This is a genomic window from Dictyobacter aurantiacus, assembly GCF_003967515.1.
In the GTDB taxonomy this organism is placed as follows: Bacteria; Chloroflexota; Ktedonobacteria; order Ktedonobacterales; family Ktedonobacteraceae; genus Dictyobacter; species Dictyobacter aurantiacus.
The window spans coordinates 1-57671 of record NZ_BIFQ01000001.1; the positions used below are offsets into that span (position 1 = coordinate 1).

Consider the following 57671-nt stretch of genomic DNA (forward strand, 5'->3'; position numbering starts at 1 on the left):
GGGGGCAGCGCTCTCCTGCTGTCGCAGTCGCTCGGTCGATTCGCTGTCGCTCATCTTGCAGTCCATCATTGTCTTACCATGTTGCAGTATCACTTGCCACCATTCCACTTTATACATACTCATATTTACACTCTCCATGCACATCATTCTACTCACCTCTTTTCGGTGCTATACGAAGTATCATCGGGGGTTACTCTCTCCCCCGAGGGGTATCACCCACAAAAATCGCTGAGAGCACTTTTTTCTCCGTCTGCGTCCATCAGTACCCTTCTCTTTTCCACAAGGCTCTCAGCAGTCTCTCAGCGCGCCGATTGAATCACACGCACTATGAGGGCCGCGCTGTCGCGCTTCCTCTCTCACCTGGAAGAAATATCCTCATGCCTTCTTTATCATGCCTCCAGCGACACGCACTTCTCATGGGTGAGAGCCGCCAACTGGCCCTTTTTTTCTCGTGACAGCCAGTAACCAGACGCATTGATTCCATCCAAACAGATTGGTGCTCCAACCGCTCCACGCCTTGCATTTTGGGGTGTGTTCGAGAGGAGTACTCTCCTCTCGATCCCCACATATCTCTCCCCCTACTCTCCAGCCCTCTCTCTGCATCTATGTCATCCTCCACTCCTTTCGTTCTCTCTCCCAATCACACGTCCACAGCACTACCCAGGCTCCCCCTTCATCGTGTCTGCCTCTTCGTTCGTCTCTCTCGCCAGGGTGAATCCTTGCAACGTATCGTGTATCGCTCTCCCTTGTCTCTCTCATGACATCACTCTTCTTCCAGCACTGTTTGCCGTGCTCTCGCTTCCATGCTCATATCTTCTCGAGGATGGTTCTGTGACAACAGAACCATCCCTCCTCCCGTCTCAGGGAGTCTTTCTAAACAGAGGCCAGTGGGCGCATTCCTGCCAGCCAGGCGCATAGCTAGCCGTATCTGGGAGGGGCAACGTGTCTCACCAACAGGCAGAGGTGCTCTCTGGGAAGCCATAAGCAGGAGCAAAAGACAGGCAGCCGCCAGAGCGCGCGGCAGGGCCGTCATAGCAACAGAGGGAGCCACGGGGCTACGTGGGGCCAGTGAGAGCGCTCCTCTTACCCGTGAAGGGGCGTCTCATGCGCTGAGAAGCGGCAGGAAGGCAGGAAGGTGGGACGTGTGCTGTACGGCAGCAGTCGGGGCAAGATGCGCGTCCTGTAGCGTTCTCGCAGAGAGCAATCGCCACAGCATGGGAAGCACAGCAGGCGAACGCTGGCTAGGCTGTAGCATTCCTCAAGCCAGAGGAAAAGGAAGATCAAACACACGACGAAAACAGGGACCGAACACCCCATTATTCACCTGCTTATCAGTCAGTCGGCACGCATAGGCAGAAGCGTGCGGCAGCGATGATGCGAGTACCCCTTCACCGCTACAGGCCAGTGCACCTCCATCACCTCCTCGCATCATACTGGGATCCTGACAATATTCCCAACGATACGAATCCGTCACGATCCTCACGCCAAACGCATTGTGAGCCGGTGGATCCACGGGGCGATCTTCTCCAGAAGCAAACGGTCCATCTCCCCAATAAAAGAGACTCCGAGCACCGGCCGCACAGGCATATTCCCATTCATCCGCACTGGGCAGACGGCATCCCTGCTGTTTCAGAAACGCCACTACGTGACGATGTGGCAACGCACGATGGATGGAGCGCGTGAAATAGCAGGAGTCCTTCCCCTTCCAGCGATACCGCTCGTAGGTGAGCACTGGCGCGGGAAGCACCTGCTCAGCTTCTTGCGCGATTGTTTCCAGCAAAAACGGGGCCAGGGTGACCGTTCTCAGTGGGAGCAGGTGTTCCGCCAGTTCGGCCGCCAACGCATTCTCACCCATGGGGATAATCTCTCTCACCAGAGCGCCATCCAAAGTCACCCGTTCCCCATGCAGGCTCAGCATTCGCGTGTCCCACCAGTCACGCACCAGTTCTTTATCGGGAGCAAGAGGCGCCCTGCGATCATAGCCCAGTGTCACGGTCCCACCGGGAAGCAGCGCATACGTCACTGCTGAGGATGTTGAAGGCGGCCTCCAGGCAAACAACGCAATCGCATGTCGTTGGCCGCCTACCTCATACGTCTCCACGCCCATCAACTCCCATAGCGACGGCAGCCGTTGCTCGACCGCATGGGCCACGGCTTCACAGTCCGTCAGCGAGCACGCATCCCACAACGCCACCTCCTGCAGCACGCGCGCCATCTCCTGATCCATCTCTGTCCTTCCTTTCTCGAACGAAGGCCAACTGGTTCCTTTTTGGGTATCAACAGATCACCGTGTCTACGCACCAGCGAGGCTACGGAATCGTAAAGATGCTAAATTCCCGGCCACCCGTGGCTGACACAACGCCTTCGTTTTGTTCCTTGGCTAACGCTATCAGCGCACCACTGACATCACCGGGTTTCCAACTGTCGCCCTGTTGGGGCTGCGCGATGCGTGAGAGCAGCGTGGCGGCCGTCCAGCCATCAGGCAGTTTGCCCGTTACCCACCCCGATTTCGTGGCGTCGCTGATGGTACGGATCGTTTGAAACAGCACGTCCCAGCGCACGTTTTTTCCGGTCTGGGCGGCCAGATCCAGCAGTTTCTGCAGCGTGGCACTCCCCTTTTTCACGCGGGCGGCGTACTGCGTCTCCCCCTGCTTTGTCTTGAATTCACGAATGCCTTTACGCACGCTGGCCACGTTTCCGCTCTTGGTTTTGCGTCGCTCTGGCAGTGTCGCGGGCCTGGTGCCTGGCGCCGTCCCTTGCAGTTGCTGGAGGACCGGGACGTATTTGGCAAGGGGTTTTTGGCGCTGGCCCGGACTGGGATGAATCGCCTGCCGGATGCTCGAACCGTTGATCCCCAACGAGCGCCCAATTTCAGCATATGTCCAGCCCCCGGCCAGTAATCCCGCGATCGCCTCGGCCGCCGGTGTCATCTCTGCCATGGTTTCTTCTCCCTCATTACCGGTCCCGTTCCTTCTCTTGTTGCCGCTGCAGCAGATCCAGCGCTTCGTAGGTATGCGGGGCGTTCACCGACTGCCGGATCGCCCACTTCAGCCGCAACGTGCCTCGCTTCGTGTTCGTGTTCCAGTCCGGGTGTTCCTCGGTCAGCGCGATCGCGTCCGTGCGGATGGCAATGATCGATTCCCGTGGCAGCGTCAGCGCGGCCTTGATCATTCTGGCACGACAACGCGCCCACACCTGCGCCGCCCATTCCGGGTGATCAAACTGCTGGCTGTAGCCTTCCGTTGCCGCCGGCACACTGTACCACACCGTCGTATCGTCAATCTCCCGGCGACTGCTGTATCCATCAGGGGCCGGCTCGTCTATCCCAAGGATGTATGTCACGTTGCGGCTTGACCGGTTGAACGTGCCAATGCCATGCAGGACAATATTACGGATCCCACCGCGCACCAGCTGATAGAGTCGGGCGTCATCGGGGGTTTCCAAAGCATCGCGTTCCACCTTCTCGCGCAGGTTCGCCAGCTTTTCGACCAGGCCGTCCAATGGCTTTTTCTGTGTCGAGGCTTTCTCCGCCTTGAAGACAATCCGCTCCAGGATCGTGATACGCCAGACCGCAAAGCCCTCTTCGATACTTGCGTAGGCGCTCGAGAGCACGTCCAGTTCGGAGCCGTCCACCCACGTCTCATAGGTCTGGCCAGCAGACTCTGCTCCGGGGAAACTCCAGGTGTGTCGATCCCTCTGGTTCCCGGTGATAGCATCGCGGGGTGTCATGAACAGGCCCAGATGCTGCCAGTCGGTCGGGATCGTGTAGCGGATACGGTAGCGTGCTGCCACCTTCCCGGCGTATTCGTTGCGGCTGTCATGGATCGCCAACTCCGTCGGTAATCCCCACGCCAGCGCACTGTACATGAAGATGCCGTCGTAGTAGTACAGGCCAGGCAGACGCTTCAGCTCCGGCAAGGTGCACAGCTCAATCCGGCCCTGCCCCGCGTGGGACCGGATCGTCTCCCGGATCGGGGCCGGCAGTGGCGCAAAGCTGCGCTTCTGGAGGCGATTCAAACGTGTCCACAGCGCCTGGAATGTCAGCGCTGGCGTGGCGTACGCGCTCGCTTCTTCTCCAAAGGTGGCCTGCAGGTACCTGCTCAGCAAGCGGATCGCTTCGTAGGCTTCGGTCGCCGTACACTCGGTCCCGAACCACGAGAACACGTGGCGAATCTCCAGCTCCTGTTCGCTGCCTCGCCGTCGGTAGCGAGCGACGGTTTCCTCTGGACGCTCATCGGAGAGATAGTGCCCGCGCGCACCGGTCGTGTACCGCTGCCGCAGTTCCCTCGCCAGCACCCAGCCCTCATACGAGCCACTGGTATCCGTCGGCAATTCCCCACAGAGCCACAGACGCACCTGGTTCGTATCACCCAACTGCGGTACCGCCGCTAACACCTCCGATAACGAGGCCTGCGCCCCGAAGGTGAAACGCTCACCGGCGTCCGTCATTCCCTCCCCGCGGCGCACATCCATATACGCGATCAATCGCCGTTGGCGACGTGCTGACACACCTGCCTCTGTGGCTCCTGCCGCCTCATCCACTGCATCCTCCACCACCGACACAACCAGATCTGGCTCACGCACTGGATCACCATGACGTGCACGATCCATCGGTGCATCCCCACCTGAGCTTGGTGCAGCTCGTCGATCTCCCTCCGCTGGTGGTTCCTTCGTCACAGCCTCTTGCTGCTTCTGCTCTGGCTCCCGCCGCGCTTCCTGATGCACTGTCGGGCTACCAGCCATCTCATGGGCCTCCTGTGGTGGCACGTCCATTCCCTCTTCCTCCAGCAGACGCTGCTGGGCCGCTTTGGCTGCCTGCTGTTTGCGATACCCTTTCACGCGGGGATGATATTCATGCCCCCGCAGCCACTCCCAGAAATCCGGATGATCCGTCTTGATCAGCCAGGCGTCTCCCGACCGATACGCGCTCCGGCCCAGTACGCCCGCCTTCGCCGCCTGTGTGAGCGTCGTCCGGTGAATCCCATAGGCTGCTCCTACCACCGTCGCCGTCTGCACGGGCTCCCCAAATTTCTTTCGCTCCATCTCCGTTTTCGATTCTCCCTCTGTTCATCATACGATGCACTATTCATCAGACGTATGCTCCTCTCATCCATCCACATGGACAGGACTTCTCTCCTCCGACTTGCTGGCCTATCTGTACTCTTTCATCCACGATCTCTTGTGCTTTTCTTCGGTACACGCCCACACACTCAGGATCAGCCAGAAACCTCTCTTTGAGATGCGCCATTGCTTTCCCTCGGAAGATCACTCATCTTCCACATTCTTCCTTGGTCAGCCCTTCCAGCACCGGGCATTTCCCCAGACAATCAAACCCATTCCCGGCAATCTCAACCGCCTCAAACGCGATCGTCTCCTTCCAGGCTCCAAACGGCGTCGGAGCAGGCGGATACGCCATCGCATCCATCACCTCCAGGTGCCGCCCATCCCTATCCACCTTCACCACATACCCATACCGCAGCTGTCCCTGCTCATCGCGATACTGCACCTACCACCCATGGCCTCCCTCAAACTCCAGCGGATGCACTCCCACCTCATGGATCACATACATCCCCGCTGGACGCAGCTCGATCCGTCGGTTCATCATACCCGTCCACTCCTTTCCTTCGTGCCTTCGCAATTAAATACATTCTATGATTTACTATAGCATTATATGATGCATTATAGCGGAGAGATTCCTGCCTGTCAAACCCCTTTCCTTCTCCCGCGCTCCTCTTTCATACACACAAAAGGAGAGGTACCTGCTCGATACCTCTCCTGTCTTCTGGCTCCTCTGCTTGCCTTTTCCCTCTCTTCTCACCCTCGCCCATAGACCAGGTGCTCCCACGCTGCCTCCACTACCTCCTTCCTCACCACCTCCGCCTGCGGGTTCATCTGCACGATCCTCTCAATTTGCATCAATACATGCTTTTGCCGTTGAAAATTTCCCTCCCTTATCCCGATCATCGTCGCCAGCGCTTCTTGATCTACCTGCAATTGAACGGCTGTGTGATCTGCTCGAAGTGAATCGCAGTTGGTACTACGAGCGTTTGGGCCAGCTAGATACGGATCCGGAAGCCATTGCGCTGCGAGATAGGATTGAGCACATCATCCTGCAGTTTCCAGGTATTAGCGCCGACGTAATTACGAGCCGGTTTAGGGCTGAAATAAATCCTTTCTTAGACAAGAAAGAAATAACCATTTTTTTCGCTTCAATGGCACAAAAATTCTCTGAGCAGGCTTCTCACGTGGTGTCAAGGGGAAGCGCAGCGGCCTTGATACCACGTGAGAAGCCTGCTAAACTCACCCTGCCATTGAAAGAAAACGCCTCTAAATCGGCTCGTAATTACACCGGCGCTGACACCAGGCTATGGATACCGGCGCGTAACCCGGAAATTGCATCGGCAAGGATGGGGTGTGAACCACAAGCATGTGCTTCAGATGATGCGCGAAGAATCCTTGTCGTGTCATCTGAAGAAACGTTTTGTAATCATCACCACGGATTCGTGTCATGGGTTTCCCGTCTATCCCAACCGGCTCGCAGATGTTCTCCTTTCAGCCCCGGATCAAGCCTGGGTGGCGCCTTTACCTCCATCCGTTTGCAAAATGCGTTTGTGGATCTGGCGTGTATTCTGGATGCTTACTCCCGCCGCTGCGTTGGCTGGCACCTGTCCCGGGATATGACAACTCAGCTCACTCGCCGTGTCCTTCAGCACGCCCTTGCCGAACAGCACCCGCTCCTGGTCTCATCCATCATTCCGATCGAGGTGTGCAATACGCCAGCCGAGCGTACGTGGAGCAGCTTGAAGGCATTGGCGCGCAGATCAGCATGTCGGCGGTCGGCAATCCCTATGACAATGCGAAAGCGAAAAGCTTTTTTAAAACACTCAAACAGGAAGAAGTGTATCTTAAGGAATACTGTTCTTTTGAGGAGGCGGAGCAGAATTTGACCGAATTTTATGCCTCTCTCCAGCGTCACCGTCCACACAAGTGGGAAGGCGAGAAGGGTAGTCCTCTTCCTGATCCTCCGGCGACATGCGCCGCAGGCCTTCCACAAGCTCCATCACGAACACAGGTGCATGCTCAATCAATGTTGCCAGGGTATCGAGAATCTCCGCTGGGGGATCATTCTCGATCACATTGACCTGAACCTCATAGATAAAGCAGGCCAAAAGATGGGGGAGAGAAGCATCTTCCTTCCTCTCTTGCACCTCCTCTCGAGTCACAGCCGTCTTTTCGTCCATTAGAGGTGGGAGCGAAAGCGTCTCCAGATCATCCTTCACTGGTCGCTCTCCTTCTTCCTCATCTCTTGGTTGAAACTCCTCTAACACTCTCACACCTGGCTCTCCCAGTTTGATGCCCCGACGCCGATCAATGGTGCCATCCTTCCCGAGAATCACCGTTGACAGCGAGAGGCGCAAGACTTCCAGGTCCTCCGCATCCCAATCATCATCCATGTTCGGATCGGCCGCGAGGGCAGCCTTTACCTCCTCCAGTGTCCAGACATGGCCAGGGGGGAACTCCTCGTCTGGCTTGTTTGCTTGAAATACAGAAAGCACTTCGACGCCTGGCTCTCCCAGCCGAATGCCGTGTCGCTGGTCTTCCACACCGTTTGTATCCATCACCACATACTCCCGATATCCAGCAGCAAGGGCCAAAGTGAGACGTTCCTCTTCAGACGTCGCTTCCAAGATCTTTCGATGATACTCAATGGTGGCCATATAGACCAATGGGTCGACGTTGGTCGGGCAGTATAACCAGGCCGCCAGTTGCGGATACACCTCATGGGCCAAGCGCTTGTAGGCATTGCGCTCTTCAGGGCGTAGAGGCACCAGGCTCCAGGCCTGTTTATAGGCCGCCTCCTGGATCTGGGGCCGACACTGCTGGCTGATTTCTCGCCGTCGCAGACCCTGAAAATGCTTCCCAAAGTACTGGCGCACACGATCAACTGCCGCAAGCACCACCTCCACACGCACCAGGGTCGGCACCTCAAAGGGCACACACAGCACTTCATACACGGTCATTGGAGCCGCAAAAAGCAGGCTATAGGCACTTTTCCTCGTGAAATGTCCCGTGTGCAGAATCTCAACGATCCCTCGACCAGTAGACAGGCCAATTCCAACCACCAACTCGGGCCATGCCTGGCTTTGCAACAACTGCTCCACTTTTTTCAGCACATCCCAGGGGCGCGCAAGAGGCAGCGGACGCTCACGACGCGTCTCTACCTTCTCCTCGCGGGGCATCTGCATCTGGATCCATTCCTCGGTCGAAAAGTTGAGGTATTTGAGGGCCAGGTGCTCCTTCTGACTCGATTTGGGATTGTACCATCCATTTTCCTCCGTGAGTGGCAGCACCTCCCGAATACGGTTCCGCGTTTCGCTTAACGGCTTCTGCAACGAGATCGCTCGCTTCAAACTTGGCCGCCGACGCCACACCTCCAGTTCCTCTTGACAGATCCGTTTCATCTCCTCTTCCTGCTCCACCCCAATGGCTGCCAGCCTCGGCAGCAACACCTCCCAACGCTCTTCTAACCACGTGCTTGCCATGCTCCTCACCATCCTTGCGTACGACGCGTCCACGCCAACAACGCACTAGCGCTTCTTGCGCAAACGCTGCACATTCTTTTGCGTCAACAGGCGATCTCCTGCCTCTTCTATCACCTCAGCCGTCACCACATAGGTCCCATGACGCAGAAGCAAATAATCCAGATGGCAGAGTACCAGGTACATCTCCTGAAAATTGCCCTCCGTCTTCTGCACAAAGGCTTCGGCTGCTCCTTCCGAGAGCGACAACCCCATTTGCTGAATCTGCTGTTCCAGCAAAACGCATGTCTCTGGTTTTCCAAGGGCCCCAAACGCATGCAGCACCCCCACACGCGATGACAGAGCTGCCATCTTCTGCAACCGCTCGGCACTTCCAGAACGGCCCAGCAAGACCATTCCTACGCGACTCCGATCAAAGACATCCCGCAGCACCTCCAGGCCCGCCTGTGAGAGGCCATCGACTTCATCCACCATCACCACACCCACTCCATCAGGACGAATCATGCCTGACATCGGCCCGCTCTCTTGCGCCACCGCACTCGCATGATCAGCAATCATCTGCAGGCCCCACAGCAGCAAGGCCAGATCTTGCTCAATACTCTTGGGCGTGGACGTCGCCTTCGGGCGATAGTAGGCCGTTCGTGGCATCGGACACTCCGCTGGAAAGGCCACCCCCTGGGCCATCAACAACCGCTCAAAAGCTGCCCACTGAGCATACTCTCGCGCCGCCCACGTCTTTCCCACCCCACGATCTCCCACACACACCACCAGATACCGATACCGACGGGCAGCTTCACATACCTGCACAAAACGACGATATTCCCGCGTCTGCTCAAACGTGGAGAAGGGGATCTCCAAGCCGTGCTCTTCTCCCACACGCAGCACTGACTGCCCGGCTGGCGGTCCCCCCTGGCTCCTTTCAAGTATAGGTTTTTGGAGAAGGAGGAAAAAACCTGGCGAGTCATGGTTTTCTGCTATAATACAAAACGATTTCCACATCATTTGTAGGAGAAAACATGAATCGCCATCATTTATTATCGCAATGGTCGGACCAGGTGTCAACGGCCTTTCCTCATCTTCGCTCATCGCAACTCAACGGGCTCGTCCTCTGGAGCGTTGGCATGACGCTGCTGGGCGCTTGTGGATGGTCGCAGATCAGTGCTCTGCTCGCGTGTGTCCTGGGTCAATCCGAGGACGCAGTAGCTCAACGTTTACGGGAGTGGTATCTGGATGCACATGACAAATGCGGTGACAAGCGACGGGAGATCGAGGTCTCCACCTGTTTTGCTTCCCTGTTGCGATGGGTGGTGCGCTGCTGTGGACCTCACACGCGCCGTATGGCACTGGCCCTTGATGCCACCACCCTGGGAGAACGCTGGACAGTGCTCTCGATCTGTGTGGTTCTTCGCTCCTGTAGTATTCCAGTGGCCTGGAAAGTGTTGGGGGCGCATGAGAAAGGGTCCTGGCGACCGCATTGGGAAGGCTTACTCGCGCATCTGCACGGGTGTGTGCCTGGAGAGTGGTTCGTGATCGTGATGGCTGATCGCGGACTCTATGCCCAGTGGCTCTATGAAGGGATTCGCACCTGCGGCTGGCATCCCTTCTTACGGATCAACGGCAACTGTAAAGCTCGACGAGTTGGCTCAGACGACTTTGAGATGATCGCGCAGTGGGTGCCCACACCTGGTCTATCGTGGAAAGGGCGTGTGGAGTGCTTCGCGAGCAAGCAGGCGCGGGTCAACGCGACGGTGTTGGTGCATTGGGAAGAAGGCTACGAGGGTCCCTGGGTCGTGCTGACGGATCTGCTTCCGCAGGAGGCTGAGGTGTGTTGGTATCGCATGCGCACCTGGGTCGAAACGGGGTACAAAGATTTCAAGCGGGGACTCTGGGGATGGCATCACAGTAAAATGACGCAAGCAGGGCGTGTGGAGCGTTTGTGGTTGGCGATGGCAGTTGCCCAACTGATGAGTGTGAGCATGGGGTGTGTCGCTGAAGAACAGCAGCGAGCGGCAAACAGTGAGCAGGAGTTGCCTGCAAGCCATATTGCGCGCAAGAAACGCTGCAGGCCCAACCATCAGCCGCGAGTGCGTCGATTGAGTTGTGTGGTACGCGGGCGGTTACAGGTGCTAGCAACCGTGCTCAATGACGAGCCGTTGTTGCAGGGGCAGATGCTCGATGAGCCATGGCCGCAAGACATGCAACCACCCAGAAAGCTACCAAGCGCCTCAGAGCGACACAAGCGGGAGAAGAAACAGGAGCGTAAGCGCCGAGCCCGAGCTCGTGAACGGGCCAGCGCTTAACGTTCCCCAAAAAACCTATACCTGTAAGCCCCCTGGCTCCCCTGCAACCCTCTCTCGGCAGTTCTCGTTTTCCTCTCCCCGTTCATCCTCCCCCGCTCCCTCCCGCGTCCACATCCGCAGATCCAGGGATCCTGGCAATCACGTCTGCTCCTGCTCCATCCGCACACAGAGGATGTCTGACGCTCTCACCACGCTCGACGTCGCCAACATCCTCCGCGGTGATGCGACGACGGTTCACCGCTGGATCCAGCACGGCAGGCTCGAAACCATTCGCCCAGGGGCAGATTCTATCCTCCCGCTCCCCTGTCTCCCGCACACCCGCGCAGACAAAAACTGTTCGATATCGTATAGGTTTCTTCAGAAATGCCGCCTCGGCGCAGGGTGGCGCAACGTCATGCCGGGGAGCGTAGCGCGCCGCTGCCCGTTCATCCTCCTCCCCTGCCTGCAGGTTCTCCCAGCAGATACCATGGGGCCGCGCCACCATCCGAGGGAAACGCTCCCGTTCCTGGTAGCAGGCTCCTCCACCATCACAGTGCTCACACACACCACCCTCCCCCGGTGAAGAGCAACGCCAGGGGGCTCTGCACCTGCCCCTGATCTCCCTGGTCCTCGTTCGAGTGTGTAAAATATTTTGGCTCTTCCGCACTTTCCGTGCTCCATCATCCAGCTTTCAAAACCTTTTGGCGTAAGAGCGGGAAACCACCTCGCCCATACATGGATCGCTTTATATATTTCAATTTATTTATTTTTCCTTCGACAGGTCCATTGCTGTACGGAAGAGTGAACGCTGCGTGGAGAGCAGAACCTTCTTTTTCCAAGCCCTGAGCAAAGGTCACCAGGTCGCTAATCCCGCTCAGTTGGCAGTCCCAGAGCCAGGTATCCAGTGGTTTGGCGTTGTGCACTGTGAGCATCACGACAAATTGTTGGACTAATCCATAGGCTGTTTCGATGCTTGGTACTTTTCGCAGCAGAGCAAGGGCCTCTCGTTCTTGCTTCTCCAGATGTTCAGGATTGTGAAGAAACAGCCAGGCAAGATGGCGCGGAGCCAGTTTGTTTGTTCTCGTCTGCGTGTTTTGTTGCGTTTGGTCGGCTGCCTCAGCTCTCTCGTCCTGTTGAAGTTGAACCCAGCGGTAGACCATCATCCAACTACCAGTAAATCCACGCTCTTGCACATCCTTCCATAACTGGTCGATGGTGCGGCATCCTGCTTCCCAACGCTCTTGCAGATATGGGCGATATGGGTCAATCGCGCTCTTGGTGCGAGGAACTCGCTGAAATTCAGGAAAAGTGGAGGCCTGAACAAACTTGCGAACCGTTTGCCGGCTGATCTGGAGTTGTCTGGCGATCCCCTGAATAGTCCCTCCTTGCTTGGATAACTCCACCACCTGATTGTAGAGTGCCAGGCGTCGGTTTCGTGAGCCCTCGGAGCGAGCTCGCTCGCCACTGGTTCTCTTCTGACGCGGCGCAATCGTCAAGCTGATTTCCGCTCTTACCTCCTCTGGCATTTGGGTATGACTGAGAAATCGCTCGACAGCTTCCCGAAGATTTTTTAACAGATGCCAGCGATCTATGACTTGTTGGGCTTGTGGTGCGCCTTCAGTTGCCCCACGTAGGTAGTCCTTGGAACGATCTCGGCTGATAATTTCGACGCCTGGATGCTTCCTGAGCCAGTCGGCAAAGGTTTCTGCGCTCCTATCTTCCAGCACATCAACTGGTTGGTGACTTTCTAAATTGATGAGGATCGTCCCATAGGTGCGCCCGCGTCGAAAAGCAAAATCGTCCACACCCAGGATTCGGGGCGTTGGTGACGGTGGGGCCTTCTTTTTGGCTCGTCGGAGAAGTGTATCGGCGCTCACTGGCATGGCTAATTGCTCGGTGAGTCGTGAGCCTGCTTGTCCACTGAGAACAACAGCGATGCCATCCAGCAATGTTGCTAACCGAGTCGTTTGCCGGGCTGAAACGGGAAGACTAGGCAAGCGTTCGGCAAAGGTTTGTCGCTGGCAAGTGTGATTCAAGCAGCGGAAACGCCGCACTCGTAAAACAAGCTGGACAATGTGACCGCTGACCGGCAAGTCTTGTGGTGAGCGTGTGTAATAACTATGGATATGAGACGAAACGTGTTGGCAAGATGGGCAAGCCGCTGTGGGACTAGTGGCACAGGCCGTAATAGTTAGGATCTCCCTGATATGTGTGATGTGTTGAATGGCAAAACCGGATAACGAGAACGGAAGCATTGGCAAGAAGGAGCACCTCATTCATGATTTTATTGGAGGCAAAACAATTTCCCTCCATCTTTTTCTACGAATAGGGGTTGCAAGCCCAGCACGGAAAGTGCGGAAGAGCCAATATTTTGTGTAAATAATACGTAATACGTGATACGTAAGACGTAACGTATAATAGGATGAGGAAGATGGAAGAAGAGAAAAAACGTATGACCATTCGACGCGAACTCATTGATGAACTGCTCAAAGAATGCAGCGATCCGAAACAGCTGCTCGCTGAAGGCGGATTTCTCAAACAACTCACTGGCGCGTTGATCGAACGCTGTTTGGAAGCAGAGATGGAAGAACATCTCGGCTATCCTAAGCATGGCAAGCGCACTGAAGAATGCACCAACGTCCGCAATGGACGCAGCCGCAAAACCCTCAAAGGATCACAAGGAGTGGTGAGCATTGACATGCCACGGGATCGTGATGCCAGTTTTGAGCCTGTCTTGATCCCCAAGCATGAAACACGGCTGGAGGGCTTTGACGAGAAGATCCTGGCGCTCTACGCCCGTGGCATGACGACCCGTGATATTCAAGCGCAGATCCAGGAGCTCTATGGTGTTGACATTTCAGCCACGTTTGTCTCCAATGTCACCGAAGCCGTGCTTGATGAGGTGCGTCAGTGGCAGAATCGCCCGCTGGAGGTGCTTTACCCGATTGTCTACGTGGACTGCCTGGTGATCAAAGTACGGGAGAACCAGCGCATCATCAATCGCGCCCTCTATCTGGCTTTAGGGGTCAACATGCAGGGCCAAAAAGAATTGCTTGGAATGTGGTTAGGCCACAACGAAGGCGCCAAATTCTGGCTTTCCGTGTTCACCGAGTTGCACAATCGGGGACTCAAAGATATGTTTGTCGCTTGTGTGGATGGGCTCACTGGCTTGCCCGAAGCCATCGAAACGCTCTATCCGCAGACCCAGGTCCAACTGTGTATGGTGCACATGGTGCGCAACTCGCTCAAATATGTGTCCTACAAGCACCGCAAGGAGGTGGCCGCCGACTTGAAGCAGATCTATGCCGCCGCCACGGAAATGGAAGCGGAATTTCAGTTAGAACTGTTTGCAGAGAAATGGGACCCAAAATATGCGAGCATCAGTAAGTTATGGAGAAGCCACTGGAGCCATGTTATCCCGTTGTTTACCTATCCAGAAGATATTCGCAAAGTCATCTATACCACCAACGCAATTGAGTCAGTCAACATGTCATTGCGCAAGGTGACACGGAACCACCGCATGTTCCCCTCCGAGGAAGCCGTCTACAAAGTCGTGTACCTGGCCATGTTCAATATTGCCAAAAAGTGGACCATGCCCATTTACCATTGGGTGCCAGCGCTCAATTGCTTTGCTTTGCTCTTTGGGGAGCGTTTTCCCCAATAGAGCAAAATACATACACAAAAGTCTTGACAGACTCAAACACGGAAACACCGTAGCTTCTGCCCTCGCGACCAACACCTTCAGCGCAGGAGCATGCAAAACGAGAAAATACCACAGTACGTGCGGGGCTTGCCCCCGCTTGCTTGCTCGCCGCTCGAAAAAGCAACGAGCATGATGCGATGCATCACACGCAATCGTTTCTGATCGCTTTGAAGAAGCTTTACCTTGTGGATGCACAGAAGCGGGGGCAAGCCCCGCACGTACTGCATCTATTTATCTCTTTGCATGTTATTAAGCTGACAGTATTGGCCCACGCGGCCGAATTTTCCCGCCAGGATATCAAGCGATGGATAGACGATAGGTAACGATCTCTGCATCCAAGGAGCCTGCGGGTATGCTTTCCATAGGACACAAAGACCGGTGCGTCTCCGCTGTTTTACTGTGTTATCCCTGGTCAATGTGCCTGCAGGTAACGTCAAGAACAGTTTTCAGAAAGCACGAAGGGACCTATTTACGCATGAATATGAACGATACTTTTGGTAGAGGCATCAATATCTTACTGGTGCATGGAGCTTTTGTGGATGGCTCCAGCTGGAACAAGGTAATCCCCCAGCTACAGAACAGAGGCTTCAATGTGCTGGCGGTACAAAATCCACTGACATCCTTACAGGATGACATCGATACCACAACGCGCGCGCTCGCCTCGCTGCAGGGTCCGACGCTGCTGGTGGGCCATTCCTATGGTGGCAGCGTGATCAGCGGGATCGGGGCGCAGGCAAGCAACGCGGCGGGCCTGGTCTATATCGCGGCCTACGCACCAAAGGAGGGGGAGAGCGTGCTGGACCTCAATGGGAAGTTCCCAGCCTCCCCGGCCTCGGCGCACTTCGGCCCCTCGTATCGCGATGGCTTCGTGTGGATCGATCCGCCAGCTTTCAGCGCCAACTTTGTGCAGGATATCCCCGAAATCGAGGCGCGAGGACTCGCGGTGGCGCAGAATCCGACCGCGCTGGTCTGTTTCCAGCAACCATCGCCCGCCTCTGCCTGGAAGCGCTTGCCCTCGTGGTACCTGGTCTCAGCCAACGATCGCACCATCCAGCCGGAGGCCGAACGCTTCATGGCCAGCAGAATCAAAGCCACCACGCGCGAGGTCCCCTCAAGCCATGCCTCTCCTGTCTCCCATCCGTATGAGGTTGCCGAATTGATTTTTGATGCGGCCCGAGGCATTAACCGCTAACAATACTTGCTGCAAGTACGACGCACACGTCCTGATATTGATAAATATCCTGCGTGAGTAGCACCTGCACACAGCATGGAGAAACATTGTGGGAACAACATACAAAAAGACAGCAGAAAAACAGACATCCGCGACGTATCTGACGACCGAAGCAGATATGACAGAACTGCAGATTCAGGCGGTAAGCGAGATCCTCAATCAGACGCTCGCCACAGTTACGGCGCTCTTTATCAAAACCAAAAACTACCATTGGCACCTATCAGGCCCCCACTTTTACAACTACCACCTGCTCTTTGACTCCCAGGCAGAAGAGCTTTACGCCACGATCGATATCCTGGCGGAGAGAGTGCGGCGCATCGGTGGCACGACCATTCGCAGCGTTGGGCACATCAGCCAGCTGCAACGGATCGAAGATGATAATGAGACCGGAGTTGATACCCTGGAGATGGTTCGCCGTTTACTGCTGGATACAAAAATCCTGGCCCAGTTGCTGCGCGAAGCTCATACCATCAGCAGCGAATGCCATGATATCGCCACCACCAGTGTCCTGGAGAATCTACTGGACGAAACCGAGAAACGGCGCTGGTTCCTGGCAGAACTGGCCAGACGATAAAAAGGACACAGCCGGGAAATGTGTAACATGGAGGCATTGATGCCCATATAGAGTCACATAGTCCACCGCGGATTCATCCGCGGTGGCTGCTTCAATATATACTCATATATGGCACAATATCTCTACAATGGGGAGATGCAACAAGGGGATGCATCATAGAAAAGGACAGAACGAGTGACACAGGAGTACACACACCTTACGATACCGGTCACCGACCTGGATCACAGCCAGGGACCGGCCAACGCCTCCATCACGCTGGTCCAATATGGTGATTATGAATGTCCATATACACGTCGATCAACAGTAATTGTGCGGGCCATTCAACAACAACTGGGCGATCGGTTACGTTTTGTCTTTCGCAATTTTCCACTCACCGAGATCCATGCCCATGCGCTGCATGCGGCATTGGCCGCCGAAGCAGCCGATAACCAGGGCAAGTTCTGGCAGATGCACGATGCCATCTTTCACCATCAACACGCCCTGCGAGATGCGGACCTGGCGCAGCTGGCGGAAACGGTGGGACTTGACCTTCAGCAGTATACAGGCGATATGACGATCCGGCGTAACCTGGAGCGCATCGAGAAAGATGTCGAAGGAGGCGAACAGAGCGGCGTGCAGGGAACACCGACATTCTTTATTAATAGCCGTTTATACAGCGGTTCCTGGCAACAAGAAGCCCTATTGGCCGCGCTCACAGCCATACAATAACAAAAAGATGCCGTCATTATCATAGTAGACATGAATCATCCCGAAATTTTAGGGGATGAGATTGCAAAAGAAAGCCTCCTGGGAGAGACTGAGAAGAAAAACACCCCAATCAGTCATCACCCAGGAGGTTTGTATGTATCATCAGTATGACACGCCCACGCCTCATCAGCAAGCTCAACGTCGCTTGTCTAACACGATGCTGGAGGCGCTCCAGCAATTTCTTGCTCCCGCTATCCGTGAGTTAGACGAGACGCTCGATGCCCGGCTGGTTCGCACCTTTGTGGACACGATTCTCGCCCTCATTGTCTTTCGCGACCGTGCCAAGAACCTGTTGCTGAGCGAATTGGGCGCCTTTATCGCTTCCCCAGAGCATGCTCCCGCCGGCACCAAACGACTCAGTTCCCTGTTGCGCTCATCCCGCTGGTGTGCTTGTCTGCTCGAACGCTTTTTGTGGCGTCAAGCCACCACCTACATCCAAGCCCTGCGGGAGCAGCAGCAAACGCCGCTGGTGCTGTGGGATGAAAGTATGCTGGAAAAGCCTGAAAGCAGCCAATGAGAAGGCTTGGGCTCGGCGCGCTCGAGTAAAACGCGCCGCCTCACGCGCATCAAGCCCGGCTACTATCAGCCACCCAAAGGCACCGTCTTTGTGCCAGGCATGCAATGGTTGGGGTTGGTGGTGGTGGGATTGCAACAACCTGCCGTGCTTGCCGGGATGCAATGGTGGAGCAAGTTTGCTACGCACCGTCGCTGTGAAGAGCTCTGGTGGCTGGGCCGAGCTATGGCGGCATGGGGCCGTGAGGTCGTCCATATCTTTGATCGAGGGTTTGCTGGTCAACCCTGGCTGGAAGAATGTTGCCAGTTGGGCATCCGCTTCGTGATGCGTTGGCCCAAAGAGTATCTGCTCAGTGAGCATGATGGCTGGGTCTGGAATCGGCGCAAAGCCTGGATGATCACCCGAGGCAAACGCAGCCAAAGCACACGTCTGCAGTGGAATGGGCACTTGCATCGCTGGATCGAGGGAGGCGTGCTGGCCGTCCCAGTTCACCATCCCAAGGTGGCTGGGAACTTCTGGCTGGTGGTCTCGCGTCCGGGCAAAGGGCAGTTGCCGTGGTATTTACTGACGAATGAAGAGATCCACACCTCCGAGCAGATCTGGGAGATCGTCGACCACTATGCGCGCAGATGGCAAATCGAGATGACCTGGAGATACACGAAAAGCGAGTCGGGCTTTGAGAGTCCACGCTCTTGGATGTGGGAAGCACGCCAGAGACTGTTGATGATTGCCGCTATGGCCTTTGCGTTCCTGCTCTCTTTACTTCAGCCCTCTTTTGACGCTGTGCGAGGACACCTGCTCAAGCAGTGGTGTCCTCGCACGGGCGAACGGTTTCGTCAGTTTGACGTTCCGCTCTATCGACTTCGGGAGGCGTTGAGCTTTCTCTGGCTCTATTATCCTCCCTACGTTCAGCTTTTCCCTTTTTCGGGATGATTCATGTCTACTATGCTAATGACGACAGGTCCAGTCCTACCTGGTCGATATAGCACCATCCCCATTCTTCCCCTGGTTCAAAGAATCGGATAATGGGATGATTGGTCTGGTGGAAATGCCGGGTCGCATGCCTGTTCTTCGAGGAATCGCAGCATCCGACATGGCCGCAGATAAGGCAGAGACGCAGGTGAACCCAGCTATCGCCCGTCTTGAGGCAATCCTCGCATCCACGGCTCGATGGCGTCACATCTTGCATCTGATCCAGATGCGTACAACCTTTAGCCATTTTTTCTCCTTTAAGTGAAATGGAGAGAGCCAGCTTCCCGGCTCTCTCCACTTGAACGTCCGCCATTGATGAGGTGGTTCCTATCCTACTTCGCCTGCAGGAAGGAGAGCAGATCGGCGTTAAACTGATCTTTATGCGTCAGGGTCAGGCCGTGTGGGGCGCCCTGGTAGACATTCAAGGTGGCGTCCTTGACTAGTTTGGCGGCCTCGTAGGCGGAGGCCTCGATCGGCACGATCTGGTCGTCGTCGCCGTGCACGATCAGCGTCGGCACATCGATGCGCTTGAGGTCTTCGGTCAGGTCGGTCTCGGAGAAGGCTTTGACGCAATCGTAGGCGGGTTTAAGGCCTACCTGCATCGACCAGAGCCAGAAGGCGTCCTGCAGGGCCTGCGAGACCTTGGAGCCGGGTCGGTTGGCGCCAAAGAAGGGGCTGCTCAGATCCTGGTAAAACTTCGAACGATCACCGGCGACACCGGCACGAATGCCATCGAAGGCTTCGATCGGGGTACCCTTGGGGTTGGCCTCGGTCTTGAGCATCAGCGGGGTGACCGCCCCCACCAGGACCGCGCGGGAGACGCGTGAGGTGCCGTGGCGCCCAAGATAGTGGGCGACCTCGCCGCCACCCGTGGAATGTCCAACCATGGTGATATCGCGCAGGTCGAGGGCCTCGATAAGTTCGGCCAGATCGTCGGCGTAAGTATCCATGTTGTTGCCATCCCATGTCTGGCTGGAACGACCATGACCACGACGGTCGTGCGCGATGACGCGATAGCCATGAGAAGCCAGGAAGAACAACTGATCGTCCCAGGCATCGGCGTTGAGCGGCCAGCCATGGCTGAAGGTGACCGGCTTGCCCGTACCCCAGTCCTTGTAGAAAATAGTCGTGCCGTCTTTGGTCGTAATTGTGCCAGTACCCATAATTTTTTCTCCTTGGTTACTAATATCTTAACTTGCTTCTTATTTACTGTTGCGTTTTGTAGCGCAACGGGGGCAGTGTTTGCTCGATGAGTGGCCGCTGCTCTTCCAGCCAGGGTGGCAGCTGCAGGCTGGTGCCTAGCTGCTCAACCGTTTCGTTGATGGCAAAGCCGGGCGGGTCGGTCGCGATCTCAAAGAGCACGCCGCCGGGTTCAGGGAAATAAATTGAGTGAAAGTACTCACGATCCAGTATCGGCGTGACGTTGACATCGTGAGCATCGAGTTGCTCCTGCCACTGCTGCTGCACCTCGTCGTTGGCGACGCGCCAGGCAACGTGGTGGACCGTGCCAACGGCGACCGATCCCGACCAGAAACCCTGGGCATTGCGTACGTCTACCCGGGTGCCTGATCCGCCGGTCCCAAGCTCGTAGCGGAACGTATGCTGATCCTCCGCCGCCAGCCGAAAACCCAGGGTGTCGACCAGGAAGCGGGCGGTCTGTTCGTGCCCATCTTCCCATAGCGTCACACTGGCCAGGCCGCGAATAGCGTGCTCGGCGGGGATGACGCCGTTGTCCCAGCCGGGAGCCGCCTGTTCACCCAGGTGGGCCACCAACTCAAGGGCCAGGCCATCGGGATCGCGCAGTGTGAGAACCTGCTCGCCAAAGCGCAGCGTTGGTCCTTGATGCTGGATACCATGTTCGTGTAAGCGATTGATCCAATATCCCAGAGAAGCCTGAGGTACCGAGAAAGCAGTCGCGTTGATCTGTCCTGTCCCCTGTCGCCCACGGGGCGCGCCCGGCCAGGCGAAGAAGGTCATAATCGTGCCTGGATGCCCCTGCTGATCACCATAGTACAGGTGATATGAGGTAGGATCATCAAAGTTCACAGTCACCTTGACCAGGCGTAGTCCCAGGAAACCGGTATAGAAATCGACATTGCGCTGCGGATCACTCGTGATCGCGGTAACGTGATGGATACCGAGAAGACTATGTTGCATTCGCAGTTCCTCCTTTCTACAATAGCTCGCTGCAGGCTTCTGAACCTGAGCACCTATCGAATTGCGATTTCATTTAGAGTATAGCTGCCGGACCTCCGTTCTCAGAGATCGTTACCTATCGCCGAACCATCGTTTCATCTCTCGCTGTATAGCTAGCGCACCGTTGCGACTGCGTGAAGGATGAAATCGGCGACCTCGTAGGGATGGGCGACGGGCGAGGCGTGGCTGGAAGCGATCTCGCGCGTGGTGGCGCCGATGCGTCTGGCCATGAAGCGCTCGGCCTCCGGCTGGATGGTACGGTCGTTTTTCGAGACCAGGTACCACGAGGGGAGACGCTTCCAGGCGGGGACGGGTGCTGGTACCTCAAAGCTGACCAGCGCGGTCGGATTCTGCGCCACGGCGAGGCCTTGCGCCTCGATCTCGGGGATGTCCTGCACAAAGTTGGCGCCAAAGGCTGGTGGATCGATCCATACAAAGCCATCGCGGTAGGAGGGAACAAAGTGCGCCGAGGCCGGGGAGGCCGGAAACTTGCCGTTGAGGTCCAGCACGCTCTCCCCCTCTTCAGGGGCGTAGGCCGCGATATAGACCAGGCCCGCCGCGTTGCTTGCCTGCGCCCCGATCCCGCTGATCACGCTGCCACCATAGGAATGACCGACCAGCAACGTCGGTCCCGCCAGCGAGGCAAGCGCGCGCGTCGTAGTATCAATATCATCCTGTAAAGATGTCATCGGGTTCTGTACCGCCAGCACATTGAGGCCCTTGCTCTGTAGCAACGAAATCACCTTGTTCCAGCTTGAGCCATCCACAAAGGCACGCACGAAGCTGACTCCACTTCATCTGCTTCCACAGGAAACTCTCTACGTGGGGGTCGATATCGGAAAATTTCGACATGTTGCAGGCTTCCTCTCACGAACGTTGCTCACACGCCATGAGCATTTTGAAGGCTGCCCAACCTTTGTGTTCGAACAATCACGAGAAGGTTTCCGCTCATTTGTCGAGCGCCTTGGGGAGTATGTGCCGCTCGAACAGACCATTGTTTTGTTGGAACATACCGGTCATTACCACCGGCTTTTAGAACAATACCTGCTTGATCTGGATATTACCGTGTACCGCGTGCATGTCCAAAAGCGAGTGGAGGGCATGCTCAAAACGGATAAACGGGATGCACTGAGCCTCGCCAATGCGCTTTACACCCAGCTTGAACTAGGAGCCCAGGTTCAGGACAAAATGCAATTAGTACGCCGGATTGAGCCTCCTACTAGCGCGGCTGCCCAACTCCAAGGAGTGATGCGCCATCGGTATGAACTGGGCCACATGAGTACCCAATATCGGAATAAATTAACGGCGATTTGCGATCAACTCTTCCCTGAGCTGGTTCAAGTCTTCCGCGACCCGAATTTGCCTACGGCACTTGCCTTTCGCTCTGCGTTCCCAACCCCACACGCTATCGGCGTGGCTTCTTTGGGCGACTTACGTGCGGCCCGTCAGAGAACTTTTCCTTCTGATGCCCAACTGCTTGAACTTCAGCGGTTGGCCGACACAACCATTGGAGTCACTGATCTTGATAGACAACGAGGTCTTGTGCTTGAACAAGGCTTGCTGATCAAAGAACTTCAGCTCGTTCAGCAGCACCTAGAGGATCTCCGAACGGCCATTGTGGATATTGTCCAAAACTGTCGGGAAGGTCAGATCTTACTTTCCATCCCTCCAATCGGACCGGTACAAGCTGCAACTATCATTGCCACCATTGGCAACATTGCCAATTTTGCCAAGGCATGTGAACTCAAGTCCTACTTCGGCTGGGCTCCGAGAAAAAAACAGACTGGGGTTACCATGGATCGGACCAACCTCTCAACCCGAGGGGTCCGCCCCATGAAGCAAATGCTCTTTCTGATGGCGGCGCGGGCAACGACTCTCGATTGTGAATGGGCTAGGATCTATCGGCGCTTGCTCCCTCGCCTCTGCACCTACGACGAGAAGACCAAGGAGTATCGAGGCAAGAAAAAGGTGCTCGGTAGAATAGCTGGACAGATGGCTTCAATGATTTATGCCTTGCTCAAGACGGATCAGGAAACACTCTCCCAGGTGCCCCCAGGAGAAACGCCTCCTCCTCCGATGCTCTATGACCGAGAGGCCCATCGCAAGCATCAAGAAGGCTCCTATTGCTCGCTCAAGCCCAATACGCTGCCCAGAAAGATTCTTCAACTTCCAGGTAAGTTGTAATGCCCTCTCAATGAGAGCCTCCTCGTTTTCTTCCTCCAACCACGAGGGAAAGGGGGTAGGGAGCCTCAAGCTTCCAGAAAAGCTTGAGGCGTGGGTGGAAGGGGAATCTCAGGAGACGCCAGCTCTATGGGCAACAAATCTAAGTCAAGCTGTTGTGCAAGGTTCATAACAACCTGGCTGGAAATCCTCAGCAATTTCCAGCCAGGTTGTTATGAACCTTAGACAAGTGGTACCACCGTACTCCACCTGAAAACACAGATATCACTCATCATGGACTCCAACCAGCCTTGAGCTCAGATCTTTAACGAGGCAGCCTTTTTTGAGCAGAACAACAGCGAAGTGCGCTCCTTTACACGGGTTGAGTCCAACAGAGTGGAAAGCTCTGTCTCCAACAGACCTTGGTGAGGTTCCTTCCTTCCTCCATCCCCCCAAAAACTCGCTCCTCTTCTGGCTCCCTTTTCTGTATCACTCCCCCCCTTCCCCATTCCTCTGGCTCCCTTTTCTGTAGCAAACGTGGCCAATTGGCTCCCTTTTCTGTAGCAAACGTGGCCAATTGGCTCCCTTTTCTTGTATCGACAACACCTCTCTCGTCAGCACACTGGCCTCTCGCTCGCACAGCAACGCGCCCTGCTCGGCCTGCACGACACTTCGACCGATGCCCTCTGGATACGCCTGCAGGCCATGCCTCTGCCTCGCCCCCAGCAGTTCGACACCGATCTCCAGCGCATCGTCGCTCACCTGCTCACGTCGTGCCCGAACACCACCATCCACACCTCCCAACTGGCCGCCTTCCTGCGCACACCAGTGGAGCCATAGCGACCAGCTTCCTCTCACACAACAGTGAGCAGGACCGGCACGCTGACCGGTCCTGCTCACCTGGTTCCCCTCTCACGTAGTGTTCACAAATTCATCTCATCTATCGATCAAACAATGACACAAGGAGGCTGGCACAGTCAATTCCATTTTTATTTGGTCTGCTTTTTTCTTCGCTTTTTGAACACTTCTCCTTCTCCCTCAACCGCCTTCTTCCCTCTCCCCAAGCTCTTTCCCTCTCGTTTCCCCCCTTCCTACTTCTCCCCATGCCACCACGAAAAAACGTGCTCATTTAATTTTCGCGTTTACAGTTATACTTTGATATACACCTCAAAGCTTGTAAAAAAACCTCATATGAAGGTTTTTCTTTCTGTCGCAGCAGAGAGTGGTGCTTCTCGTGGTTTTGTTTCTGTGAAACGTAGAGCGTAGATCTCTATATTTGCAGTATCTCACGAAAGCGAGTGAGTCTTCACGTGAGTAGAAATAGAGACAGCATGGCCAAAAAAATCTTTCCCTTCACCTGGTTCAACTTTCACTTTCACGACCTCTGGTTCTGTATCAAGTTGATGTTCACGACCGCCCCTCTCCTCTGTACACTCACGCTCATCCTGGGCTGTGTCGTCGGCTCCTTTCCTGCGCTCCAAATTTTTCTCACCTCCGCGCTGATCGATAGTGTCATAGTGTTACATACAACCAAATCATCCGGACCTGTCGCTTGGCCTGCACTCCTGCAATCGGGTCAGCTGAATACCACGCTGATCTGGTTGTTCCTCCTGCTCGGCATTATGCTGCTGAGCAATATCATTCAAGGTCTACAACCCTACCAGGGAGCACTCTTGAGAGAGCGCGTCGGTGATCGTTTGCTGAGTAGTTATTATCGTAAAGCGGTGAGCCTGCCCCTGGCAAGCTTTGAAAAGCCCCAGATCTATGATACCGGACAGCGAGCATTAGAGGGTATTCGTCAATTCAGCAACTTCTGGGGCGAACAGATACAAAGTCTCCTGCAAAGTATCCTGGGAGCACTCGGCGTGCTGCTCCTCCTCGGTCAGGTCAACTGGTTAATTCTACCTGTGCTTCTTCTCGGCCAGATCCTGCTCATTACGTGGGGATTTACGGCGAACAAAGCATTTATGTCCATGAACTACGAGCAGACAGCACAGAGACGCCAGTTAACCTACTGGCGCAGCCTGCTCACCGAACGCGACGCGGCGGCAGAGGTCCGCCTCTATGGTTTGCAAGGTCATATCATCGCAGGCTGGCGTAACCTCAATGACGAGTTGATGAAACGCCTGGCGAAACTTCGCTTACACTATCTCTTTGTGATCAATCGAGTGAGTATCCTCACCTACAGCCTGTTGGGCTTTGGCCTGCTCATGCTGCTGTATGCCGCTGTCCATCACCAGATTACAGCTGGCTCTTTCATTGCCTTACTGCTTGGTCTGCAACAATTTCATACGCTGGCAGGCAATCTCCAATAGCAATTCGAACATGCCTATCGCTCCACCAAAGAGATTCAGTACGTGCCCGCATTTCTGAAGCTGAAAAGCGAGGAGTTTCATGAGGCTGGTCCTGCCGCTCCATCGCTGACCCGGGACATTCTTTTCGAACACGTCAGTTTCACCTACCCAAGTATGGGGCACCCGGTGTTGCACGATCTCAACCTGCGTATCCAACCTGGCGAACACATTGCGCTGGTTGGAGAAAATGGCGCGGGCAAGAGCACACTCGCGAAACTGTTACTCGGTCTCTACCAACCCGATAGCGGGCGTATCCTGGTTGACGGTATCGATCTGCATGACATGCAGCTCAATTCCTGGCGTGCGAAGGTTGGCGCAGTCTTCCAAGACTTCATGCGCTACCCGCTCAGCGTTCAGGACAATATCGGATTGGGGTTGCTGGACAAAAAAGATGACCCTGCTGCGATCCAACAGGCAGATGAAATGAGTCGTGCATCCGAATTTATTGAGCATTTGCCTCAGAGCTATCAAACCCTCCTGGGGAAAGAATTCGAGGGTGGGCACGACCTCTCATATGGCCAGTGGCAAAAGCTCGCCATTGCGCGCGCCTATCTGCGAGAGGCGCACCTTTTACTGTTGGATGAACCAGCCTCCGCACTCGATGCCAGGACAGAATACGAGGTCTATCGCCAGTTCCGTGATGTCGCCCGGGGCAAGACGATTGTCCTCATCTCGCACCGCCTCGGTTCCGCCCGCCTGGCCGATCGTATTCTCTTCCTGCACCAGGGCTCCATTACGGAAGAGGGCACCCACGATGAGCTGCTAGCGTCCAACGGATCCTATGCCCAGCTCTACACGATGCAGGCAGAATGGTATCAGGAGAAAGCAGGGACAGCACATGAGTAGCCAGACATCATTCCCCAAACAGAGAACACCAGGGCAGATGCTGCGCGCACTACGAGGGAACTGGGGCGCTCTGCCCCGCCTGCTCCTCCTCTTCTGGCAGTCGGGACGCAAAGAAGTGATGTTCTTGCTTGTGGTATCGCTTGCGACCGGTGTGGCCCCTGTCGTGCAGCTCGTATTTTTACGCCATCTGATCGATAGTGCGCTCTCTTTCATCAATGGCCAGGAGCGCCTTTCGATGGTGCTCGTCTGGCTCGTGCTCTTACTGCTGGCCTATATTGCAGGGATTTTCCTGTTGCAGACTGAACACTGGATCGGCTTTGGTGTTCAGGAACTGCTGAAGGCGCGTATCCAGGAGCGTCTCTTGAAGAACGCCGGACAGCTCCCGCTGGGACAGTTTGAGTCTGCAGCCTACTATGACCAGCTGGAACGCGCCCAAAAAGGGGTAGATAATCAAATCTTTAGTACGCTGGCATTTATGGTACAGACACCAGCCACATTCTTTTCGATCGTGAGCCTGCTCTTCTATGTCGCCCTCGGTTCACCACTCTTTCCATGCTTACTCCTCATCGGCACGCTCCTTCCGCTCACCATGATCATCCGGCATCACAAGCAGCGCTACCTCGCTGAACGCAAGTTGACCAGCGACGAACGCAGGCTCAACTACTTCGAAGAGATGCTGCGCACTCGTCCAGCCGCCGCGGAACTGCGCCTGTTTCATATACAGGAGCATTTTCTGCAGCTGCGACGCCACATTTTTAACGGCTTACGCGATCACCGCTTACAACAAGAGCGCAAACTGGTCGTGACCAGCATCATCGGTGATGTTGGTCAAACACTCACCCTTGGCCTCACACTCTTCGGCGTTGTGGCGCTGATGGCAGCGGGCAGCTTCTCGTTAGGAGCATACGCGACCTACTTCAACGCGGTCATCCAATTCCAGCAGTTTCTCTTTACCTTTTTATTAGACATCGCAACCATTGACCGGGACATGCACTATATTCAAGATATCTTCGAGTACCTGGACCTGGTGCAATCATCACAACCACCAAACGGCAACAGGAAAGCGCAACAAACCCCGAACGTGCCGGCCATTCAGTTTGAGCAGGTGAGCTTCAGCTATCCCGGCACAGAACACCCTGTGTTGCGCAATCTCAACCTGCGCATCCAGGCCGGCGAACGGATCGCGCTCATCGGTGAGAATGGCGCCGGTAAGAGCACACTTGCGAAACTACTGCTCGGTCTCTACCAGCCAACCGAAGGACGTATTCTTGTGAACGGGAAAGACCTGCGAGAACTCGATTTCACTTCGTGGCGCACCCAATGCGCGATGGTCTTTCAGAGTTTTATGCGCTATCAAGTTACCACTCGCGAGAATATCGGTTTTGGTGATCTACGGCAGCTCACTCATGAGCCGGCTATCCGTAGTGCGGCGCTGAAAAGCGGGGCTGATGAGATGATTCAGCGCCTGCCCCAGCAGTATGAGACGCCGCTCGGCAAAGCCTACGACGAGAACGGGCAGGATCTCTCCGGTGGGCAATGGCAGAAGCTGGCCCTGGCTCGCGCTTATCTTCGGAATGCTGCGGTACTGGTCCTCGATGAACCGACAGCCGCGCTCGATGCTCGTGCGGAAGTGGAGGTCTACCGCCAGTTTCGTGACGTTTCGCACGGCAAGTCGGCCTTGCTCATCTCGCATCGCCTCGGTTCCGCCCGCCTGGCCGATCGCATCATCGTGCTGGAAAACGGGCACATCGTTGAAGAGGGAACCCACAGTGAACTGCTCACTCACGATGGCCTCTATGCAGCAATGTTCAAGATCCAGGCCCACTGGTATCAATAATCATCATCGAGGTCAACACGTCGACATCGGTGCAGTGTGGTCACCAAAGGGAAGTCTGATGCCTGCCATCAGGCTCCCCTGGCACAGCGCCTCTGGCACAGCACGCCTCCCACGTACCATCTCATCTGGGAGCACCTCGCGTGGGAACGCTGGGGCACACAGCACGACGTCACCGTGCTCATTCTCTCCATTCTCCACCCTCCTCCCACAAAAAAAGGAACCCTTGCTCCTCTTCTGGCTCTCTTTTCCTTATCACTCCTCCCCTTCCCCGTTCCTCTGGCTCCCTTTTCTGTAGCAAATGTGGCCAGTTGGCTCCCTTTTCTGGCTCATCCTCACATTAAGTGAGCCTGCTTGCTTGAACAAAGCTGCAGAGATTTGATAGACTGTCATCGATACGTGGTTGTGAGACACACGTGGCAAGGAGTGCAGTTCGATGAGTAATCCAGACACAATCTCTTCTCCATTTTTTCCTCTCCTCGACGGGATCAGCATTTTGGGCGTTGAAGCCTCAGACACTGGCCTGGTGGTGGGCATTACCTGCCATCTTCCTTTCGCCCTCTGCCCAGGATGCCAGCAGCGTTCAGAACGAATACATAGTTCATATCGAAGATTGGTCGCCGATGTTCCAAGCGGCGGCCGTCAGGTGACCCTGGCTCTCACTGTGCGGAAATTTATCTGCGGAGTCCCAGCGTGCTCTCACAAAATTTTTACTGAGCGCATGCCAAATTTCGTGCGCTCGTATGCCCGCCTGACCAACCGTTTGCGCCAAGCTCTCCAGGACTTGGGGTTTGCTACCTGTGCAGAGGCAGGAGTGCGTTTGGCTCCGAAGTTGGGAATGTCAGTCACCGCAACGACGCTGCTTCGTCGCATGCGCGAGCGGTCTGTCCCAACTCCCGATGCCGTTCGGATTCTTGGCGTGGACGATTGGGCCTGGCGAAAAGGTATGACATATGGAAGTATTCTCGTCGATCTTGAGCGGCGATGCCCCATCGAGATCCTCCCCGACCGCAAGGCCGAGACAGTGGAGGCCTGGTTACGGCTTCATCCAGAAATTGAGGTTGTCAGCCGAGATCGCGCAGGTGCCTACGCTGAGGCGGTACGAAAAGGAGCACCACAGGCACTCGAAGTTGCGGATCGATTTCACCTGTTAAAAAATCTCCGCGAACATCTCCGTGATTTTCTGCTTCGCAAACATACCTTGCTTCCAGAAGCCGAGGAAGTTGTTTCGGATGCCATTCCACAAAAAGCGCGAGGAAGACCAAAGAATGCCTCCTCTGTTTCTCCTCCTGCCGATCAAGAGAAGCCTCTTTTTCGCAAGATGTCAGCGAGGTTGCGAGAGTATGAAGATCGAACTACCTCTCAAACGCAGGTGACATTGGCGCAAGAACGCAAACAAGCGAGCCGAGCACGACGGTATGCGTGCTATGAAGCGGTTCGAGAGCTCCACCAGCAAGGCTTTTCTGGACGTGAAATTGCCCGTCGTTTGCAACTCTCTCGCCACAAGGTGATGCAATTCATTCAGGCTGAGGGCTTCCCTGAACGGGTCCCTTCTTTGCCCAAGCCGAGCATTCTTGATCCCTACAGACCCCTGATTTTGGAACGCTGGGCACAAGGATGCCATAACGGAACCCAGATCTACCACGAGATCACACTGGCCGGATATACTGGCTCGGAGCCTTTACTTCGGCTCTTCATCACGCAGCTTCGCAAACAACAGAGACAAGAACAGGTCTGCGTCCCCACATCTTCGGCTTTGGCTGCTTGTTCTCCTCCTGTCTCGTCGGTCCAATCCACCCCAAAACAGCGTCTCTCTCCAACACGAGCTTCCTGGATCTGTGTACGTCCGCCAGAAAAACTGCATGAACAAGATCAAAGGTATGTTTTACAGCTTCGAGAGGCTCACCCTGATCTGGATAACGTATATCACCTCGCTCAGCAATTTGTTTCGATGCTCTCTGAGCAGAGAGGCGCGGATTTGGACGAATGGCTTGCGACTGCTGGACAGAGTGATATTGCCGAGATCAAGCGTTTTGCTTCCGGGATTCGCCGCGATTATGCAGCAGTACATGCAGCCTTCTTTTCAAAGTGGAGTAATGGTCAGGTCGAAGGGCAAGTAGCCAGGCTTAAACTGCAAAAACGCATGGTCTATGGACGTGCAAATTTCGACTTATTGCGCCTACGCGTGCTTTCTCAAGCGTAGTTTCTGATAGCGCTCGTCCTCTCCTGAGAGCACGAGATAGCACCAACTCACGCTTCACCGAAGTCTTTTTCTCTCTTTCAGCAACCAAGCTCACTTTTTGTGGTGGAGAACCCCTTTTCTTTTATCAACAACAGCAGAGGAAGCGATTGCTTTGCTCCTACGAGAACAGCGTCCTATCAACTTCAAGACCGTAGCCGAAACTGCTGGCATATCGACCGCCTGGCTCTACGCACACCAGGATCTGAAAATGCGTATTATTCATTTGCGAAACCAGCAATTTCCCAAAACGTCTGTCCGTATCCCGCTCAAAGAGCAATCCTCGAACGCGTCAAAGGATGCCGTGATAGCCGCTCTGCAAAGGCGGATTCAAGAACTCACGAAAGAGAATCGCGAGTTGAGAGCACAGCTTGAAGCTGCGTACGTGCCATTGTACAAGCAGGAATGAAACACGCAAAAGCGATGTGAGCACAGGTCACCCGATTTTTCAAGGAAAAGGACTTGAATATGCAAGAACAGAGAGAGAACCTCTTGATTGAGCGCCTGAAAGCAATCATTCAGACCAGTCGTCATGCAACAGGAGAACCGACCTGGCGTCCCCAGAGGAATTGTTCACCAGTCACTGAAGAGGAACTCATTCAGGCAGAAACCCAACTGGGTTTTGCTTTGCCCTCCTTGTTGCGGAGAATCTATCTCGAAGTGGGGAATGGAGGCTTTGGTCCGGGATACGGTTTGCTGCCCTTGAATGAAATCCCACCCAATGCAGTTTACGGTATGGAATCGTTAGTAGCAGAGTATCAGGGGATGAAAGCATTTTCCCAAAAAGACATTGATGAATACTTTATCGAAGAAGAAGAGAAGCCAGCACTCTGGCCTGAGCGTGTGCTTATCCTGTGTGATTGGGGGTGCAATATCTATTCTTGCCTGGACTGTTTTTCGTTAGACCTTCCCATTTTCCGCATGGATAGCAATGAAAATTTTCTCGTCGAATGGGCTATCGAGGCGTTTTCTCTTCAACAATGGTTGGAAACGTGGGTAGATGGGATACAGGCTCATTTGGACTGGGAACACGCAACGAAAGTATATGTCTCTCTTTTGGGAAAACGTTCTCATTAGGGTTTTTACAAAAGGAAACAACGTATGCTACAATGGCCAGCGAAAAGAAACTACTACAGTGTTCTTTGTGAGCATATCTACAACGTGCAGTGCAAGGTATGAACAGGGGCGAGGGTTCGGCGGTACAGATTTCGGGATGTCCACTTCTTGCAAATACTGGAGCAGCGCTCGGTGATAATGCCCGGTCACTTCTAGGACTGCTTGGACCTGGGTCAAGGGAACGTAGGTTCTGATACGGTCGATAAGAGAGCGAAAGCCTTCTCGCGAGTTCTCAAAAGTGAGAGCAGGACAATGTTCAAAGCGCTGATGGCGAGTGAGCAACGTTACAGAAAGAAATCCCGCAACGTGTGTCTTCTTACCGATATCTATCCCCACATACAACGTTTCGTGGGCGAGCATAGGAAGAGAGACTAGTTGCGCCTGAAAGACTGCTTTTCGAGCCATGAGCCAACCTCCTTGTAGACTCGCCAGGTGATGAAGAAGCTGAAAAAATGCTCGTTAGGGTGGAGAAGCGAGACTTCGTGGGCGTGCCTCAACCAACTTCGGACGAGAAGTATGGCTTCAACCTCGTATCAGGTGTACGAGCACGGCCCCCCAGATTTTTTTCAAGAGTCAAGCTCCAAAACGGTGATAGGATTCTGCGAAGCCTTTTCCAACTGGGGGCGACCCAGTTGTGCTTCTCCATTCACAAGCGTACATACATTCCTTATTAAAATCAAGATATCTTAAGAGATTCTGTCCGAAACAGTGCATATCCTCGCGCAACACCCATGATGAAGTACCAATGCATGTTTGAACATCAACAGGACTTTTCGATCAAGCGAATGTGCGCAGCCTTTTCGGTCTCGGAAAGCGGATATTATGCCTGGCTCAAACGGGAAAAAAGTCAGCGAGCCAAGGACAATGAGCTGCTGCTGCAAAAGATTGAGCAGATTTTTCATGCGCATCGATCTGTCTATGGGAGTCCACGCATTCACGTTGCGTTACGAGACCAAGGCATACCGTGTGGAAGAAAGCGTGTGGCTCGCTTGATGCGTCTGCATGCAATCAGCGCCAAGCAACGGCGCTCCCGCGTGCAAACAACGAATAGCAAGCATTCATTTCCCCTTGCGCCCAATCTTGTCAAACGACCGTTTACCGCTGAGGCACCAGATCGCGTCTGGGTCAGTGATTTTACCTACATTGGCACACGCGAAGGCTGGTTGTATCTGGCCACAGTGCTTGATGTCTATTAGTGCCGCGTCGTGGGTTGGTCTATGGATCAGCAACGCGATGAGCAGTTGATACGCAAGGCATTGCTGATGGCTCTGGAGTGCCGATGCCCAAAAGCAGGCCTCTTGCACCATTCTGACCGAGGCAGCCAGTATACCCAGGCTATCAAGCGCTCTTGAAGCGGTATGGAATGCGCGTGAGCATGAGCCGGAAAAGCAATTGCTATGACAATGCCATGATGGAGTCGTTTTTCGGAACACTGAAGGCGGAGTGTGTCGAACGTCAGACGTACCAGACGCGACAAGATGCCAGGCAAGCCATCTTCAGCTACCCGGAAACATTTTACAATCGGAAACGGCGTCATTCTGCATTAGGCTACCTCAGTCCACTTATTTTTGAAGAAGGAGGGGAATGATAGAAAAGAGAGTAAATTGGCAAAGGGAGATATATATGCTATCATTCTCTTTAATGATGAAATATTGATGTTACGTATACGTAATGTATTTCTCTTCACCACTTATGTCTATGCGTTTTATTGGCGTTTTTACGTCGTTCCTCTTGTCCAACTCTCACCTTTGGGCACTCTACAAAAACGGGTCAAGTCCATGGTGTCTTTCTTTGCCTGGATGTTTGTTGCGGACATCTTTACGATTGGAGTCAAGATCAGGTTGAAGAGCAAGTCCATCGTCTCAAGCTACTCAAACGTCAATCTTATGGGCGTGCCGGATTTGATTTGTTACGACATCGGGTGCTTGCCGAAACGCATGAGCTTAGCACGGAAGATGACGGAGATCCTAATTTATGGGACCATTATAAAAAGACCCACCTTCCTCTTCTAGCCCCTTTTCTTGTATCGATCACACTTCTCGTAAAGATACCTTCGTTTTGCCCTCTTTTGTGCCTTGACGCTGGGGTCTATCATACCCATCATAGCGGAAACTCATCCTGCCACCCACTCATTTGGAAATCTGCAATCATTAGGAGTATACTATCAGTAAGAGGATAAATGTTCCTGTAAGGTGTTTACTTTTACTCCAGATCGTACGTAATGACCTCTTCAATTACAGGTAAAGGCACAGCTTATGAAGTTTCATTCTATTCCTCTACACTTCATAGTACTAAGTACAATAATTGTAATTATTGTGCTCTTTTTTACAGGTAGCCGCACTGAGGTATCTGCAATTAATCCTAGCATAACCCCTCACACAACACGGATAACTTCAAGCCCTAATACTAAACTCCAAGATTTCGCTGGCACATGGTATAGTCATGGGGCAGCTTTAATTATCCAGACGAATGGAGACGCTATCTATACAGCTCGAACCTATAGCTGGTGTAATACAGATACCCCTCAACCCTGTGACACCATACAAAATAATACCATTATCTCTGGTATCAGGATGGAACTTCAATTCACACAGGTGCGAGGGGATGTCGCCTATGGAACTGTCTTAAAAAGTACAGTTGGTCATATTGGCTCTCCTGTCAGTTTGACCCGGGCTCATGACCATACCGCACGCTTTACAGACGTAACCTCAACTTCCCCTCGTGTACTGTGTGATCTCTATGCTCCCGCTGGACATTGTGGAGCATAAAGTATGCCGATCCTGGATCAGCACTCAGAAGTCTTCCAATTGCAAGTTTGTAAAGGGTATATATTGATGCACAAATTTACATCAATATATACCCTTTACAAAGATCTCCTATTTGCCGCTGCGACTACGTGTCTGCGCACGACGAATTAAAGCATCAGAAGTAACAGCTAGAATCAGCACCAATCCTTCAATCATCTGCTGTACATCCGTCGTCTGATTTAGCAGTGACAGACCGTTATCCAGACACTGCACAATGAACATACCCAATACTACAGCCCAGATTGAACCACGACCACCAAACAAGCTAACACCACCAATAACAGCTGCAGCGATGATGTCCAACTGCAACATGGAGGGAATAGCACTGGCTACCGCATTTTGCCTCGATGTATCGACAATAGCAGCAACTGCAGCAATCGCTGAGCATAGCACAAAAACAGCAATCCGAATACCTACTACGTTGATACCTGCACGACGCGAGGCTTCCGCATTACCTCCAACAGCATAGACATGACGCCCAAATGATGTTTTCGTGAGAACCAACCATAGCAGTAAGATGAGCCCAAAGAGAATACCCATAGAGTAAGGTACGCCCTGATAATTCTCAAGCAGAGCAACTACAACTTCTACAATAGCTATAGCTATCACTGATTGAATAATTAGCCGCGTCATTGACATTGTGCGTAAGCCAGCTTTTTTACGAGTAAAATAGTCATAAATAAGACTGGCAACGTATGCCAATACTGCCAGTGTGGGTAAACCCACACCCAGAACATCCGTAAAGTAGCTGACTGGTGTACCCGCCAGTGAAAGAACAAAGGGATCTCCTACACTCTGCGTTGTCTGGGAACCGAGAAGGAAAAGAAGCAGACCTGAGTATATGATAAAGAAAGCCAACGTAACAATAAATGAAGGAATACGAAGTATTGCTACGAAGATACCATTAAGCAGGCCAGCAGCAGCCCCTATCAATAACGCAATAATGATCGCAGGACCAGCTGACCAACCATGACGCTCGGTAAGGATGGCCATAACTACAGCACATAACGTTCCTACAGCAGCTACCGATAGATCTATTTCTCCCAACAAAAGAACCAGTACGGTACCTGAACTATAAATACCTAGCGAGGCGCTTTGCAAGAGGATATTCGTAAAGTTTTCACCTTGCAAAAAGATCGGGTTCAAAATTTGAAAGAAGGCAACGATCAAAATCAAGGTGAACAGAACTGGCAAAAAACCCAGGTCGTTCCTCAGCATTTGGCCAAATGTCTGGCGAGGCTGATAGCTGGGAACTTCTACTGTGCTCGCGGCTACCTGAGTTTGTTCAGTACTGGCGTCTGCCCCATGTTTTTCTACAATATCACTCATTACTCATTACCTCCGATAGCACTGGCCTTTTCTCCACCTATAGTGCTATAATCCGCGCCTGTCATAGCAGCTACAACCTGGCCACTTGTGGCATTCTTGGCATCAAACGTTGCTACACGCTTCCCTAAGCGCATGACAACTACACGATCTGCAACCTCGAAGACATCGACCATGTTGTGCGAGATAACTACTACCGCTAAGCCTTGATCCTTCAAACGTTTGATAAGGTTCAGCACCTGACGAGTTTGGGCAACACCCAGAGCTGCTGTTGGTTCATCCAACATGACAAGTTTTGCCTGGCGCAATATAGTTTTGGCTACGGCTATAGATTGGCGCTGCCCACCTGATAGTGCTGCAACCAGGGCTCGGGCAGAAGGAATCTTTACATCCAGCGTCTTCAATACTGCTAGCGCACGCTTTTCCATTTCAGTGGAGTTAAGCGTTCTGTATGGCGTACGGATCTCATGTCCTAGAAAAAGATTTGAGGTGACATCTAAATTGTCACATAAGGCCAGGTCCTGATAGACGGTCTCGATACCAAGCCGCGTCGCTGCCTGAGGACTATTGATGACGACAGGGTGCCCATCAAAGAAACATTCACCTTCATCCGCTGGCCCCACTCCTGAGATTGTTTTGACGAGCGTCGATTTACCAGCTCCATTGTCACCCACGAGGGCCACTACTTCGCCTGAGTATACTTCAAAATCTACACCAGATAAAGCTCTAACAGCTCCAAAAGTCTTTCCAATGCCAACCATACGCAGTAAAGGCTCTGCTCCTCTGGCTGCTATTTTTTCCTTCTGGCTCTCTGGCAATTGTTTGTTCTCAGCCATATAAACCTCTCTGTTAAGTAAAAAGAAAAGAGGACAGCTACGTTAACAAGAACTCTATTGTTGTTACTTTTTTACACCTCCACGAGGCGCATTTCTTCTGCTTCTTGTTCTTGCTACTGACAATATGGAAGCCCTGATACACGTCATTGAACACGGTACCAGGGCTTCTATAGGTCCAAGAGCTGTGTTCTGCAGTGTAAGGTGGAACGGACCATATTTTCGCTAGCCTCGTTTATGTATACGCTTCTGCGCTAAATATAACCTGTCGTGCCACCTCAATCAAACTACAGTACTATTTAGCAGACACCACCAGCACCAGCTGGGACACCTTTACACACCTGATCTTTGGTGTAGAAGTTGTCTTTAATAATGGTATCTTTTACGTTGGTGATGTCAACTGCAATAGGAGCTTCCAGAATCGAAGGAATTGATGCGCCAGAAGTTGGCTCTGTAGATGTGTCCGTAGCAATGGTTTTGATATCATCGCCTTTGCTAATGGCTGCTACAACCTTGGCTGTGTCCTCAGCCTCTTTGCTGTACGGTTTGTAGACAGTCATTGCCTGCTCACCGTTCAAAATGTTGGTGATAGCAACCTGGGCAGCATCCTGACCAGTTACCAGCACTTTTTTATCCAGGTGAACAGTTTTGAGTGCGGCAATAACCGAGTCAGCCATGTTGTCGTTAGCGACATAAGCAATAGCAACTTTATTTCCAGTGCGGGAAAGGGCAGCCTGCATGTCTTTCTGGGCTACAGGGCCGGTCCAGTCGGTGAACTGTTCGTAAACGTTTTTCAGGGTTCCGTTATTGAACAGGGGATCTAGAGAAGTATGCATACCCTGTTTAAAAAGAATTGCGTTGTTGTCAGTCTGCGCACCGTTGATAAGAACAGTGTTATTGGTGCCGTTCTCTTTAACGTACTGCTGGTAGTGCTTGGCAATGTAATCGCCCTGCAGTTTACCAACATCCTGACCCTGGAAGGAGACATATGCAGTAACTTTCTGGTTGGCGATCAGGCGATCATAAGAAACTACCGGCACGCCTTTCGCTGCAGCTTTATCGACAATGGCTGATGCCACTTTACTGTCAGCAGGAGCTACCACCAGGATACATGCGCCCTGCGTCAGCATCGATTCTGCCTGCGTCTGCTGAGTTGCTGCACTACCATTAGCGTTGTTGTACAGAATGTCGCTGTCGGTAATGGACAAGGCGCTCTTCAAAGCATTGATGAGCAGTGGCTTGTCTTGGTTGTCCCAACGATATGAGGTATTGGTCTCTGGAAAGGAGACGCCAATCTTTTTACAGCCTTTGCCGTTAGTTCCACTGCTCGCTGTGGGAGTCGAAGAACCTGTGTTACCACCGTTATTGGCGCTACTGCCGCTATTAGCGCTGCCACAAGCTGATAAAAGGAGAGTAAATAAGAGGATGCCTGCCATGAGGCTCCATTTGCCGCGTTGACCCTTTGAGAGTTTCATCTTGAAACCTTTCTCCATAAAAATCACCCGTGTCTTTTTCTACCGGGAAAGACACACTAATGGCGAATTTCTAATGAACGCTTTCACAACTCCCTGTAGGTCATATTTCTACCTGTACAAGTATTAAGGAGCACAGCTAGCCGTTATAAAGCTATAATTTCGTATTAAAATATGGAATTCTTCGGTACTCTCTACGGAAATGAGATACAACCCACTCTTCTGCTCTATATCTTGCTAGCAAGCACGCCAGAATAGTGAAGTCCTATACATCAATTCCTCTTGGGTGTATCGAACGTTGCCATCGGACAACAATGTCTTAGGATCCATTATGCCGCACTAGATAATGCTTCTATACGCGTATTGCATTTTACTACATCCACAAGTTACAAATACGCACTCCACAAAAGCTTTTGTAACCCAATGGCAGGCAGTGCCTTCTTCGTATAACTAACATTACACATGTACAGCTATTTTGCGAAACTGGTCCTTTAATATGTGTCAGGTTTAAATACGAACCAATTGAAGAAGTTACGAAAACACTACCATAGAGCTACACTGCTCCAGGTAATCTGGACACCATATCCAACAGTGGAAATGTATCACAGCCATAATAGTTTGTCAATAAACTGATCTTACGAATTATGATCATTTGCTAAAAATGAAACCCATCGGGACAAACATATAATGCATTACTACTGTTTGCTTATTATTAATGCAATTATTTATCATTGCAACGGTCATTGCCCTATTTCATAACAAGCGTTCTGCAATCATTTGGACCAGGAGACCTTCATATATTTATTACACTTACAATATATTTTTACGCATAACATTAAATATTCGTTTCTTTCACCGTTATAATGCTTGCTCTGTGCTCCTGCAATCGCAGCTTTTAAAAGACGATTGGCTACTTCTGGATATTCAAGAAAGATTATTAGCAATGTCGTATAAAAGCGGCGCTCGTAAACCTGTGAAGGTTTTCTAGCTGATAGCGTTCATTATCTCCTATAGTTAACCTCTGCTAAGAATGGGTAAAAAGTTCCGATTTTTTCATATGTCTTCCATTTTTCCCTCCGTTGTGCTCTTATACACATTAATAGTATCTACAGATACGGAAAAAGAGTATTGACAAACCTGGAAGAATATGTTACAAGTAAATGAAACCCATCGAAACTAACTGAAAGCAGAGAGAAAAGTAGTACATGGATCTAGAAAAGGAAAAGGCATATGCTCCTGCAGCGTTAACAGCTGGTTCATCCCTCTTTACAAATGAGAGAAGACAGCAGATCGCCCATATTTTAGGAGAACAACAGCGTGTAACTGTTCCTGCGTTAAGTCAGTTGTTCTCTGTTTCAGAAGTGACCATTCGCAAAGACCTGGCCTGGCTTGAAGCCCATCATTTTGCAGTACGCACCCATGGAGGTGCTGTTCTCGCGACAAGCCACTCGTTGGAAATGGGCTTCGATACCCGCGAGAAACTTCAGCATAACGAAAAGGAACGCATAGGTGCAGCCGCAGCCAGTTATGTGCTCGATGGTGAAACCATTGCACTGGATGCCAGCACTACCGCCCTTGCTATGACCCAGTATTTGAAGGCGAAGCGCGAACTAACGGTCGTTACCAACGGCTTGCGCATCGGTATGGAACTTATCAATACTCCAGGCATTTCCGTTCTCATCCCCGGCGGCATGCTCCGCCATGAGTCGTTCTCTCTCATCGGAACGTGGGGAAAATCTGTTTTGCAGCAGGTTCATATCAGTAAGGCGTTCGTAGGCGCCCGCGGTTTTTCCCCTATAGAGGGTCTTACTGATGTGAATGGGGAAGAAGTCGAATTGAAGCGCGCTATTGTCGAGGCTGCAAAAGAAGTTATTGCTATTGTTGACCATAGCAAATGGGGCCATCTCGCCTTTGCCACGTTTTGCCCTCTTGAACGGTTGAAGCTGATTATCACTGATGCAAAAGCTCCCGCCGATATGGTTGAGCAAGTACGCAGCCAGGGCATTGAGGTCTGGATTGCTTAGGATCTGTTATCACTAATACCAGGTGTCTGTTATCGCTAGTACAAGGAAGGAGTAGCGGTCAATGGGGATTTCAGCATACACATTTTTTGAGCAGCAGCAGGCCGAGCGTGGCATCGATCTTGAACAGGTGAAACAGCAGATTAAAGCTCTGAAGGTTGAAACCCCTTCCTGGGGCTACGGCGACTCAGGTACGCGATTTAAGGTTTTTCAACAAAATGGCGTTCCTCGCAATCCGTTCGAAAAACTTGAAGATGCTGCTCAGGTTCATAGGGTGACGGGCGCGTGCCCCTCAGTGGCTTTGCATATTCCATGGGATAAGGTTGAAGACTATGGTCAGCTGCGCCGTCATGCAGAGTCACTAGGACTTACCCTCGGCGCAATTAATCCTAACCTTTTTCAAGAAGATGCATATATTTTTGGTAGTCTCTGCAATTCTAATGAAAACATTCGCCGGCAGGCGGTCAATCATGTACTCGAGTGTGTCGATATCGCTCGCGCAACTGGATCTTCTTTAATTAGTCTCTGGCTCGCTGATGGCACAAATTATCCAGGCCAGGATAATATCCGCGAGCGTAAACATCGGTTGCTGAGTTCTTTGCAAGAGATCTATCAGGCGATGGACTCTCATATGCGTTTGCTCATTGAATATAAATTCTTTGAGCCAGCTTTCTATCATACTGACCTGGGTGATTGGGGTATGGCCTATAATATGGCATTAAAATTGGGTGAGCAGGCTCAGGTGCTGGTTGATACTGGTCACCATGCTCAGGGAACTAATGTCGAGCAGATTGTGGCCTACCTTCTCGATGAGCAAAAGTTAGGCGGCTTCCATTTCAATAGCCGCAAATATGCTGATGATGACCTGATTGTCGGTTCAACTAACCCTTATGAGCTCTTCTTGATTTTTTACCAGATTCTAGATGCCTCTCGAGCTGGTGATACGGGAGTCCGCCAGACAGCAGCGAACATTGCGTACATGATTGATCAGAGCCATTGTATAGAACCTAAGATCCCGGCTATGATCCGCTCAATCCTGAATGTTCAAACACAATTCGCAAAAGCACTCTTGATTGACTTCTCTGCCGTGAAGCGAGCCCAGGAACAGCAAGATGTTCTGGCTGCCGAGAATGCTGTTCGCGAAGCATTTGAATTTGATGTTACTCCTCTTCTACATGCCGTTCGCGAGGAAATGGGAGTACCAGTAGATCCAATGCGCGCTTATCTACAGAGCGATTATGGTCAGCGCATTCTTGCTCGTGGTAAAGGTGGTGCAAGTTGGTAAAAGCTCTCGCTTTCGATTTAGGAGCGAGCAGCGGACGAGCAGTTGTTGGTCAGTTTGATGCAGGTAAACTTACTATCATTGATACTCATCGCTTTCCCAACGAGCCAGTGCATGTGTTGCAGCATATGCACTGGGACATTCTACGCTTGCTCCACGAAATCAAACAGGGATTAATTCAGACACGCTTGCAAGGTCATGCCGATATTGAAAGTATGGGCATCGATACCTGGGGGGTTGACTTCGGTCTATTAAATGCTCAAGGAGAACTTCTTGGCAATCCTTATCATTATCGTGATGGTCATACCAGTAACATTATGGAACAGGTCTTTCAACAGATTCCTCAAGCTGAGGTCTTTCAGCGTACAGGCATTCAATTCATTTCCTTCAATACTATTTATCAATTGGCGGCTTTGCAAAGTTCCGCTTCGCTTTTGCTTGGTCAAGCCGAGACGCTACTTCTGATACCAGAACTGCTACGTTACTTTCTGACCGGAAAACGCTTGAGCGAATGGACTATTGCCTCAACCACCCAGCTGTGCAATCCAATTACCCGCAATTGGGATATGGACCTCTTGCAAAAGTTGGATATCCCAACCCGGCTGTTTCAATCTCCCGTCAGTCCTGGTACGCTCGCAGGAACATTGCTCCCAGCTATCGGCTCTGAGGTTGGTCTACCATCGCTACAAGTCGTTGCTGTAGCAGAACACGATACAGCTTCCGCCGTCGTAGCTGTTCCTGCCACTAGTTCTGATTTTGCGTATCTTAGTAGCGGTACGTGGTCCTTGCTGGGGACAGAAATCACTTCACCCATCCTTAGTGAACAGGCACTGCAGGCAAATGTTACCAATGAGGGGGGTATTAATCAAACGATCCGCCTGCTCAAGAATGTGACGGGCCTCTGGCTTTTGCAGGAATGTCGCCGTATCTGGAAAAATGAAGGATTGCGATTTACCTTTGCAGATGAGGAAAAACTGACTGTTGATGCCCCAGCCTTTCGTTCCTTTATTAATCCAGATCATTCTATGTTTATGAGCCCTGCCCATATGCCTCATCAGATACAGATGTATTGTCAGCAAACAGGACAACCAGTGCCGCAAACAGAAGGAGAGATCATTCGCTGCATCCTCGGAAGCCTTGCCTTGCGTTACCGTTATGTACTGGAACTAATCGAGAATCTGGTGCAAAAACGCTTTTCAGGATTACATGTCGTTGGAGGTGGCTCTCAGAATACCCTTCTGTGCCAATACACTGCAAATGCGCTGGGCCGCACAGTATGGGCGGGTCCGGTAGAAGCAACTGCTATCGGTAATTTACTTGTTCAATATATCGCTCTTGGACATCTAGTAAATCTTCAGCAGGCTCGCTCCCTTGTTCAACAATCGTTTCCTATTCACTCGTATAAACCACTTGAGGTGGCACAATGGGAGTCTGCATATACGCGTTTTTGCCAGGTCATGTGATCGGTGTCTCGATTACAACATTAAACAGGCTATTGCATCTAACAGGATGCTATGCTGATTTGCACTTCCCCACATAGATATCGTAGGCTGATAAGAGACAGGTTGTGATGACCTTATTTTCCAGGTTAACAAAGGAGCTTATCTTACCATGGATTATGGAGTTATTGTTCCCCAGGGATGGCGTATGGACCTTGTTGGGATCGCTGATCCCGTCGAGGCCTATGAGGCGATGACGCGTGTGGCCCAGGAAGCTGAAGCCCTGGGGTATTATTCAATCTGGCTCTATGACCACTTTCATACTGTGCCAACCCCTACCCAGGAGACTACGTTCGAGTGCTGGACCAGTACTGCCGCTCTGGCACGCGATACGAAACGCGTTCGCATAGGTCAGATTGTGACCTGTAATAGCTATCGCAACCCCGCTCTGCTGGCAAAGATGGCTAGCACTGTCGATGTGCTTTCACATGGTCGCCTCGATTTCGGCATCGGTGCAGGCTGGTATGAACATGAGTATCGGGCTTACGGCTATGAGTATCCCGATGCCCCTGAGCGTTTGCGCCACCTGCGCGATGCCATCCAGATAATCCTGGCGATGTGGACCCAGGAAGAGGCTACGTTCGAGGGTAAATATTATCAAGTTCAGGGCGCAATTAATCAGCCTAAAGGAGCTCAGAAACCTCATATTCCATTGCTCATCGGTGGTGGTGGTGAGAAGGTTACCCTTAAACTGGTTGCTCAATATGCCGATGCTTGCAATGTTGGTGGTGATATTGCTAATATCAAACACAAGCTGGCAGTCTTGAAAAATCACTGTGAGACATTAGGTCGTGATTTCAATAGCATCCGTCGTACCGCGATCGTCGATGTGTGCGCTATTGCTGAGGCTGAGGAAGAAGCCATTGCAAAGTTAACACAGGACCAGCGTGCTAACCTGGAGAGCCTACGCAAGATAAGCCTGATAGGCACACCTGAACAGATTCGCCAGCGTCTGGCTGAATATGAAGAGGCTGGGATTCAGGAGTTAATCATTCACTTTGTAGATGCTGCAACCAATCTGGAGTCACTGCGCCTGTTCGCACAGCAGTGCATACAAAACTCTTGATACTAGATGTGATGAAGTATGAAAAGGCGAACTATGTGTATAGTTCGCCTTTTCATACTTCATCACCGGTCTTTTGCTTGCTTCCAAGGCTATAAGAATAATCATCTACCAGCTGATTGCGGCTGCATTCCCTGTTTCTGCACTTTCTATCGCCCCAAAGACCATGGCCAGGCTTTTGATGTTGTCAGAAGCTTGCGTTTCGGGCTGGGTACCATTCTGGATACATTCAAAAAACTCACGAATTAATCCTGCGTGACCACTGATATTGGTCGCTTCATACGCTGGTATTTCTACATCCTGGTACGCTGAAATAAAGCTGCCAGTCTCTTTGACAATCTGAGCGAGCTGCTTTTTTCCTCCATCCCAGGTCAGAGTGCCCTTCTCTCCTATCACGCGCCAGTCACATTCCCAGGTCGTGGGCAATCCTTCGGCACACCAGCTGCCACGATAGGTGTAGATGGTGCCATCAGCCATTTCAAAAATAGCAATAGCCGATGCATCGTGGTCATACCAGGAACCACGGGGATTCCATTCTTTGCAGTATACGGAGACTGGATCTGCTCCGATCAGAAGTCGTGCCGCGTCAAAGGTATGGATGGCCATATCTAGTAGCAATACGTGCTCCATATGGTCTCGAAAACCACCAAAGTGAGCTCCGATATAGAAGTCACTGTTCACAGTCGTGATGTCACCTATGGTTTTCTGCTCCAGAAAATGTTTGACCCGGCGTATCTGCGGCTCATAACGTCTATTCTGAATAACTGAAAAGATTTTTCTGGCCTGTTGGGCCGCTGCCAGCATTTCTTTGGCGTGCTCCATTGAGTCGGCCAGCGGTTTTTCACTTAAGACATGGCACCCATGCTTCAGTGCCGTCATAGTGACTTTATAATGTGCCTCCGGAATGGTGCAGTTGAAGACGGCATCTACCTCCGTCTGTTCAAAAACACTGGCCAGGTCTCTGGCAATTATGGCGTCTGGCAGATGGAAGTCTATAGCCTTCTTTCTGGCCGCTTCTTCAAAAATATCTACTAAAGCTACAACTTCCACTTCAGGCATCTTACCCACAGCCTCAAGCCATGCCGCGCTCATTCCCCCACATCCAACCAACGCGGTGCGTATTTTTTGTTGTTGCATGCTAACCTCTTGCTTCTTACTCCGCATCTATAGGTACAAGAAACGCTCCTGGCTTGCGTTTCTTGTAGAAAACTGTGCGTACGGCAAAAAACCAGGAACATTAGCGGGAGGGTTACTATTTTGCAGTCCAACCACCATCAATAACCAGCGTCGATCCGGTAATAAAAGCGGCTTCTTCAGAAGCTAAATACAACGCAGCACTGGCAATCTCTTCAGGCTTGCCCATACGCCCTATTGGCTGTCGCGCGTGCAGTTTGTTGCGCTCTTCATCTTTTGTTTCGGGAAAATTCTTGGAGAGGAAACCTTCAACGAAAGGTGTATGTACTGTTCCCGGGCAGATGGCATTGGCACGGATGTTCTGTTTCACAAAGTCCATGGCGATGGAGCGCGTGATGCTGATAACAGCTCCTTTGCTGGCTCCATAGGGGAGACGGCGGTCGACGGCTATCATGCCCGCTACTGAAGCGATGTTGACGATTACGCCTCCCTGCGGTTGTTGCGCGACCATGTGTTTGACGCCCTCACGCGCACAGAGGAACGCTCCTGTCGCATTCACGCTCATGACGCGCTCCCAATCGCTCAGGCTGGTCTCTAAAATGTTACCTACGTGACTTACGCCAGCGTTGTTCACTAAAATATCAAGCCGTCCGTGCTCTTGTACGACCTGGGCAAATATAGCCTGAACCTGGGCTTCTTCTGCGACGTTTAATTCTATCGCCTGCGCTTTCCCCTCCTGCGCTTCAATTTCACCAACGACTGTACGCGCTGCTTCCAATCGGATATCCGCGATAACTACATGCGCTCCTTGTCTGGCATAGAGCAAGGCGATCTCACGTCCAATTCCAGATCCAGCACCAGTTATGAGTGCTATTTTATTATCTAAGCGAAACACAAATGAATCTCCTTTATGCAATACAGACTATGACACATTATTATGATTCATAATTGTTGTGAACTGACCTTTTTATAGTGTAACATACCCACTATCGCTGCTTCCAGCACACGTTCATATGTATATTTGCTATAGAAACACTCTTGCCTTGAGCAATAATTTACATTGTTCCCTGCCTTCTTCCTTTGGGGCTCTGTTTTCCGTAGCAACATTCATGGACACTGGCCACCTGGCTGCGAGTTGACAAACCCTTGTTTTTTCATTATTCTCAGAACATATACAATACATCAGCGTCTTCGGGGCAGGGTGAGAAAATGCATAAGCATTTTCAATTCCCGATCGGCGGTAAAGCCCGCGACCTACTGTATGAGAATGTGATTCCATACATTGGTGGACCTGGGGAAGTTCCAGGGCCGACGGTATAGTCCGGATGGGAGAAGACATGAACAACGACCTTTGTGGTTGTTTCATATGACATAGTGCCTGTCTGTTCGTCGATATGATAGCTTGTCGATGCAATCGCATCTAGCAAGTATCTCTCGATCGTGCCAACGCGCTTCAACTAAGAAGAAGAACCTACCTCTTAGTGGTGTCTGGGCGCATCAGTCAGTGTATGGGTGCGACAGCTTTGCATGCTTCTCATGGCTAACTGGCATGGTCCTTTGTTCGATGTACCCACAAACAGTTGCTATCGTTAATACCTCCTCCCTTTCCGTACCCATCTGCTACCCTCCACTGATGTAGGCATATGCTCTCCTGTAAAAATCAGGTACGAGAATAGTCCGCTTTTGCTTTTAATTCTGATGAGTAGACATCAGTAGGACAGAGGTATTAAATGGAAACGCAATCACACCTTTCAGTTTCAAATCTTTCAGTAGCTGATGCGATATGTACAGTGCAAGCGGGTAAGATGTTGTTAATCTGCGATGATGAGGACCGTGAAAATGAGGCAGATCTCTGTCTGGCCGCCCAGTTCGCAACACCACAGGCGATCAATTTTCTTATGCATTCTGCCTGTGGGCTCATTTGCGTGGCCATGGCTGGCGAGCTTCTGGATACATTGCGCCTGCCATTGATCTCCGGGGAGGGAAAACCTCTGCAGGGTACCGCTTTTACTATGTCTGTCGATGCATATACCTCTACAACTACCGGCATTTCTGCCCATGATCGTGCTCAAACTATCCGTACACTGGTTAATCCTTTGACCCGACCAGAAGATCTTGCCAGGCCAGGACATGTCTTTCCACTGCGTGCCCGTTCCGGGGGTACGCTCGAGCGCCGGGGACATACAGAGGCTTCGGTCGATTTAATGCGCATCGCAGGTCTAACACCGGGTGCGGTTATCTGTGAAGTGCTGGATCACGCTGGTAATGCTGCACGAGGTGCTACGTTGCGCAAGATGGCACATGAGTGGGGCATCGGCATTATCTCAGTCGATGCAATTGCTCGTTTTCGGCGCGACCATCGTGCCAGCCTGGTTGCTCAGACACAACTTCCTCTACCAGAAGCTCGATTTACGACGCTTGCTTATCGCGAGATAGATTCGGGTAAACAATATGTTGCGCTGTTTCTTGGTGACCTGACAGACAGGCAGGGGATACCTCCATTGGTTCGCCTCCACTCTGCCTGCGCCACTGGCGATATCTTCGGTTCTCAACGTTGCGATTGTCAGGCCCAACTCCATACAGCACTACATGCCATCGCAACTGAAGGTCGGGGCGTCCTTCTCTACCTTCCTCACGAGGGACGTGGAATTGGTCTCTCAGCTAAACTGCAGGCATATGCCTTACAGGATAAGGGCTACGATACACTTGAAGCCAATGAAAAATTAGGCTATCCCGTTGATGCACGCGATTATGCTACCGCCGTTGAGATTTTACAGGACCTTCATATTACCCGCGCTCGCTTGATGACGAATAGTCCGAAAAAAATTCAGGCTCTTGCGTCAGCTGGCATTCAAGTTGAACGTGTTCCCATTGAGATACAGCCAACGGTCGATAATATTCGCTACCTGCATACAAAATACCAGCGTCTAGGACATCTATTTGCCGATCCACAAACTACCGATGTCTCAAGCTTATTGAAAGAGTGTGAATTATGATGCAAACTCAATTTTATGCCCGTGAACCTACAATGTCTCTGGAGGGGACAGACCTGACGTTTGGGCTCGTTGTTGCTCGTTATAACTGGTCCGTGACGGGAGCAGTGCTGGCCTTGTGCCAGCAAGAATTATTGCACTTAGGGGTTGCAGGCAAAGCAGTGCATGTAGTATACGTCCCAGGCTCCTATGAACTGCCAACCATCGCCCAAGCGATGCTCATACACCAGGCCTACGATGCATTAATCTGCATTGGTTGTGTTATGAAGGGCGAAACACGCCACGACGTGGTGGTTGAGGATGCAGTGGCCTATGGCATTCAACGTGTCTCACTTGATACAGGCATTCCCATTATTCTAGGCGTGCTCTGTGTAGAGAACCAGCAGCAGGCTGAACAGCGCATCACAAGGGGCAAAGAGTTTGCACAGGCCGCAGTAGACGTCGCCTGCATGAACCGCTTTCTACGTCAGAAGCATTAGATTTTATTATTCCATTCAGGAGAAAGATATGTTTACAGGAATCGTCGAAGAGCAGGGAATACTCCAATGTTGCGAGAAGACTGGCCTGCGCATTTCGGCTGGTCATATACTCCAAGGCGTCACTGAGAAAGACAGCATTGCGGTCGATGGTATCTGCCTGACGGTTACTGAAGTCGGAGCGGGCTGGTTTTGTGTAGATACGATGCCGGAGACCATACGCCGTACGCGCTTGGCCAGTTTACAGCCCGGCGACCGACTAAACCTGGAACGTTCCTTGTTAGCCAATGGGCGCATGGGCGGCCATATGGTGCAGGGACATATAGAGGCATGCACATCTGTGTTGGAAACCAAAGAAGATGGTATCGGTCTGGATGTGATAATAGCCCTCCCACCTCATCTGCGCCCTTATGTCATCCCTAAATGCTTTGTCGCTTTAAATGGTGTCAGTCTGACAGTAGTAGATGTCTGGCATGATCGTTTCTCAATCTCTCTTATTCCCTACACCCGCGAACATACAAATCTGGGACAGGCCATTAAAGGGATGCTGCTCAATGTGGAAACCGATATTGTTGGTCGCTATGTAGCTCGCTTTTTCGAAGCCACTTACATCCATCGATTACAGCAATAGCCGACAACGGTTTGATTAATATCTTGAAGTTTCAACGTAGGATGGCGAGTGCTTGACGCAAGAAATGCACTGACCGTTGCAGTTCGTCTAGCCCATTAACGCCATCTTCAATCGAGATCCAACCGTGAAATCCGACCTCCTTCAACGTCTGAAAAATACGGGAAAAATCATTGAGGCCTGTGCCTATTTCACCGTGGCATAGTATACTGGCATAGCCCGGACCTTCCTCTTGAGCTCGGAGATCTTCTAGCGTATATCCGGGCTGGAGACGTCGATCACTGGCATGCATGCTTACAACACGCTCTTTCACGGCGTCTAGAACGTCCAGTGGATTCTCGCCTGCCAGGATAGCATTGGATGGGTCGTAGTTGACACCGAACCAGGGCGAGTCTATGGCATAGACGATACGAGTGAATAGGGGAAGATGCTGGGCAAATTCAGGATATGTCCAGTAGTTGTCTTTATAGTGATTCTCTATAGCCAGTATGACACCGTGTTCCTGCGCGTAGGGGAGAAGTTGCTGGATACTATCTACTACCATTTCAATACCTTGCTCCTCAGAAACACCTGGCCTCCTTTGACCCGAGAGGACACGGCATGTTCGCGGCTCTGATGCCGCGAAAAAATCAACCAGTTCTATCATGCGCTTGCTATTCTCAATTTCAGCCTTGCGCGCAGCTTGATCTGGCTGGGTAAAATCGGGGGACGCACATAACATGGGCATAGCCAGGCGATGCTTTTGTAACGCTGTACGTACCTCTGTTAAATAAGGACGTTCAAATGATGTAAAGAAACCAGGATAAAACTCTAATCCGTCTACACCTAGGCCTGCAGCCATCTCTATCCATTGAAATAATGTCAGGCTCCTGCTCACACATAGCTCATCCATAAAACATTTGGGGAATGCCGCGATTCGCTCTGTATGGGCAACTTGCGTATTCATGCTTTCTCCTCCTTAAACTGCTGCAAGCGGGTACGTTCAGTTACATGAGAAGCCCTGATTCTGACTACCAGGTGCTTCACGGGGTAGGGCTCCCATCTGATGGCGTGGCGGTGGGCGTCATGTCTGGTAGAGGGTCTACAATCGACTCAACATCCATACTGGTGAAAGAGGCCGTGGCCTCATCCGATGACCAGCCGTTGTTTACAAATAGGGCGACCTGCCCTTTGGTGTAATCATAGTCTTCGAGCTTCTTAACCTCCACCCCATTCACCTTTAAGACAATTTGAGGTCCATTCATTGATACCTCAAGCCTGTTCTCATATCCAATTTTTTTGATCGATGGAATTTTAGTAATCGTGCTCAACACCATGCTTTGTGGTAATTTGTTATCATCTAAATATTCTTTGTTGATAGTGATGGTGTTGTTACCAAAAATATCGATTCGATAGTCATGATCGAGATTACTATCTCCCCTTAAATAGAGTCCTACTCTGTCATTCTTATCAGCTTTTTCCAGAATATAACTTACGTCAAGCGTAAAATTACTTAAAGGCGCCGAGGTGGGTACATTTTCAATCAGGATCTTGTGTTCTGCAACCGATAAAGTGAGCTTGTTGTCAGCCATTGAACGTATATAGCCAGCGCTACTGGATACAGCCCATCCGTTACGATTGTCTAAAAAATCTTCGTGGAATAAGGTAGTGGGAGTCGGCGTGGCGGTATTGGTAGTGGTGGAAGGAACTGTCGGCGTAACGGCAGGCGTCTTTGCTCCGTTGGCGGCGGTTGCTGTCGGAACTATCTGAGCAATATTCCCGCCACTTCCTTTAATTTTTGCGGCAAAGATAACACTACCGCTTATAAGTATAAGTAGCAGCAAAGCAACCCAGACGAAAAGCCTTATAGATCTTTTCTGGCGCTTCTTTTCACTTCCCATAACAGTGAGTTGCTCCCTCATTTCCAATATTTATCGTAAAAACACTGTTGATAATACTACAGTTTTGCTGATACACACATACTTTTGCCTCCTACCATCGGCGATTTTAACGTGCAACATAGGCTGCCTCAATGCTATGCATAAATCCTTCTGTTACTATGTACGTTCAATGCCAGGTCCTAGTATGCCACCCTGTATGATTTCATACCTTTCTGGCTACATACGTGTGTAGAAAGATGAAGCTAAAGCAAATGAGCCCTCTCGTCGGGCATATGGGTGATGCCTGACGTTGTTAGTAACCCCTCTGCGATAAATTGGCGATAGCTGGTAATTACTTGTTGTACACTTAATCTTCCATCTGGTCGGAACCAGGTTGCGACTTCTGTGCACATCGCAATGATGGCATACGAGGCGACCTTGACATCGCATTGGCGGAAAACACCTCTCTCCATACCATCTTGCAGCAGTTCTTGCAAAAGAGCTTCATACTTATCTCGCAAGGAGATAATCTGTGCTTTGTGCTCGTCTTCTAAAGCCCTCATCTCTGTGTCGATAATAAAAAATTCCTCTTTGTACGTTGTATGCATGCGGATATGATTAGCGATCGCTTCGTGCAAGCGCTGGAGCGGATCATCATATTCTTTGAGGACGTGTTCCAGGCTTGCATTCAAACGTACCATGTATGTTTCCATTATCTCAATCAGGAGGGCCTGTTTGTTTGGATAGTGATGATAAATACTGGCAGCCTGTATCCCCGCCATACGAGCAATATCTCTCAATGGTGCTGCATGATATCCGTATTGAGCAAAAAGGTGGACCGCAGCAGCCAATATGCTTTCACGCATTGAACGGCCTTCGGGCCGCATAAGCTATTTCCTCGCTTCTCTCAGTCTCATACCATTGTAGCAGAAATAGAGAAGCCCGTGAACGCTACCAGATTTTTTCCAGGGATGTAACTACCAGAACTGCCAGTCAGTTGTTCCTTTTGCCGTACTGCTTCGCCATACTACAGCAATACAGCGCGGGATAAAGATGGTACCAGCAATGGCAATCCAGAGCGCGGTCACAGGGGCAAAGAGATGACCGAATAGCCATACTCCTATCCAGCCTCCTGCCCAACCCGTACATCCTCCGATGGCTAGCATACCGAGCCAGGACCATTTTGACCAGCCCTTTGGTTGTAGACGCGCTGCGATGGAAAGCATTCCAACACCTAGACCAATCATACACCACAGAGGAGTGGATGCGAAAAACATCTTTTTTTCCATTTCGTGCTATGAACCTGTATAAAGCAAATTATCCAGTATGCTAAAGAGATGAAAGCCGTCACCGGCAAGCTGGCCCACATTCAGACCAGAGCGAACTTCGACATGGTCAAAGATATGGAACTCTACGTATTCATGCTTGTGCCGCAATTGGGTGAGCTCTGCGTCGAATTCTCGTGTTTCTGTGACGGGTAGCGAGTTATCATTGCGGTCATGGAGCAGAAAAATTGGGGCGCGAATGTCTTTGATCACCCGCTTTGGAGAAAGGTCTGTCAATAACTTCTGTATGTCGGGCGGTAACAGCTTTATGTTCCTTGTAACCTGCTGTGGCTCATCACCCTTGAGCAGATGATACATCGCCTGCGCTCCTGGAGATAAGGCTTGTAGTTGTGTGCCAGTTAGCGGTTGAGCATCGCTGGCTAACCCTGCCCTGAGCGTGGTTTGCTCATCATAAGAAAAATCCTGCGTTGTCATGTTAGTAAGCACCTGTATTGGGATGTCAATGGGATGCCAGGCCTCGGTCTTGCCGTCTATCGTTATACTTCTACTTCCTAACGCTTCTAAAAGAGTTGTGGTATCAAAATACCCTCCAAATGCAGCAATATACGCCACTTCATTCCTGATCCGGGGATCTGCGGCGGCGAAACATGTAAGCGGGACCCCCCCACTAAATGCAATCATACCACTGCGCCTTCCCGCCATTCCAGGTAGACTTTCTAGTTTTTTGAATGCCTGTACCGTGGCATCAGTATCCTGTACAGAGATATTGTAGGCCATCAAAGTGGGAGTCGTCATGTCCATAACGATTAGCCCGGTACGCGCAAACGCTTCTGATAGATTAAGTAATTGCGGAATCTGGCGGTTGTCTCCCACCCCTGGCACAATCAAGACGCCGCCGCGCGCACTTTTGATAAGAGGATCTCCCCCCACTGGCATAAATATATCTAGATATACAGGACCACTCTGTGAGGAGATGCTCATCTGTGTATGCTTGATGGTATCACCATTGTTGATCAACACTCCAGGTTGCGTGGCGGAGATGAGCGCGGGCAAAATGACAAGCGATCGAATTATTGATCGTCCCCAGGGGAATACGGAGGCACATATACTCCCAATAAAAAGCATGCCCAATAAGATACGCGCGACTTTATGCTTCTTCTTGAGCGGCTGTTCGGTAACCAACCTGCCTTGTTTTCTAAAAGGATGATTTTTCGAGGATCCCTGTGTAGGCTGGCGAGACATGCTATGGTTCCACCTTCCTGCTCTTTCTTTGCAACTACGCTTAGACAGTTGATTTGAGAGTAGTATAGGAATTATTTTATGGCAACAATAGGGACATTTGCACCATTGTTTGCCCAAAAAAGAGCACAGCCAGCAAATAGTTTTATGTTTGCTGACTGTGCCCCTCTTATACATCCTTCAAGGCGGGATCTTTCTTGTTCCAATACCTCTTTCAGATAGGTAGGCATACCTCCTCTGCCAGTGAAAGTATGCCTACCTATCTGTCTATATCTGGATTCATGTCGTCCTCATCGGTGACCAGCCCTAGATAGACGCCCATCCATCCAGCAATAAAATGCGAACGCCAGAGACCTTGTTCAAACGCGTTCAGATTTGTTGGGACGAGGTGCTCAACAATCATGGTGAATTGTTTGTCGTCTAACGGTACCGGATTTGGACATTCGTGGTCTTCAATAAAAGTAAAGTGGGCGCGAATTCCTGTTCGATAACCATGCTCTACAGCACTTTCATAGATTGTTTGCTCGGATAAACCAATGCGTATACGTTTTCCAAACGGCAGATCAGTCCCAGGTGAGTAAACCAGATCACCAATTTTTTCCAAAGGTGGTGGCGGAACTTCATTTGATCGAGAAGAGAAAGACATTAGAGAACCTGCTTTCTGCGTGTAAACCGTACGTACATTTACAAGTTAACACATATTAAATATGATTTGGTTAGCACAAGGCTCCTGAATAAGACCAATTCAATAGGCCCTCTCGGAGTTCTATCCCCGTGAGTTCTAGATAAATAATGCTCCCTTCCTTAGGACTGTATCTATCACATCAACCGCTGACTCTATTTTACATTCAACCTATTCCATAAGACAAATATATCTTGTAATCCATAGTTTTTATTACTTTTTGGTGAGTTACTTTTACTTTCTTTTTCGATAAAAAATACATATGTATCTATAAATCAAAAAGAAATTACTAAGCTGCGCTAGACCTGATGGCTATAATTTTCCGCAGGAAATGGTTGAGTCATTCCGTTGCTTCAATCTCCCACCGAGAAGCACCATTAAGAAAAATATGTGTGTGGAGATAGTCCCTATAAAGAGGGATTTTGTTATAACCAGAATGTGGTATGTTGTTAGCTGGCAATAGTGCATTTTTGGCTGGATACTTATATACTGCAAAAGATGTCAGGCTGTGGGAAGCTTCATACGTTGCCTTCACAGAGAGAGAGAACAGGTGATATACATCCATGAAAAATGAACTGCTTATAACCGAACATGCGCACAAACAAGGGAAACCTTTTTTGCGAGGGTGGTTTCACGCGGTCGCTGCTGTGGCTGCTCTGCTGCTGACAGTGGTCCTGTGCTGGTATAGTCGCGCGGATCTTCCGCGCTTTATCTCCTTGCTTATCTTTGGTTTGAGTATGATTGAGATGTATACGGTGAGTGCTATCTATCATATCGTTCATTGGGAACCTGACCGGCGGCGCGTCTGGCGCGCACTTGATCATGCGAATATCTTTGTGTTAATCGCCGGAACCTATACACCACTCTGCTTTAATATTCTTTCTGGCTGGGTGCGTGCCACCCTGCTCGTTGCGATCTGGCTACTGGCAAGTGCTGGCATCGGTTTTACGCTCTTCCCTTATGCATTGCGCGTCCCTAAGTGGTTCAATGCTCTGCTCTATATATTGATGGGCTGGATCGCCATCCTTGCTTTGCCCGCCTTTCTGGCAGTTCTCCCGTGGTCTTTCGTATGGACGATGATCGCAGGTGGCATCCTCTATACAATTGGTGCTCTTGTCTATGCCAGCCACTGGCCCAATCCCCTACCACGTTACTTCGGCTACCATGAGATTTTTCATCTTTTTGTGATTGGGGGCAGCGTGGCCTTTGCCTCCTGCGTCTGGCTGTGGGCACTACACTTTCCTCGTGTATAGTATGGGAAACCAGAGTATAAAATGAGATACTAACTCAGACCGGGGGGATAGATGAGTGTTTGGCGCTCACAAGCACGACAATGCTATGGGCCTCAAGCTCATACATATCCTCTGCAATATATTGAGCTTGCCCTTGCTCCACTATATCGTCAGGGCTTGCTTGCGCCGTGTCGATAACACGTTGCCAGCATTTGCCTTTGCCTGCTGCTGGTATTTCAAAATGAAGCCTGCTAAAGTCCATATTCATCATGACGTGAATATTGTGGACGTCTTCACCTGACGAGATAGTAAATGCCAGGATACGTGTGGTGGGATCATCCCAGCCGGGTTTCGCCAGTTGACAGCCATGCCATTCAATGTCTTTTCTTCCATGACGATCAGTGGAACCACTAAAAAAACGCTCCCTTCTGATGCTGGGATGCCGGTTGCGAAACGCGATCATACGTTTAAAGAAACGGTGCATTTCAGCGTTCTTTTCGAGTAGTTCCCAGTTGAACCAGGTGATTTCGTTGTCCTGGCAGTAAGCATTGTTGTTCCCACGCTGGGTACGACACACTTCATCCCCAGCAAGTAACATGGGAACGCCCTGAGAAAGGAGAAGAATGGTCAAAAAGTTTTTTATTTGCCTACCACGTAGTTGCTGTATTTCTAGATCGTGGGCATCTCCCTCTACACCGTGGTTCCAACTGCTATTATAGTTGAGACCATCTCTGTTGTCCTCCCCATTCATTTCATTGTGCTTCTCATTGTAAGAGACAAGGTCGTTAAGTGTGAAACCATCGTGGCAGGTAATAAAGTTGATGCCATTAATCGGTCGCTGCCCCGGCTCGCTGAAAATATCCTGGCTGCCCGCTATGCGCGATGCGACGGTCCCAACGATTCCACGATCTCCTTTGACAAAGCTACGAATGGTGTCTCGATATTGTCCATTCCAGACCGCCCAGCGGTAGCCAGGGAAATTCCCAACCTGGTAGAGCCCCGCCGCGTCCCATGGCTCGGCAATAATTTTGGTGTCAGCTAATACATCTGAAAGTTCAATTGACCATAGCACTGGCGCGTATTCCATTGGCTTCCCATCGATGCCTCGACTTAAAATAGAGCCTTCATCAAAGCGAAAACCATCTACATGCATTTCTTGTACCCAGAAGATCAGACATTCGGTAATCAGTTTGGCTACAATGGGATGGTTGCAGTTAAAAGTGTTTCCACAACCCGAGTAGTTGAGGTATACGCGCTTGTCCCGGGGGTCAAGAAAATAATAGATACGATTGTCGATCCCTTTGAAGCTGATAATCGGCTCGTTTTCGTCACCTTCGCCAGTATGATTAAAGACGACATCCAGGATAACTTCGATGCCCGCTCGATGTAAAGCCTTGACCATGTCTCTAAATTCATCAATATGCCGTGCACCCTCCGCGTCTATACAGTAACCAGGGTGAGGAGCAAAATGACCGATCGGATCATAACCCCAGTAGTTGCTGAGAGGATCTCCCGTTAGAGGATTGATCCGGGCCACGCTGGTTGGATCAAACGCAAATACTGGCATTAATTCTACCGCGGTAATTCCCAGGTCCTGTAAATAGGGGATTTTCTCTATCAAAGCGGCAAATGTTCCGGGATGGGCGCTATACGATGAAGGCGAGCGGGTAAAACCACCAACATGCATCTCATAAATAATGGTTTCACTCATCGGCCTGTTTAAGCATTGATCCCCTTCCCAGCCGTAGTTTGAAATGTCAACCACCGTGCTTCTTAAAGAGGTTCTAACGTTGTCGGACTCACCAATGGCATCGCTCCTCTGCCATAAGTCGGCCGTGATCCCCCGGCAATATGGATCTATCAGAACTTTGTTGAAGTTAAAGCGATCACCGGTGACTTCGGTCTGCGCCGATCCAAAGATACGATATGCATAATGCGTGCCCGCCTTCACCCCCCGTACATAAACATGCCAAAAGTGAAATGTTCGATTTTTAAGCTGGTCCAGCAGGATAGTTTGAATAGGAACGGTGTCATTGCTCTTCTCAAAAAGTAATAATTCAATATTTGTGGCGTGCTCTGAAAATATTGAGAAATTTACTCCATTCGCGTCTGGTGTGGCTCCTAAAGGCCGTGGGCGACCTGCTTCAACAATATACATTGCATTTCCTTCCTATGTGATCCTGCTATATATAACGCTGAGTCGCTGCAATGGTTACTCTACAACTGAAGATTTTCGTCCTAATATCCTATTCTAAAATCAACCCTTCAGCCGATGCTTTCTCTCATTCTTCGCCCTATACTCCTGAAGAGGATTTCGTTTTTAGATTGGGCTCATTAGTGTTGGCTACGTATCTACCGTATCTCCACCTCAGTTGTATTCCTGGCATTATCACGGCAAACTTTCTTTGGGGTGATGTTAAAGGTGGGAGGAGTAACTATCCGATGAAACATGTAGGCCTTGTTATACTTACGGTCCTGATCTTTACGCTTATCTGTATCCCTCACTCAATTTTGCCCTCTTTCGCCTCTGCTTC

General features: G+C 51.4%; 52 protein-coding genes, 2 pseudogenes and 1 riboswitch (1 of these 55 running past the window's edge). Of the genes and pseudogenes, 28 read left to right on the forward strand and 26 right to left on the reverse strand.

Going from position 1 to position 57671, the window contains the following annotated elements; translation table 11 throughout:
• Positions 1 to 1258: 1258 nt before the first annotated feature.
• The 4 genes from KTT_RS00005 to KTT_RS00020 form a co-directional block, all read right to left on the reverse strand.
• Positions 1259 to 2227, reverse strand: coding sequence for an SUMF1/EgtB/PvdO family nonheme iron enzyme (locus KTT_RS00005; RefSeq protein WP_126594032.1), 969 nt, complete (start codon positions 2225 to 2227; stop codon positions 1259 to 1261).
• An 82-nt stretch (positions 2228 to 2309) separates the two neighbouring features.
• Entirely contained in the window at positions 2310 to 2939 is a 630-nt protein-coding gene (locus KTT_RS00010) for a hypothetical protein (protein ID WP_126594033.1), read from the reverse strand.
• A gap of 16 nt (positions 2940 to 2955) precedes the next feature.
• Positions 2956 to 5043 carry a hypothetical protein gene (locus KTT_RS00015; protein WP_126594034.1) on the reverse strand — a complete coding sequence of 696 codons (2088 nt, stop codon included), beginning with the start codon at positions 5041 to 5043 and terminating at the stop codon, positions 2956 to 2958.
• A 226-nt stretch (positions 5044 to 5269) separates the two neighbouring features.
• Positions 5270 to 5506, reverse strand: a complete 237-nt coding sequence (locus tag KTT_RS00020; RefSeq protein ID WP_126594035.1) for a hypothetical protein — start codon at positions 5504 to 5506, stop codon at positions 5270 to 5272.
• Between the two features lie 848 nt (positions 5507 to 6354).
• On the opposite strand from KTT_RS00020, the pseudogene KTT_RS37585 reads away from it, so the two are divergent.
• Positions 6355 to 6468: pseudogene (locus KTT_RS37585) on the forward strand (IS3 family transposase); the annotation flags it as partial.
• Between the two features lie 95 nt (positions 6469 to 6563).
• Here the strand turns inward: KTT_RS37585 and KTT_RS36900 are convergent.
• Entirely contained in the window at positions 6564 to 6731 is a 168-nt protein-coding gene (locus KTT_RS36900; RefSeq protein WP_235845536.1) for a hypothetical protein, read from the reverse strand.
• Positions 6732 to 6826: 95 nt separating this feature from the next.
• On the opposite strand from KTT_RS36900, the gene KTT_RS37590 reads away from it, so the two are divergent.
• Positions 6827 to 7141, forward strand: coding sequence for an integrase core domain-containing protein (locus KTT_RS37590; protein ID WP_371864888.1), 315 nt, complete (start codon positions 6827 to 6829; stop codon positions 7139 to 7141).
• 577 nt (positions 7142 to 7718) lie between these two features.
• On the opposite strand, the pseudogene KTT_RS37595 reads toward KTT_RS37590, so the two are convergent.
• A pseudogene (locus KTT_RS37595) lies at positions 7719 to 8555 on the reverse strand (protelomerase family protein); the annotation flags it as partial.
• A gap of 33 nt (positions 8556 to 8588) precedes the next feature.
• Positions 8589 to 9416, reverse strand: a complete 828-nt coding sequence (locus KTT_RS00040) for an AAA family ATPase (protein WP_160145540.1) — start codon at positions 9414 to 9416, stop codon at positions 8589 to 8591.
• Between the two features lie 140 nt (positions 9417 to 9556).
• Between KTT_RS00040 and KTT_RS00045 the strand changes: the two genes are divergently transcribed.
• Positions 9557 to 10840, forward strand: a complete 1284-nt coding sequence (locus KTT_RS00045; protein ID WP_126594039.1) for a hypothetical protein — start codon at positions 9557 to 9559, stop codon at positions 10838 to 10840.
• An 82-nt stretch (positions 10841 to 10922) separates the two neighbouring features.
• Here the strand turns inward: KTT_RS00045 and KTT_RS00050 are convergent, their stop codons facing one another.
• On the reverse strand, positions 10923 to 11384 hold the full coding sequence (locus KTT_RS00050) for a hypothetical protein (RefSeq protein WP_126594040.1): 462 nt from the start codon (positions 11382 to 11384) through the stop codon (positions 10923 to 10925).
• Between the two features lie 115 nt (positions 11385 to 11499).
• The gene (locus KTT_RS00055) at positions 11500 to 13095 is read right to left on the reverse strand and encodes an ISL3 family transposase (protein WP_126594041.1); all 1596 of its coding nucleotides are present in this window, start codon (positions 13093 to 13095) and stop codon (positions 11500 to 11502) included.
• Between the two features lie 176 nt (positions 13096 to 13271).
• Between KTT_RS00055 and KTT_RS00060 the strand changes: the two genes are divergently transcribed.
• The 6 genes from KTT_RS00060 to KTT_RS00085 all read left to right on the forward strand — a co-directional run bounded on the left by KTT_RS00060 (position 13272) and on the right by KTT_RS00085 (position 18521).
• Positions 13272 to 14483: an IS256 family transposase gene (locus KTT_RS00060; RefSeq protein ID WP_126599298.1), complete on the forward strand. Its 1212-nt coding sequence runs from the start codon at positions 13272 to 13274 to the stop codon at positions 14481 to 14483.
• Positions 14484 to 14997: 514 nt separating this feature from the next.
• Positions 14998 to 15714 (forward strand): alpha/beta hydrolase, encoded by a 717-nt coding sequence (locus tag KTT_RS00065; protein ID WP_218030794.1) that lies wholly within the window; start codon positions 14998 to 15000, stop codon positions 15712 to 15714.
• 157 nt (positions 15715 to 15871) lie between these two features.
• Positions 15872 to 16327: a Dps family protein gene (locus KTT_RS00070; protein WP_126599302.1), complete on the forward strand. Its 456-nt coding sequence runs from the start codon at positions 15872 to 15874 to the stop codon at positions 16325 to 16327.
• Positions 16328 to 16501: 174 nt separating this feature from the next.
• Entirely contained in the window at positions 16502 to 17035 is a 534-nt protein-coding gene (locus KTT_RS00075) for a DsbA family protein (protein WP_126594042.1), read from the forward strand.
• A 133-nt stretch (positions 17036 to 17168) separates the two neighbouring features.
• Positions 17169 to 17591 (forward strand): hypothetical protein, encoded by a 423-nt coding sequence (locus KTT_RS00080; protein WP_126594043.1) that lies wholly within the window; start codon positions 17169 to 17171, stop codon positions 17589 to 17591.
• 6 nt (positions 17592 to 17597) lie between these two features.
• Entirely contained in the window at positions 17598 to 18521 is a 924-nt protein-coding gene (locus tag KTT_RS00085; protein ID WP_126594044.1) for a transposase, read from the forward strand.
• A gap of 10 nt (positions 18522 to 18531) precedes the next feature.
• On the opposite strand, the gene KTT_RS00090 is transcribed toward KTT_RS00085, so the two are convergent.
• The 4 genes from KTT_RS00090 to KTT_RS00105 all read right to left on the reverse strand — a co-directional run bounded on the left by KTT_RS00090 (position 18532) and on the right by KTT_RS00105 (position 21535).
• Positions 18532 to 18807, reverse strand: coding sequence for a ubiquitin carboxyl-terminal hydrolase 14 (locus KTT_RS00090; protein ID WP_126594045.1), 276 nt, complete (start codon positions 18805 to 18807; stop codon positions 18532 to 18534).
• Positions 18808 to 18892: 85 nt separating this feature from the next.
• Positions 18893 to 19723 carry an alpha/beta fold hydrolase gene (locus tag KTT_RS00095; protein ID WP_126594046.1) on the reverse strand — a complete coding sequence of 277 codons (831 nt, stop codon included), beginning with the start codon at positions 19721 to 19723 and terminating at the stop codon, positions 18893 to 18895.
• A 43-nt stretch (positions 19724 to 19766) separates the two neighbouring features.
• Positions 19767 to 20717: a ring-cleaving dioxygenase gene (locus KTT_RS00100; RefSeq protein WP_126594047.1), complete on the reverse strand. Its 951-nt coding sequence runs from the start codon at positions 20715 to 20717 to the stop codon at positions 19767 to 19769.
• Between the two features lie 152 nt (positions 20718 to 20869).
• Positions 20870 to 21535: an alpha/beta hydrolase gene (locus KTT_RS00105; protein WP_218030795.1), complete on the reverse strand. Its 666-nt coding sequence runs from the start codon at positions 21533 to 21535 to the stop codon at positions 20870 to 20872.
• Between the two features lie 43 nt (positions 21536 to 21578).
• On the opposite strand from KTT_RS00105, the gene KTT_RS00110 reads away from it, so the two are divergent.
• From KTT_RS00110 to KTT_RS00145, 8 genes are all read left to right on the forward strand, one after another.
• Positions 21579 to 22940, forward strand: a complete 1362-nt coding sequence (locus KTT_RS00110) for an IS110 family RNA-guided transposase (protein ID WP_160145542.1) — start codon at positions 21579 to 21581, stop codon at positions 22938 to 22940.
• Between the two features lie 567 nt (positions 22941 to 23507).
• On the forward strand, positions 23508 to 23756 hold the full coding sequence (locus tag KTT_RS00115; RefSeq protein WP_126594049.1) for a hypothetical protein: 249 nt from the start codon (positions 23508 to 23510) through the stop codon (positions 23754 to 23756).
• 491 nt (positions 23757 to 24247) lie between these two features.
• The gene (locus KTT_RS00120; RefSeq protein WP_126594050.1) at positions 24248 to 25231 is read left to right on the forward strand and encodes an ABC transporter transmembrane domain-containing protein; all 984 of its coding nucleotides are present in this window, start codon (positions 24248 to 24250) and stop codon (positions 25229 to 25231) included.
• A 42-nt stretch (positions 25232 to 25273) separates the two neighbouring features.
• Positions 25274 to 26116: an ABC transporter ATP-binding protein gene (locus KTT_RS00125; RefSeq protein ID WP_126594051.1), complete on the forward strand. Its 843-nt coding sequence runs from the start codon at positions 25274 to 25276 to the stop codon at positions 26114 to 26116.
• Positions 26109 to 27953 (forward strand): ABC transporter ATP-binding protein, encoded by a 1845-nt coding sequence (locus tag KTT_RS00130; protein ID WP_160145543.1) that lies wholly within the window; start codon positions 26109 to 26111, stop codon positions 27951 to 27953. Before KTT_RS00125 ends, KTT_RS00130 begins: the two co-directional genes overlap by 8 nt.
• A gap of 433 nt (positions 27954 to 28386) precedes the next feature.
• The gene (locus tag KTT_RS00135) at positions 28387 to 30153 is read left to right on the forward strand and encodes an ISL3 family transposase (protein ID WP_126594053.1); all 1767 of its coding nucleotides are present in this window, start codon (positions 28387 to 28389) and stop codon (positions 30151 to 30153) included.
• A 97-nt stretch (positions 30154 to 30250) separates the two neighbouring features.
• A complete protein-coding gene (locus KTT_RS00140; protein WP_268904487.1) occupies positions 30251 to 30598 on the forward strand; it encodes a DUF6262 family protein in 348 nt (115 codons plus the stop codon).
• 59 nt (positions 30599 to 30657) lie between these two features.
• Entirely contained in the window at positions 30658 to 31266 is a 609-nt protein-coding gene (locus KTT_RS00145; protein WP_126594055.1) for an SMI1/KNR4 family protein, read from the forward strand.
• Between the two features lie 27 nt (positions 31267 to 31293).
• Here KTT_RS00145 and KTT_RS00150 read toward each other — a convergent pair whose 3' ends face one another.
• A complete protein-coding gene (locus KTT_RS00150) occupies positions 31294 to 31710 on the reverse strand; it encodes an IS110 family transposase (RefSeq protein WP_126594056.1) in 417 nt (138 codons plus the stop codon).
• A gap of 278 nt (positions 31711 to 31988) precedes the next feature.
• Between KTT_RS00150 and KTT_RS00155 the strand changes: the two genes are divergently transcribed.
• Both KTT_RS00155 and KTT_RS00160 read left to right on the forward strand, forming a co-directional pair.
• A complete protein-coding gene (locus KTT_RS00155) occupies positions 31989 to 32501 on the forward strand; it encodes an IS3 family transposase (RefSeq protein WP_126594057.1) in 513 nt (170 codons plus the stop codon).
• Positions 32502 to 32668: 167 nt separating this feature from the next.
• Positions 32669 to 32893, forward strand: coding sequence for an integrase core domain-containing protein (locus KTT_RS00160; protein ID WP_126594058.1), 225 nt, complete (start codon positions 32669 to 32671; stop codon positions 32891 to 32893).
• Positions 32894 to 34181: 1288 nt separating this feature from the next.
• Here KTT_RS00160 and KTT_RS00170 read toward each other — a convergent pair.
• The 3 genes from KTT_RS00170 to KTT_RS00180 all read right to left on the reverse strand — a co-directional run bounded on the left by KTT_RS00170 (position 34182) and on the right by KTT_RS00180 (position 37746).
• A complete protein-coding gene (locus KTT_RS00170; RefSeq protein WP_126594060.1) occupies positions 34182 to 35441 on the reverse strand; it encodes a sugar ABC transporter permease in 1260 nt (419 codons plus the stop codon).
• Positions 35441 to 36274 (reverse strand): ATP-binding cassette domain-containing protein, encoded by an 834-nt coding sequence (locus KTT_RS00175; RefSeq protein ID WP_126594061.1) that lies wholly within the window; start codon positions 36272 to 36274, stop codon positions 35441 to 35443. The genes KTT_RS00170 and KTT_RS00175 overlap by 1 nt, the downstream gene beginning before the upstream one ends.
• Before the next feature lie 296 nt (positions 36275 to 36570).
• The gene (locus KTT_RS00180; protein WP_218030796.1) at positions 36571 to 37746 is read right to left on the reverse strand and encodes a sugar ABC transporter substrate-binding protein; all 1176 of its coding nucleotides are present in this window, start codon (positions 37744 to 37746) and stop codon (positions 36571 to 36573) included.
• Positions 37747 to 38948: 1202 nt separating this feature from the next.
• Here KTT_RS00180 and KTT_RS00185 point away from each other — a divergent pair.
• From KTT_RS00185 to KTT_RS00200, 4 genes are all read left to right on the forward strand, one after another.
• A complete protein-coding gene (locus KTT_RS00185; protein WP_126594062.1) occupies positions 38949 to 39767 on the forward strand; it encodes a DeoR/GlpR family DNA-binding transcription regulator in 819 nt (272 codons plus the stop codon).
• Positions 39768 to 39828: 61 nt separating this feature from the next.
• Complete coding sequence (rhaI, locus tag KTT_RS00190) at positions 39829 to 41049, forward strand: L-rhamnose isomerase (RefSeq protein ID WP_126594063.1); 1221 nt, start codon at positions 39829 to 39831, stop codon at positions 41047 to 41049.
• Positions 41043 to 42509 (forward strand): rhamnulokinase, encoded by a 1467-nt coding sequence (locus KTT_RS00195; RefSeq protein ID WP_126594064.1) that lies wholly within the window; start codon positions 41043 to 41045, stop codon positions 42507 to 42509. The genes rhaI and KTT_RS00195 overlap by 7 nt, the downstream gene beginning before the upstream one ends.
• A 148-nt stretch (positions 42510 to 42657) precedes the next feature.
• Complete coding sequence (locus KTT_RS00200; protein ID WP_126594065.1) at positions 42658 to 43611, forward strand: LLM class F420-dependent oxidoreductase; 954 nt, start codon at positions 42658 to 42660, stop codon at positions 43609 to 43611.
• 105 nt (positions 43612 to 43716) lie between these two features.
• Here KTT_RS00200 and KTT_RS00205 read toward each other — a convergent pair whose 3' ends face one another.
• Together KTT_RS00205 and KTT_RS00210 are read right to left on the reverse strand one after the other, a co-directional pair.
• Positions 43717 to 44745, reverse strand: a complete 1029-nt coding sequence (locus KTT_RS00205; protein WP_126594066.1) for a Gfo/Idh/MocA family protein — start codon at positions 44743 to 44745, stop codon at positions 43717 to 43719.
• A gap of 115 nt (positions 44746 to 44860) precedes the next feature.
• The gene (locus KTT_RS00210) at positions 44861 to 45637 is read right to left on the reverse strand and encodes an SDR family NAD(P)-dependent oxidoreductase (RefSeq protein WP_126594067.1); all 777 of its coding nucleotides are present in this window, start codon (positions 45635 to 45637) and stop codon (positions 44861 to 44863) included.
• A gap of 288 nt (positions 45638 to 45925) precedes the next feature.
• Positions 45926 to 46083, forward strand: a riboswitch (FMN riboswitch).
• Positions 46084 to 46472: 389 nt separating this feature from the next.
• Here KTT_RS00210 and ribA point away from each other — a divergent pair.
• Genes ribA through KTT_RS00225 form a run of 3 tightly spaced genes read left to right on the forward strand, consistent with a single transcriptional unit; the run spans position 46473 to position 48842 of the window.
• On the forward strand, positions 46473 to 47738 hold the full coding sequence (gene ribA, locus KTT_RS00215) for a GTP cyclohydrolase II (RefSeq protein WP_126594068.1): 1266 nt from the start codon (positions 46473 to 46475) through the stop codon (positions 47736 to 47738).
• The gene (gene ribH / locus KTT_RS00220) at positions 47735 to 48214 is read left to right on the forward strand and encodes a 6,7-dimethyl-8-ribityllumazine synthase (RefSeq protein ID WP_126594069.1); all 480 of its coding nucleotides are present in this window, start codon (positions 47735 to 47737) and stop codon (positions 48212 to 48214) included. Before ribA ends, ribH begins: the two co-directional genes overlap by 4 nt.
• 28 nt (positions 48215 to 48242) lie before the next feature.
• Positions 48243 to 48842, forward strand: coding sequence for a riboflavin synthase (locus KTT_RS00225; protein WP_126594070.1), 600 nt, complete (start codon positions 48243 to 48245; stop codon positions 48840 to 48842).
• A gap of 31 nt (positions 48843 to 48873) precedes the next feature.
• Here the strand turns inward: KTT_RS00225 and KTT_RS00230 are convergent, their stop codons facing one another.
• The 6 genes from KTT_RS00230 to KTT_RS00255 form a co-directional block, all read right to left on the reverse strand.
• Positions 48874 to 49785 (reverse strand): sugar phosphate isomerase/epimerase family protein, encoded by a 912-nt coding sequence (locus KTT_RS00230; protein ID WP_126594071.1) that lies wholly within the window; start codon positions 49783 to 49785, stop codon positions 48874 to 48876.
• 76 nt (positions 49786 to 49861) lie between these two features.
• On the reverse strand, positions 49862 to 50719 hold the full coding sequence (locus KTT_RS00235; protein ID WP_126594072.1) for a hypothetical protein: 858 nt from the start codon (positions 50717 to 50719) through the stop codon (positions 49862 to 49864).
• Positions 50720 to 50961: 242 nt separating this feature from the next.
• Positions 50962 to 51585: a TetR/AcrR family transcriptional regulator gene (locus tag KTT_RS00240; protein WP_126594073.1), complete on the reverse strand. Its 624-nt coding sequence runs from the start codon at positions 51583 to 51585 to the stop codon at positions 50962 to 50964.
• A gap of 90 nt (positions 51586 to 51675) precedes the next feature.
• Complete coding sequence (locus KTT_RS00245; protein WP_126594074.1) at positions 51676 to 51924, reverse strand: hypothetical protein; 249 nt, start codon at positions 51922 to 51924, stop codon at positions 51676 to 51678.
• Between the two features lie 69 nt (positions 51925 to 51993).
• Positions 51994 to 53226, reverse strand: coding sequence for an alpha/beta hydrolase family protein (locus KTT_RS00250; protein ID WP_126594075.1), 1233 nt, complete (start codon positions 53224 to 53226; stop codon positions 51994 to 51996).
• Positions 53227 to 53482: 256 nt separating this feature from the next.
• Positions 53483 to 53869: a hypothetical protein gene (locus KTT_RS00255; protein ID WP_126594076.1), complete on the reverse strand. Its 387-nt coding sequence runs from the start codon at positions 53867 to 53869 to the stop codon at positions 53483 to 53485.
• A 653-nt stretch (positions 53870 to 54522) separates the two neighbouring features.
• Here KTT_RS00255 and trhA point away from each other — a divergent pair.
• A complete protein-coding gene (gene trhA, locus KTT_RS00260; protein ID WP_160145545.1) occupies positions 54523 to 55158 on the forward strand; it encodes a PAQR family membrane homeostasis protein TrhA in 636 nt (211 codons plus the stop codon).
• A 34-nt stretch (positions 55159 to 55192) separates the two neighbouring features.
• On the opposite strand, the gene glgX is transcribed toward trhA, so the two are convergent.
• The gene (gene glgX / locus KTT_RS00265; protein WP_126594078.1) at positions 55193 to 57295 is read right to left on the reverse strand and encodes a glycogen debranching protein GlgX; all 2103 of its coding nucleotides are present in this window, start codon (positions 57293 to 57295) and stop codon (positions 55193 to 55195) included.
• Between the two features lie 284 nt (positions 57296 to 57579).
• Here glgX and KTT_RS00270 point away from each other — a divergent pair, with 284 nt between their 5' ends.
• On the forward strand, positions 57580 to 57671 hold the 5' portion of the coding sequence (locus tag KTT_RS00270; RefSeq protein ID WP_126594079.1) for a S53 family peptidase. 1492 nt of this gene lie beyond the right edge of the window; only the first 92 of its 1584 coding nucleotides appear in the window; the start codon lies at positions 57580 to 57582; its stop codon lies off the right edge, out of view.

Bases quoted from the DNA above. Each gene is read 5' to 3' on its own strand.
- KTT_RS00160 (WP_126594058.1), top strand. From the start codon at position 32,669: ATGCGCGTGAGCATGAGCCGGAAAAGCAATTGCTATGACAATGCCATG.
- KTT_RS00145 (WP_126594055.1), top strand. From the start codon at position 30,658: ATGCAAGAACAGAGAGAGAACCTCTTGATTGAGCGCCTGAAAGCAATC.
- KTT_RS37590 (WP_371864888.1), top strand. From the start codon at position 6,827: ATGTCGGCGGTCGGCAATCCCTATGACAATGCGAAAGCGAAAAGCTTT.
- KTT_RS00130 (WP_160145543.1), top strand. From the start codon at position 26,109: ATGAGTAGCCAGACATCATTCCCCAAACAGAGAACACCAGGGCAGATG.
- KTT_RS00180 (WP_218030796.1), bottom strand. From the start codon at position 37,746: ATGAAACTCTCAAAGGGTCAACGCGGCAAATGGAGCCTCATGGCAGGC.
- KTT_RS00045 (WP_126594039.1), top strand. From the start codon at position 9,557: ATGAATCGCCATCATTTATTATCGCAATGGTCGGACCAGGTGTCAACG.
- ribH (WP_126594069.1), top strand. From the start codon at position 47,735: ATGATGCAAACTCAATTTTATGCCCGTGAACCTACAATGTCTCTGGAG.
- ribA (WP_126594068.1), top strand. From the start codon at position 46,473: ATGGAAACGCAATCACACCTTTCAGTTTCAAATCTTTCAGTAGCTGAT.
- glgX (WP_126594078.1), bottom strand. From the start codon at position 57,295: ATGTATATTGTTGAAGCAGGTCGCCCACGGCCTTTAGGAGCCACACCA.
- KTT_RS00225 (WP_126594070.1), top strand. From the start codon at position 48,243: ATGTTTACAGGAATCGTCGAAGAGCAGGGAATACTCCAATGTTGCGAG.
- KTT_RS00090 (WP_126594045.1), bottom strand. From the start codon at position 18,807: ATGGCTAAAGGTTGTACGCATCTGGATCAGATGCAAGATGTGACGCCA.
- KTT_RS00235 (WP_126594072.1), bottom strand. From the start codon at position 50,719: ATGGGAAGTGAAAAGAAGCGCCAGAAAAGATCTATAAGGCTTTTCGTC.
- KTT_RS00255 (WP_126594076.1), bottom strand. From the start codon at position 53,869: ATGTCTTTCTCTTCTCGATCAAATGAAGTTCCGCCACCACCTTTGGAA.
- KTT_RS00100 (WP_126594047.1), bottom strand. From the start codon at position 20,717: ATGCAACATAGTCTTCTCGGTATCCATCACGTTACCGCGATCACGAGT.
- KTT_RS00070 (WP_126599302.1), top strand. From the start codon at position 15,872: ATGACAGAACTGCAGATTCAGGCGGTAAGCGAGATCCTCAATCAGACG.
- KTT_RS00250 (WP_126594075.1), bottom strand. From the start codon at position 53,226: ATGTCTCGCCAGCCTACACAGGGATCCTCGAAAAATCATCCTTTTAGA.
- KTT_RS00010 (WP_126594033.1), bottom strand. From the start codon at position 2,939: ATGGCAGAGATGACACCGGCGGCCGAGGCGATCGCGGGATTACTGGCC.
- KTT_RS00205 (WP_126594066.1), bottom strand. From the start codon at position 44,745: ATGCAACAACAAAAAATACGCACCGCGTTGGTTGGATGTGGGGGAATG.
- KTT_RS00060 (WP_126599298.1), top strand. From the start codon at position 13,272: ATGACCATTCGACGCGAACTCATTGATGAACTGCTCAAAGAATGCAGC.
- KTT_RS00135 (WP_126594053.1), top strand. From the start codon at position 28,387: ATGAGTAATCCAGACACAATCTCTTCTCCATTTTTTCCTCTCCTCGAC.
- KTT_RS00015 (WP_126594034.1), bottom strand. From the start codon at position 5,043: ATGGAGCGAAAGAAATTTGGGGAGCCCGTGCAGACGGCGACGGTGGTA.
- KTT_RS00185 (WP_126594062.1), top strand. From the start codon at position 38,949: ATGGATCTAGAAAAGGAAAAGGCATATGCTCCTGCAGCGTTAACAGCT.
- KTT_RS00055 (WP_126594041.1), bottom strand. From the start codon at position 13,095: ATGAGGTGCTCCTTCTTGCCAATGCTTCCGTTCTCGTTATCCGGTTTT.
- KTT_RS00065 (WP_218030794.1), top strand. From the start codon at position 14,998: ATGAATATGAACGATACTTTTGGTAGAGGCATCAATATCTTACTGGTG.
- KTT_RS00150 (WP_126594056.1), bottom strand. From the start codon at position 31,710: ATGGCTCGAAAAGCAGTCTTTCAGGCGCAACTAGTCTCTCTTCCTATG.
- KTT_RS00200 (WP_126594065.1), top strand. From the start codon at position 42,658: ATGGATTATGGAGTTATTGTTCCCCAGGGATGGCGTATGGACCTTGTT.
- KTT_RS00170 (WP_126594060.1), bottom strand. From the start codon at position 35,441: ATGAGTGATATTGTAGAAAAACATGGGGCAGACGCCAGTACTGAACAA.
- KTT_RS00240 (WP_126594073.1), bottom strand. From the start codon at position 51,585: ATGCGGCCCGAAGGCCGTTCAATGCGTGAAAGCATATTGGCTGCTGCG.
- KTT_RS00245 (WP_126594074.1), bottom strand. From the start codon at position 51,924: ATGCTTTCCATCGCAGCGCGTCTACAACCAAAGGGCTGGTCAAAATGG.
- KTT_RS00230 (WP_126594071.1), bottom strand. From the start codon at position 49,785: ATGAATACGCAAGTTGCCCATACAGAGCGAATCGCGGCATTCCCCAAA.
- KTT_RS00175 (WP_126594061.1), bottom strand. From the start codon at position 36,274: ATGGCTGAGAACAAACAATTGCCAGAGAGCCAGAAGGAAAAAATAGCA.
- KTT_RS00080 (WP_126594043.1), top strand. From the start codon at position 17,169: ATGTATCATCAGTATGACACGCCCACGCCTCATCAGCAAGCTCAACGT.
- rhaI (WP_126594063.1), top strand. From the start codon at position 39,829: ATGGGGATTTCAGCATACACATTTTTTGAGCAGCAGCAGGCCGAGCGT.
- KTT_RS00005 (WP_126594032.1), bottom strand. From the start codon at position 2,227: ATGGATCAGGAGATGGCGCGCGTGCTGCAGGAGGTGGCGTTGTGGGAT.
- KTT_RS00120 (WP_126594050.1), top strand. From the start codon at position 24,248: ATGGCCAAAAAAATCTTTCCCTTCACCTGGTTCAACTTTCACTTTCAC.
- KTT_RS00095 (WP_126594046.1), bottom strand. From the start codon at position 19,723: ATGGGTACTGGCACAATTACGACCAAAGACGGCACGACTATTTTCTAC.